Source organism: Flavobacteriales bacterium, from assembly GCA_020635855.1.
Classification (GTDB): domain Bacteria; phylum Bacteroidota; class Bacteroidia; order JACJYZ01; family JACJYZ01; genus JACJYZ01.
In genome coordinates this window covers 576,716-634,386 of the sequence record JACJYZ010000002.1, presented here as the reverse complement: position 1 = coordinate 634,386, position 57,671 = coordinate 576,716, and the positions used below count along the sequence as shown (strand labels likewise).

Here is a 57,671-nt window from a genome sequence, read left to right as displayed (position 1 = left end):
TCTTTTTTCCGGCCATCGGGTTAATGTTGTTGCCTGTGCTCAGCCGGTCCTTTTCATTGAAAAACTTCGGCACATGGATCGGCGTCATCCTTTCCACCCAGTTGCTACTGCTGAGTCCGTTCATCGCAAGCGGTTCGCTGAACCGGGTATGGACGATCACTACCGAGTCGTTCGGCAAATACCCGTTTGTTTCCATGAACGCCTTCAATGTGTGGGACCTGATATTGTCAGGCAACCTCATAGAGATTCCTGACCGTTTGATCGCCCATGGCCTCAGTTATAAAAACTGGGGATTGCTGATGTTCTTCACCACCAGTGCAGTTGCATTGTTCCCGTTGCTGAGGACGGTTTACAATACCATCCGGCAGAAATCCGCGGTTCAAGTTCCCTTGGAAATGTTCCTGCTTACCTGTGGAATCATTCCGTTGCTGTTTTTCTATTTCAACACCCAAATGCACGAAAGATACAGTCATTCCGCCTGCATCTTCCTGGTTGCCCATGCCCTGTACACAAAAAAGCCTTGGATGGCCGTCATCGGGTGCCTGGCCTACATCCTCAATCTTGAACTGGTTTTGAAATTCATGGGACTGGAAAACTATGACACCTGGTATTTCAACCGGACGTTCATATCCATACTGTTCCTCTCGACCATCATGCTGGCGCTTCTCACACTTTACTTCCCGGCCAAAAATAAAAGTCGCCTCCAATCCTTCGGTTGAAGACGACTTTACCAAACGGATATGTCAACCCGTGCGTTGGCGCGTCACTTGGTTTTCAATGAATCCGCGGGTATGCACACCTTATTAATGAACTTCTCGGGGTTCATCTTGAAGGACTGTTTGCAACTGTAATTATCGAAGTAGTATTTTTTCCCTTTGTACTTGTAGGAATAGGCATCGGCAACTTTCACCGACATCCCGCAAACCGGGTCTACCAACTCTCCTTTGTCTTGCTCTTGTGCCTGATGTGAAAACACCGAACAAGAAGAAAAAATCACCAACAGTGCGATAGCCAGAGATAGGGTATAGAAATGCTTTTTCATGACATGAAGTTTTAACGGCAACATGAAATAACAGGATTTCTGATTATGAACATATGACAATTGTCATGTTGTTCAACTTACCGACAGCAGCACCATCCACGAATCGGTACCGCTACCTGCGAATACATACCGCTTTCTCATGAGATCACGCCGTTTACATATTTGCGTTGGCGCGGGAAGTGTAGCGGTTGTATTTTGGAGGGGACGATATCCAAATAACTTCAAACCCAGATATACTTTAAGGTCATGCATACATTTTATTTCTCCCCAAGAATTATCGGAAAGAACATGCTTGCCGTTGCATTTACCACATCCTTGCTACTTGCCGGATGTTCCAAAGAAGAAAAAACGTACACGCCTCCCAACTGCTGGCAGGTACCCTGTAACGCCAACCAAAACTTCCTGGCATTCAACAAAAACGGAACCTGCTATTCCCTGTGTCATGAAGAAGGAACGATTGCCCCGTCTTTTCGGCAGGAATTCCAGCAAGGCAGATCAAACCTGAAACCGGATGAAGTGGAACTAACCTATGGTTACTACATCACCGACTCACAACATGCAGATATGACAAATATTCAATTTCACATCAACCTTCCCAAAAATCTGCTGGAAGACCCCGAGGGTGTATCTCCCTTCATTGATGTTGAAGACTTCGCAAATATCTTCAGAAAAACGTGGCAACCATTTGACAAACAGAACCAGATCGGCAGCAGCTGGGTTACTTTACGCCATGCATCAGATCAAGATTATAGTACATACGATGATGAACTTGACCTGCAGAACAGTTCCTTCGAAATCATCAGCGCAGAAATTTTTCATGACAAACGCAACGTAAGAGCCGTTCGGGTGAAGGCCAGGTTCACATGTGTATGGATCGATCCCGACACCGGTGAAGTGCTGGAATTGAAAGATGGTGAGTTCACAGGCAACTTTTATGAAACACCTCAATAACATCCGCTACATTTTTCATACATTTGGTTATCCCCACTGAAATTCTCATACATCTCAGGGCCGCACTGTTGTGAATATGGTTAAAAGGCTCTTCGTTTACATCTGTATCTTCCTCCCCGGAATTCTGCACCCGGCACTGGCCCAACAACCCGCCCCCTGCTATCCACCCACGGCCAGGGTTGATCTGGACATCAACAATGTGCGGGCCACCCTCAGCAACGGCAATGATGTGTGGTGGGATGATTATAAAGGTGCCTATGAGATACCGAAGGGCTCCGGAATCACCTCCATGTATACCTGTGCCATGTGGTGCAGCGCCATTGATGCCAACGGCCAATTAAAGGTTGCCGCCCCTTCCTACCGATCCAAGGGCGGTGCGGAATACTGGCCCGGCCCGCTGCAAACTACAGGCGGTGCAACCGATGAATCCGCATGCGGGCATTATGACCGCCTCTTCAAAATCAACCGCACTGAGGTGGATGAATTCATCCACCGGAGAAATGATCCCACGTACACCATCCCTGCTTCCATCCTGGACTGGCCCGGCAACGGCGATGAAGTCAACGGCTATGCGGCCACCCTTGCACCTTTTCATGACGCGAACCAGGATGGCGTTTACAATCCGCATGACGGCGACTACCCGGGTGCGGATCCGGGAACGGGCGACTGTGCCTACGATCAACTCGGTGATCAATCCGTGTGGTGGGTATTCAATGACAATGGAAATACACACACGCAGGCAGGCGGACTCGCACTCAGACTCGAAGTGCAAGCCCACGCCTTCGCCTTCAGCACCGATGACGAAATCAACAACACCACCTTCTATTCCTACAAACTGATCAACCGTTCTTCATTTACCCTGAACGATGCCTGGGTAGGATGGATGGTGGATACCGACCTGGGTAACTACCTCGACGATTACATCGGATGCGATGTTTCAAGAAGCATGGGATACGCCTACAACGGAGATGATGATGACGAAGGAACCAACGGCTATGGCCTCCACCCTCCGGCTATCGGGTTCGATATCCTGAGCGGGCCGCTGGCGGCACCCGGAGACGGAGTCGACAACGACAGGGACGGAGAAATCGATGAAGCGGGCGAACGATGCCTCATGTCAAGGTTCAATCAGGTTATATACGATTCAGGTATCGATGGCTTCCCTCTATCGCCCATTCAATTCCATTACCGGCTGAAGGGCCTTTGGCAGGACGGTTCATCCATCACATACGGAGGGTACGGATATGGTTCCGGCGTGCCTTGCAACTTCATGCTCCCCGGCGATTCAGACCCGTTGGGATGGGGCACCAACGGTGTACCTCAATCACCCTGGTCAGAAGTGACCCGCGGAGCTACCCCGGCCGACCGAAGCTTCATCATTTCCACCGGCCCGTTTACCATGGAACCCGGCAAGGTGGATCGGGTGATGATCGCCGTTCCCTGGGCCCGCGACCTCAACGGCAATCACCTGGATGCCATCACCGCCTTGCAGAAAGCCGATGACAAAGCCCAGGCGCTCTTCGATGCCTGCTTTGATCTCGGATGCAGGCCGCCCTCCGAATCGTTCTACACCCAGGCTTCCGGACGATCTGTGCAGTTCAGTTATACGGGGGAAGGAAACGAGTTCCATTGGGACTTCGGTGACGGTACAACGTCCAAGGAAAAATATCCATCCCATGCGTACTGCTGCGAAGGACCTCAGGAAGTCACCCTGAAGGTTTCCAACGCATGCGGCACAAAAACCATCCGGCAGACCCTGAACATTTCGGTTGAAAAACCCGCAGTGGGTCCGATGCTGACAAGGGTTGAAGGCCAGGGCAACGGCGGACAGGTACTGGACCTGACCCAAGCCAGCATCACCGCCATCATGAACAGCCCAACGCACCGGATTGCTCATCCCGAATACAAGGCCTTACACGGTCCGGTAGACATCCGCGTTACCAACCCGGATGCGTTGACCAACGGCAGCTACTTCATCCGGTTTGACCTCAACAACATCGAACACCCCTGGCAACTCTACCGCGAGGGAAGCACAGATACCGTTTATGCAGACACATCCCTGGCAGCCAACCTCACCCAGGACATATCCGAATGGGGGCTCTCCGTTCGGGCACGCCAGGTAGAAAACCCGGGCAACGGCACCAGCGAACAAAACGGTTTGCTGGAAGCCACCATGACCTTTGATGACCCTGACAAAAACTGGCTCACCGGGTTGCACGACAAAGACAGGGACAGCACCGGCAACTGGATCCGGGCCGGTATCACCCAGGACTGGGAACCGGCCAAATGGAATGATTACGACGGCGATCCCGATGAATACTACGAGCAGGTGCTGGAAGGCACATGGGCTCCGTATCGGCTGGCAAGCCACGCAGACAACGGGCCGGCTTATCCGAACTTTCATGCGACAGCTTTATTGGCGGATGTCACCGGCATTGACCTGGTGATTACAAGCGACACCAACCTGTGGAGTCGATGCCCCGTCATTGAAACAGGTGAATCCAAAGCCTTGAATGAAGGAAGCAGTGAAAAGTTCACCCTACGCGCCGCACCTTCCGTGAACAAATCCGGATTGCCTGATGGCACAGGAACAGGCATGGGATGGTTCCCCGGATATGCAATCAATGTGGAAACAGGCGAACGCATGAACGTTGCCTTTGGGGAAGATTCATGGCAGATCGGAGAAAACGGAAGAGACATGTTGTGGAACCCGACGGAACATATATATGGAAATGCGAACGATGCAAAATTCGGCGGCAAGCATTTCATCTACATATTCAATCACGACAGCACGGACGCATACAACTACATGCCCGTTTATGATGAAGGCGTGTTCATTCAATCGCAACTGACAATCGGCACCAGCCAGGCCCTTCGAAAAGTTTACGGCGAAGCGATTTGGGTGAACATCCCCTTGCTGAACCCCGGCCACAGCCTGTTGGAAACCGATGCCCACATCCGACTCAGGGTACAGAAACCTTACAGGGCCTATCAAACATCCACGCAACCGGTCAACAACGCACAACCTTTATACAGTTTCAGCGTCAACAGGCAGGATTACATCACCGAAGAACAGGAAGACACGCCTGTGCTGTACCCGAACCCGTTCAGCACCCGTGCCTGGATTCAATCCGACAACTTTACCAACCACCGCTTCACCCTATCCATCTATGACAGACGCGGCCGGATGGTCAGAAGTGAAAGCAGTTTTTGTTATGACAAGGTGGAGATCACCCGCCTGAGCCTGACCGCAGGGATATACATATACAGGATCGTTCTGGATAACGGGAAAACGTACACAGGCAAGATGGTCGTCTGCAACCCCGGGCACTAGGTGAATATCCTTTTCAACCACATACCTATCTTTGACGAAGACACCAATGCCTTCTGTTTAACTCCATGACTCAGCCAAAAAAGCACCTGTATATCTCAGCTGTGTTGTTCGTGGCGTTATGGACATACCTCATCATCCGGGTGCTGACGGTATTCGTCATTCACGATGAGATCAGCACAAAATGGACATTCATGGTGCCCTGGCATTACCTACCCTACCACGGCCTGATCGATGCAAACAACCACTTCCTGAACACCCTCCTGGGTGGGCTTGCCATCCGGTTGTTCAACTCGGACGCCATGTGGGTGATCCGGCTTCCGAACTTACTGATGTTTCCGTTGTATTTCTGGTCGATCTACGGATTGAAGCGTTTCTTCCGCCATCCCACATACTTTTACTGGCTGCTCCTGTTGTTGACCTGCAGTCCGTTCCTGGTTGAGTTTTTCGGAATGGCAAGGGGTTACGGAATTTCCATGGCGCTGATGATGTTCGCCATTCAACAAACACTGGTGTATGCCACAGAAGGCCGGATACGTCATGCGCTGATCGCCGCACCGATATGGGCGCTGGATGTGTATGCCAACCTGACGATGATCCCCATGGCGTTGATCGGGATGGCATACCTGGTGGTTCTGATGTGGAAGTACCGGCAGCGGGCCTGGATCATTACACTTATCGTTCCTTTACTCCTGGTTGGTTACGCCATTAAGTACGCCCTGTTCCTGCAGGAAGTGGGTGCACTGTACCATGGAAACCAGAAAGGATTGATCCCTACCACTTTCCACTCCATCACACCTTATATATGGCTAACTGCACATCCGGTTCTTGACGGTATGCTGATCCTAGCAGGCATTTCAGCATTGTGGATAGGCGGTGTACGTTTCCTGAAAGAAAGAAACCTGGCAGATCCCGGCATTGCCATAACCATCCTGTTCCTGTTGAGCATCCTGAACATATACGGGCAGAACCTGCTGCTGGGCGTCAACTTTCCGGAAGACAGGTCGGCGCTGTACCTGGTGATATCCTTTTTCTGTGCGCTGTGCTTCAACCTGGATCAAAAGAACCTGAAATGGCCGGCCTATATATCCATGGCGATCACAGCGGTGATCTTCCTGGGCACAGCCAACTTCACAAAATCCATTTACTACCACTTCGAACACTTTGATGAAGAATTGCTCACCATGATACCCGATCAGGTGGAAGGCATCCCCCCAAGCGTCGGTGGCAGGTACTGGATGATGGACAACGAAATGTCAAAGGTGAAACACTTTCCGATGAGGATGTGCCAGGAAGCCATTGACCCAAGGGACACCCTGCTCGATTACATCATCATGTCCAGGCCACACCGCCCGGATATCGATGAAAAATACCATGCGATACATGAAGATGCCATCTCACAGCTCATCCTGTTCGAAAGAAACCGGATCCTGCCACGGGTTAAAATTGACGAACGCAACCTGCATGTAAACGGAAACGGGCAATACAATGACCTTTACAATGAGGTGGTGGAAAGGCCCCTTTACATGCGATGCTCGGGCGTGCTGAATCCCATGACCATATATAAGGACGTGGTGGTTGTTTTTTCAATTGAAGACAACCAAACCAATGAAATAACCAGCTACCAACCGGTTGCACTCACCCAATCGGTTGCCATTCGTGATGATGGCAGCCTGCCGTTTGACTTCACCTTCTCCCTCCAGGAATTTGAGTCCACCAACCACCTGAAGGTATACCTCATGAACAACCACCAGGATTCCATCCGTGGCGACATTAAGCTGGAAATCTACGAGATTCCCGGGAGGTAGATACCCAACGGTACCCCACGATACCTCCGGGAAATTCTTTTAAAAAACTTACAATCCGCCACGTACGAAAAATCACGAAACACCCACATGCGTGTGGCATACACACAATCGTGACCACTTCTATAGGTGTTTCCGTCTATTTCATGTATGCTTCCACATGGCTAAATTGGTACCGTTCATTTTATGTACACCGATCATTACATAGAGGAGATCTCAACCCCGCTATTCAGGGATATTTTTGAACAGGCTCCGGACGCCATGTTGGTGGTAGGATCCGACGATACCATACTTACAATCAACCGCCGGACTGAAATGCTGTTCGGATATCCGGGCAAGGAACTTGTTGGAAGGAAGCTTGATATCTTACTCCCCGGCGAATGGAAACAACCACATGCATCTCACCACGCCGAATTCACATCGCAACCGGAAAACAAATCCAAAAACCATGACACCGACCTGTACGGCCGCCATAAAAACGGCGGAAACATACCGGTTGCGATCAGCCTGAGCCCGCTTGAGTCGGTTGCACGCGGACTGATAGCCGTGGCGATCCGGGACATTTCCGAACGCAAAAAAATGGAAATAATGCTGAGGCTGGCGGAAGGTGAACGCCAATTCCAGCAGGCCCTCGACATGATCATGGAAGGTGCACAGATCATCGGTCCCGACTGGCGGTATGTGTATGTGAACAATGCGGCAGCGGAACATGGAAAGCACAAACGGGAAGAACTGATCGGCAAAACCATGATGGAAATGTATCCGGGCATTGAGAACACCCGGTTATATGATACGCTCAGGTTATGCCTGGAAAGCAACCGGGGTGAACAATTCGTCAATGAGTTTGTATACCCGGATCAGTCCAAAGCGTATTTCGAACTGCGCATACAACCTGTTCCCCAGGGGCTTTTCATTCTCTCGATAGATGTCACCGGGCGCATAAAAAATGAACATGAACTGACCGACCGGAACCGGGAATTAAAAGATTCCAACGATGCATTGGAACAATTCGCCTACATCGCTTCTCACGATCTCCAGGAGCCACTTCGTACAGTTTCAAATTACATAGGGCTGCTCGATCGTACATACGCACAACAACTGAATGAACGCGGGAAGTTGTACATCACCCACATCAGCAACGCCACGCACCGGATGCAACTCCTGATCAAGGGACTGTTGGAATTTGCACGAATCGGCAAGCAAAGCGAGAGGGAATTCGTAGACATAAACCACCTCATCCATCAGGTACTGGAAGACCTCAGCCTGCTGGTCTCGGAACAAAACGCCCGACTGGTAATAGACACCATGCCCGATCGCATGTATGTATGCTCGGAAGACATCCGCCGGTTGTTTCAGAACCTCATCACCAATGGCATTAAATTCCGGCAACCGGATGTGCTTCCCAAAATAGAGATCGGAGCGGTGGAAGAAAACAACGCCTGGAAATTCTGGGTGAAGGACAACGGCATCGGGATCGATCCCAAGTTTCACAAGCGCATATTCCTGATGTTCCAAAGGCTACATACCCGCAAAACGCATGATGGTTCCGGCATTGGTCTTGCACATTGTAAAAAAATCGTTGAATCACATTCGGGACGTTTATGGGTGGAGTCCGCCCCGAATGCCGGTAGTACATTTTACTTTACCCTTTCAAAAAATTCAATACATGAGTTCCAGGATTAATTGCATCCTATTGGTTGATGATGACGAACCAACCAATATGTTTCATCGCATCGTTCTTGAAAACACAGGTGTAAGTAAGGTCATCAAGGTAGCCGAAACGGGATTCCAGGCATTGCGACTGCTTCAGGATCCCCAGGATATCACCTGCCAGGACCCGGACATCATTTTCCTGGACCTGAACATGCCGGGAATGAATGGGTGGGAATTCATCGACAACTATCGAAAATTACGCATACAAGGAACTGCCCCCTCAAAGATTTTCATCCTTACCACATCCAGCGACGATGATGACATCAAAAGAGCGGAAGGCATTAAAGAGATCCAGGGATTTCGTAGCAAACCCCTCACCGAAGAGATGATCCAGGAAATTATAGACCAGTACTTCCCTCCCGGAGAAGTTGCCTGATACCCCCTCGCAAAACGCACGTCGCAATACCCGCGCATATGCTGTTCCCTCCCAACCAGGATGGATTTTGGTGTGCCTCAATCCCATGCAATTCTTAAAGTGATAATTGAGTACAACTATCGGCTAAATATTTAACATATCCGGGTATATACCTCCCTAATTTTGATATAATCAGTCGACGGTTCTGAAAGGTCATTATGACCTGACTTATTACCTGCAGGTGGAAAATGCGGGAGAGGAAAGTAGCGTAAAAACGATAACACAGGACGTATGAAAAAGCTTACCCTTCAAGTGTTTGGGATTGCCATCGCATGCCTCACTGTGAACAGTGCGGCAGGGCAATCCGAACAGCAGCAAAGACCTGAAATCGGGTGCGGAACCAAGTCGGTTGACAACACCCCGAACGCCTATACGGAGTTCGTCAGAAACGGTGGAAAGGTACGCAGAAAGACCAACCAAACCTACGTGATCCCGGTCATCTTTCACGTCTTATACACCAATACCACCCAGGCACAAATGGCCTGTCGCATCGAAGATGCCATCGCCGTTTTGAATGAAGACTACACCGGCAACAACAGCGATTACAACAGTACGGATCCCCGCTTTAGCAGCATCAAGCAGATCATGCCGGATGTGGAATTCTGCGCAGCCACCATTGATCCCAACGGAAACACCCTTACCTATCCGGGCATGCACTGGGTGGGCACCAATGTGGTATCCGATGGTTACGACAACAACCTGTATAACTACCTCTGGTACGGTGTAAACGGCAAGTACTACCTGGATGTAGCGGTGGTCAATGACCCGAACAGCACCGGCACCAACGGATCAGGTCATTCATGGTACCCCAATCAAAATGTGCAACCCCATATCGTATACAATTACCGGTACATCGGTCGCACATGCGGTTCGCAATCCGCCAGTGGATTTGAATCGGTGATGTCGCATGAGGTCGGTCACTATTTTGGCCTGGAGCACACCTTTGAAACAGGTTGCAGCGGTGACGGTGACGGCATTGCAGATACCCCGCTGACAACGGGTTCGGAAGGATGCGGGCACGACTTCTGGGGCCAGTGCAGCAATTATGTGAACACGGAAAACTACATGGACTATAATTATTCCTGCTACGCCATGTTCACCCAGGGCCAGGTAGATGCCATGTATTTCTGGATGCAGGATAACTCACAGGCATACTACCTGCGTGCCAGGCTATGGTCTGCATCAAACCTTGCCGCAGTGGGATGTGGCGGGGCCGTTATGCCCACAGCGGATTTCACAGCATCCACCACCTACAGTTGTGACGGATCAGTGAGCTTCACCGACCAATCAGCCAATGCAGACACATGGAAATGGTCATTCGGTGACGGCGGTACATCCAACCAACAAGACCCCACCCACCAATATGCAAATGCAGGTACCTATACGGTAAAACTTGTGGTGACCAATACCAATGGCCAGGACTCACTGAGCAAAACCGGACTGATCACTGTTGCCATTCCGGTTGACCCGGTCACTTCCGATGACACGGTTTGCAGTCCGGTAACAGCCCACCTGACATCCACCAGCCCGGGCAACGGTACCCTGAACTGGTATGATGCCTCCAGCGGTGGGAATCTTGTGAATACCGGCACAACGTATGACGTGGCACCCACCACCACCACGACCTATTACGTGGAAGAAGACCTGAGACCTGCGCCCGTAAAAGGCGGTCCCACAGATAATACATTTGGTGCAGGCGCCAACTACAACACCGCCGACAGGCGTTTGTTCTTCGACGTACTGAAAGCGTCCACACTGAAATCTGTGAAGGTATATGCCACCGGCGCCGGTAACCGCACCATTGAAGTTTTGGATGGGAACGGCATCCAGGTTGCAAAGAAAACTGTGCAGGTGCCGGACGGCGAGAGCAGGGTAACGCTCGACTTCAACCTTCCCGTTGGAACGAATTATGCGATCAAATGCAACACCGGTAACGGGGAATTGCTGGACCTGTACCGCAACAGCGCCGGCCCTGCGTACCCCTACAACATAGGCAACCTGATGTCGATCACCGGCTCGGATGCATCCGGCAACGAACTCACCTATTACTATTTCTTCTATGATTGGGAAGTACAGGAACAGGGTTGCATAAGCAACCGGATTCCCGTTACGGCAACGGTGAACGTTTGCACGGGTACACCATCATTCGATCCTGCCCTGGCCTACTCCGTGTTCCCCAATCCACATACGAACAGCTTCTTCATCACCTACAACGGAGAACCTAACAACCAGGTCACCGTTCAGGTTTTGAGCTTAACCGGACAGGAGGTCACCGGACCTATGCAACTGCAACGTCAAACCGAGATCCACCTGGATCATGCAGGTCCGGGGATCTACCTGTTGCGGTTTCAGACAGCATACAGAACCGATTACCTGCGCATCGTCAGGTCGTCGGAATAATTCGCGCCAGGGGCCAACAAAGCGGGGCGGGTAACGGTTTCATAGCCGTTTTCCTGCCCCGTGGCCTTTTATAACAGCAACAGCATACAGCAAGAGCATACAGTGAGCGCTTATTACAGGACTTCCTCGAAACAGAATCATAACGCCATTTCACAGATGCAATCAGCGCCCATATGTTCAGGTAAGTACTCCTTTCTGTATGCTGTATGCTGTATGCTGTATGCTGTATGCTGTATGCTGTATGCTGTATGCTGTATGCTCTTGCTGTTATTCCGGTTCTTCCGATGTCAACACCGGAGAAGCATCCAGGCGTTGAATGCCCATGGCATGCACCAGCAATTCCAGGGCGTGGCGGATGTTCTGCAATTCCTTTTCGGGAAGGTGTGCAAGCTGCTCGGACAATTTGTTGTGCAAAAGATCCGGTGCGGAATTCAATAGGGATCGACCCTTCGCCGTCAACGCCAAATGGGTAATACGCTTATCGATCTTACCGGGCAACCTACGCAACAACTGCTTTCTTTCAAGGCGGTTCACAATGCCGGTCACGGTACTGGAATTCAAATTCAGGAATGCCGTCAGGTCCCTGTGAGTCGATCGTTCACCGGGACACCCACGCAGGTAGTCCAGGCATAGTAGCTGGGGAATACTGATACCGATGTTCTTCTGGATCTGTTTGGATTCAAGGTCCAGCGATCGGACAATCCTTCTGATTTGAATTAGAATCTGGGTCAAGTCCATAACCTTATGTATATGTAATCAAATGTAGCAAATGGCGCCATTCCCTTGTCGTTTAAGAATGCTTTACTATATTTGTTGCATGCAACACATTTTTCATGTAATCCATACCAGACAAGATATTTCAAATGTGTTGACAGTGCATTCCATTCATCAATTCTTTACAAAATCGAGACTGTATGCGAGGGAAACGCATGCAACGTCCGGGGTTTGAAAGATTCCAAACGGCATATCAGGCAATACGGCGCCGTACGTCCGCTTGTTTTCTGGCCTTCGTTAACCATCATTGTCCTCTTCATCGCCTTTACCATCGCGGAGCACAAGCGGCTGAAACCTTTCTTCGAAAGCATTCAGGCTGGGATCTGTGATTCCGCGGGATGGTTTCTGGTGCTGACCACCAACATCCTGCTCATATTTTGCGTCTACCTGGCAACCAGCAAGTACCGGCATATACGGTTGGGCGGATACAGGGCCAAGCCTGAGTTTTCGCTTGGCGCCTGGTTTGCCATGCTGTTCAGCGCCGGTATGGGAATCGGCTTGCTGTTCTGGAGTGTGGCCGAACCCATCACACACATGATGCATCCGCCCATCCCGGTGTCCAATCAAATGGAGGCCGCGGAAAACGCCATGGCATTTACATACCTGCACTGGGGATTGCATGCCTGGGCGATCTATGCCGTGATGGGGCTGGCTCTCGCCTTTTTCGCTTACAACCTGCGCTTGCCGCTGAATGTGAGTTCGGTCTTCCACCCCATCCTCGGGAAGCGTGTACACGGCCTGGCCGGCGGACTAATCGATACAGCCGCAGTCATCGCCACGTTGTTCGGGTTGGCAACATCACTCGGACTCGGAGCCAAACAGATCAACTCAGGCTTGAACTACCTGCTGGGTGTGGAGATTTCCTCCACCACGCAGGTGATTATCATTATCGTTGTCACACTCATGGCCACAACATCTTTGGTCCTCGGGCTCAAGAAAGGAATAAAGCGACTGAGCGAATTCAACATGTACCTGGCCCTGATTTTTCTGGTGGGAATGATCCTGGTAGGCCCCACGAGGTTCATCCTTGACACATTCCTGGAGAACGTAGGAGGTTACCTGCAACGCCTGCCGGAGCTGGCTTTCCGCACCGAAGCCTACGAAAACACGAACTGGCAGAACAGCTGGACGCTCTTTTACTGGGGATGGTGGCTCGCATGGTCGCCATTCGTAGGCATGTTCATCGCACGCGTATCCAAGGGTCGCACGTTAAGAGAGTTCATCGTGGGCGTGCTGGCCGTGCCGTCGTTGATCACCTTTCTGTGGATGTCGGCATTCGGCGGTTCAGCGCTGCATCTTACCTTATTCGACAACGTCGACATTTCAGGAGCCATTCAACAAGACGTGTCCTCAGCATTGTTCAAGTTCCTGGAACACTTTCCATACGCATCCTTCACATCAGCGCTCGGATTGTTGCTGGTCGTGAGTTTCTTTGTCACCTCCTCCGATTCAGGATCCATGGTGGTTGACAGGCTCACCACCGCCGGCAAAGCGGAATCACCTGTTTCGATCCGGATATTCTGGGCATTGACAGAAGGAGCAGTTGCCGCGGCACTGCTATTGGGAGGAGGCCTTAAAGCGCTGCAAACCGCTTCCATCACCACCGGCCTCCCATTGGGCATCGCCATCCTCGTGATGTGTTATTGCCTCATCAAAGGTTTGCAGAGCTATCACCATAAAACTAAGAAACATGACAGACGAAAGAGCACTGCTAAAAAAAGCACAGACAAGACAGGAGTACGGAAGTCAACCCGAGAAAGTCCGAAACACCAACAAGTATAAAGAAGAATACATCCATGGCTTTGTTGAAAAATGGGATCAACTGATTGACTGGGAAGCGCGCGACAAAGGAGAAGGCAACTTCTTCATCAAGGAGCTGAAAAAACGGAACAAGAAAAAAATACTGGATGTAGCCACAGGAACGGGATATCATTCGGTCAAACTCATCAACAATGGTTTTGAGGTGTGGAGCGTGGATGGAAGTCCGGTCATGCTCGCCAAGGCCTTCCAGAATGCAAAAGACCACGGCCACATCCTGCGCACCGTGCAAGCCGACTGGAGGTGGTTGAACCGTGATGTTCACGGCCGCTTTGATGCCATCATCTGCCTTGGAAATTCTTTCACACACCTGTTCTCCGAAAACGACCGGCGGAAAGCGCTTGCCGAATTCTATTCAGCGCTCAAACATGACGGCATCCTCATCATTGATCACAGGAACTATGATGCCATTCTCGACAACAAGGAGTTCAAATCACAACACGTATACTACTATGCCGGAGAGAATGTATCCGCAGCGCCCGAATACGTAGATGATGGCCTGGCCCGCTTCCGGTACGAGTTCCCCGACCAATCGGTATACCACCTGAACATGTTCCCGCTGCGGGAACAATACGTGACCGGCCTGCTCAGGGAGGTGGGCTTTCAAACCATTCAAACCTACGGCGATTTTCAGGAAACCTTTAAAACCGATGCTCCGGACTTTTTCATTCACGTAGCCGAAAAAACCTACAAACCCGAATAAGCCCACAGCCATGGAAAACGAGATCATCAGCAAAACCAAAACCTACTACGACAGCAACGACGCCGACCAGTTCTACTTCCACGTATGGGGAGGCGAGGACATCCACATCGGCATTTACGAACTCCCCGACGAATCCATTTTCCAGGGCAGCATGCGCACCGTGCAAACCATGGCTTCCATGCTTGGTTTCATCGACAGCCAGATGAAGATCCTCGATATCGGATCCGGCTACGGCGGCGCCGCCCGTTACCTCGCATCCAAATTCAGGTGCCAGGTGACATGTCTCAACCTGAGCGAAACGGAAAACGAAAGAAACCGGAAGCGAAACAGGGAACTCGGGCTGGATGATCTCATATCCGTACAAACAGGCAATTTTGAAGATCTGCCGTTCGAAGACCGCTCATTTGATATCGTATGGTCCGAAGATGCCCTGCTGCACAGCGGTGATAAAACACAGGTCTTCCACGAAGTTTTCCGTGTGCTCAAACCCGGCGGCGATTTTATCTTCACCGATCCCATGCAAAAGGGAGCGCCTCCCGCTGACGTGCTGCAACCGATCCTCAACCGCATCCACCTTCATGAACTGGGTTCATTCAAGCGATACAGAAACATTTCCTCGGAGGTAGGCATGACCTGTAAAAAAACGGTGGAAATGCCCCAACAACTGGTGGCCCATTATTCCAAGGTACTCAAGGAAATCCGGCACAGGAAAACAGAGCTCTTGCAATACTGCAGTGAACCCTACCTGACCAACATGGAAGCCGGACTTAATCACTGGATCAAGGGCGGTGAAAGGGGACACCTCGATTGGGGCATCCTCCATTTTACCAAACCCCACAAGTAACTGCGCGGCCTTCTAAAGCAAGTGCAACAGTAGAATTGTAGTGAATTTGCATTCAGGCATTGATTGTCCTATGAACGCCTTTGGGATTTGGTTTGGACAGATGTACTCTTGCTGTATGCTGTATGCTGTCCTCCTACCTGATCAACGTCACATGCCCGATTCGTTTCCATGGGTTGCCCTGGCAATCTATGGCTTTGATCAGCCACACGTAAACGTCTTCCTGAGCCGGTTCAGTGCTATTTTCCACACTTCCGTTCCAGCCCCCGGTGAGTGAATTCGTGGTATAAATCAGGTTGCCCCAACGGTCGAAGATGTACATCTCCATTTCACAATACCCGTAGTGTACCGGTCTGAACACTTCATTCTTGCCATCCCCGTTCGGTGAGAACACGTTGGGCACATAAATGGTGGCAATGTCTTTCACACAGATATCACCTTCTATGGTATCCTTACAACCGTACTGGTTAACAATCGCCAGGCGGATGGTATAACATCCGGTATCGGTATAGGTATGGATCGGATTCTGGGCACCGGACACAGCAGAGCTGTCACCGAAATCCCACTCCCATGAAATGGCATCCGAACTCTTATCAAACAGGTTCACCACGGGATTCATCACACTCACCTCGGCCGGATTGGCGAGAAAGTCAGCTGTAGGCCACGGATATCCCTCCACATAGCAAGGTTTCATGAGTGTAGCCGTACATCCCTCTGCAGACGTGATCGTAAGCGTGACATCATAACAACCCGGATCGGTGAACACATGCGTGGGGTCACAATCGGTGGAAGTGGTTCCGTCACCGAAATCCCACAGGCAGGTACCGGTTTGCTGCGAACAATTAAAGAACTGATGGGTGATGGGTACGCATCCCACCGCCGAGTCGGTAAAACATACCACCGGTTGCGGGTGCACCGTCACCTGGATGGTATCGCAATGACCGCATCCTCCCGCATCCGTCACACATTGAATCACATCATAAGTTCCGGGAGCCTGATAGGTATGCGACTGATCACCGCATGTGGTAGACGTGGCACCATCTCCGAAATCCCAGGCACATGCCGCTACATTGCCGGTTGACATATCCGCAAAGTTGGTAGCAGCTCCTTCGCATACATCTTCTCCTGATAAGCCCGAGATGGGACCGGGGATGTTTACGAGGCTCAGGCATGTATCGTGGGTACAACCATTGTTATCGGTCACGGTCACACAATAGGTACCCTCCGGCAAACCGGTGTTGGTAGCCGACGTTGCGCCATTGTCCCATAAATAGTGATAGCCGGGTGTTGCGCCGGAGGCAGATATCGTAGCACTTCCGTTGGATGCAAAGCAGCTTTCATTCGTGGTGGAACCGGAGAGCACAAGGGCTGTCGGCTCCGTGATGTTTTGCTGTGCAGTAGCCGTACATCCATTCTTATCGGTTACGGTAACGGCATACACACCGGCAACCAGGCCACTCAGATCCTGGGTGGTTTTACCATTGCTCCACTTATATGTATAACCCGGGGTAGCACCGCTGGCAGTCAGGTCAATGCTTCCACCCGCATCTCCATAGCATAAGTTGTCGACACCTGTTGTTGAAAGCACCAGCGGTGTGGGTTCTTCCACGGTATCAGTGATGATCACCGTACAGTTGTTGTTATCTGTAACGGTGACGGTATACACACCGGCAGGCACACCGGTCAGATCTTCACCGGTGCTGTTGTTGTTCCATTTGAAGGTGTAAGTCGGCGTACCACCGCTAACATTCAGATCAACCGCACCATCTGTTCCTCCGGCGCAGCTTACATCCGTGGCAGTGGTTCCCGCCACCAATTGTGTAGGTTCGGTAATGATAATTTCATCGGTGATCTGGCATCCGTTTGCATCCGTTACGGTAACCGCATAGGTACCGGCAGGGAGATTGGAAAGATCTTCAGCGTCGTCATTGTCACCTGTTCCATCCTGATCCCAGTCATAGGTGTAGCCGGGCATTCCTCCCGAAACCGTGAGGTCCACGGAACCGAGTGCATCTCCGAAGCATGGATTGTTAACGGATGTATGGGAGATCACCAGCGCTGGCGGTTCATTCACCACGGTAACACCCAACGCTTCACAACCGGATGCATCGGTCACCGTAACCGAATAGGTTCCGGCACAGAGTCCGGTAATGGTATGACCTGTTGCCGAATTTCCTGTTTGGCCGTTGGACCATGAGAAGTCAAACGGTGCTGTTCCGCCGGATATGATGGTGGATGTGGCCGTTCCTGTGCAGGTACCGTTGCACAATACATCGGTTGAATCCATGACGATCTGTTGTCCGTCGGTGTTGCTGACATTCACCGAAGCGGTTTGCTCGCAGCCTTTGTCGCTTGTGACGGTCACGCTGTATGTACCTGCGCATACACCGGAGCAGGTTGCACTCGTACATCCGTTCGACCACGAAAAGGTATAGGATGTGGCGCCGGTTGCATTCACGCTGATGCTTCCATCACAGGCACCACAGGCGGTACCCGTCATGGAGGTGGTCAGCACCGGCAGGGGGTTAACCACAACCGTTGCAGTCGCCTCATCGGTGTTGCCAAAATTATCAGAAATGGTCACGGTATAGTCGGTGGTAACTGTCGGGCAAACTTGGTGAGGGCCTGTACCGGTAAGCGATGCATCGCTCCACGTGTAGGTGAACGGTCCGGTACCGGATACAGGCGAGGCCTCAATGGAACCGCAGTCGCCTTCACAAATCTCATCGCCTGTTACATCCACATCCACCCCGCATTCGGTCACATTGATGGTTTTGGTGATGCTATGGGTACAGCCATCCGGACTGGTAACAGTGAGTTCCACCGTATAGGTTCCGATGTTGGTATATACATGTGACGGGTTCTGATCTGTGGCATCCACGGTGCCGTTGTTATCGAAATCCCACTCCCACGTATCGATGGTGGTACCGGTTGCGGTAGATCCGTCTGTAAAGTGTGCCGAATCACCCACACAAATATCAGCAGTGGTAAAATCTGCCGTAACAGATTTGGGAACCACCACCACATTTGTATCCAGTATGATGGAACATGCAACACCGGTGTAGGGTGTGACGGTCACAGAATAATCGTTGGTGGTGGCCGGGGTGATGCACTGGGTGGTTTCGCCGGTAGACCATTGATACTTGTCGGCACCATCAGGAGCACACAGGGTTGTGGGGCCACAAGGAACTTCAGTTCCCACCAAAAGTCCGAAAGGATTGCATTCCAGGTCTAGATAGCCATAGCCATAATGACCACCCTGTGAGCAGTCGCCCACGATGAACTCGAAGGTCACGTCCTGCCCCATGTAGGAATCGAGCGGAACGAATACGGTGGTCCAATCATGATACACAATATCATTCAGCAGGCCACCTGTTGTTTGCCAGCCATCCTTTCCGTCTCCGGAATAGGCTTCGTAGTTGGCACAAGGGATACCATTGCCATCTTTATCATACATATTCACTTTGATGAACGGCTTCTCTCCGGGGGCATGGCTTGTACCGGGGTCTTGCATCACGGCAGCCCAGTGGTACACGAAATTCGCATTGGCTTTGCTCACACGGAACGTTTGCGCCACGCTGGCGGCCTTGCCACCGGTCCCGGTTTTGTCACCGATCAGTGCCGAGCATCCGCCACCACCGGGGTACACTTTCGGAAATGCTTTGGTTACTTCGTCCGTACCACTGCTGACGATGAAATGACTGCTGTTGAATGCGCACGGGCAACTCGTGCAGGTACATACACCGTTGGTGGTACTGGTGCCCGTACACCCGTTACCGCAAGTGATCACACCGCCACCCTGGTCGCAACCACAGGCCGGATCGGGAGGCGGGAGGTTGGTACATTGTCCGGTCTTTTCACTGCACCAGATGTCGGTGCTGACACTGTTGATCATGACATACGGACTGGTATTCACCTCACCTACATAGGTCTCCCAACCACTGAAATCGCACATCTCAAAATCAGGGTTGTTGCAATCCTGACCGGGTCCATGTACAGCCATTGATCTGAATTTCATTTTGCTGATTGCAATAGGATCTATGCGCTGCACGGAAGGTGCAGGCACAAGTTGCTTTTGTGCCTGGTAGTCGAGCCAGATGGAACGGAAGACCACTCCTTTTCCGTGATAACCGGTTGTTGTGCCAGCCGGGCATACATTTGTTCCCACACCTGATAATAGTGCTTGAAATAGTAGGCTTTCAATGGTTGCAGATCGGATGACGGAACAGCAGGATGCGAGGCAATGATGCGGTAAAGTTCCTCCTTGACCTCAATCTGCAGCCTGGGGTTTTCCAACAACAGGGAGGTTTCCAGTTGACCGGATGTTTCCATATCAACCAATGAGCGATGCCGGTCAGCCATGCTTTCATGGTTATGCCCGGTTTGTCCCGCAGCCAAGCCGCACACCAACAGCATGCAAATAGCAGGAATGAATACATGTTTCATTACACCAACGGATATAGGTTAGACGCTACAATACCGCACGCTGCACACTCAGCATGACGGAAATGCTATCAATCGGGTAAAAAGAATCTAATTACACTACACACCGGGTGAGGTTGAAACCCACCCGAAAATCAAAAGAAGTAGAAATAAAAACACACTACCGAACCCAAATGTAGGAAAAAGCGGATGATTGAACAAATAAAATCCCGGTCCGCACAAATATCGGAGGAGTCAGATGGATCTAACCGAATGGTTACATGATCCCCTGATGTTCGAAACAAAAGTTTTAACCCGGACCTCAAGCGCGCAGGGCTTCCCTGGGAATATGGATACGAACCTCCACACCGCGGTTTAGGGCGGAATGCCAGTTCAAACTGCCATCCAAAGCACGCACACGCGAGTGAATGCTGCAGATGCCCATTCCATTGAGTGCATCCGCGAGGGATTTACCGTTGGCCTCAAACCCCTGACCATTGTCGCGGTATTCAAACCACAATCCTTTGTGGTCGGTGGTCACATCAATCTGGATGGCTGTGGCACGTGCGTGCTTTAATGTATTCTGGATGAGTTCCTGTGAAATCCTGTATAGACTAAGTTCCACCGTTGGTGAAAAACCACTGTTCTGCATACTCACATGCAACCTGACCTTGTGGGTGTCTGTGACCATTTCACACAATCTCCTGAGTGCACCTGACAAGCCGGTTTCCTCGAGAATCTGGGGTGTCATCCCATGGGAAAGGGTGCGCACCTCCGACAAGGTATCCCTCAATACGGTTACCAGCCTTGTCAGCATGGGCTCATTGAATTCATTCGGTTTGAATGCCATCAGTTCAGCCATCATTTTGGCCGCCGACAGGTTCTGGCAAACACCGTCGTGGAGGTCCTGTCCCAGTCTCACCCGTTCCTTTTCCTCTGTCTCAATCACAGACAACAACCTTTCCTTTTCCTGTAGCTTCTGCATTGAAATGTTCTTCACCATGAAAATATAACCGATGGCCCTTCCTTTATTGTCTTTGTAAGCGGACCTGCTCCACTGTGTCCATCCCGACACAATGCCCTGCACATCCTGCACGTGCATTTCCAACTCAATACGTTCATCCTCTAATCTCATCCATCGCTGCATGCGTTCCTTGGCGTGTGCTGCATTTCCGCAATTGTCGAACACGAATTTGACCGGTTGCCCCTTCACCATATCTGCATTCTGCCAACCGAACAAATCACAAAAAGTATGGTTTACATACTGCACAACGCCTGCATGATCGGTAATCATCACACCTTCGGTGATGTGTTGGAGAATAAACGGCAAAGCCCCTTTCGGCGAGAAGGAAAACATGCGGTGACGCTTGATGGCAATGTAAGCGCATATGGAGAAAATGGAAATCGTGGTTGATGTCAACGGTACCGGATCCATATCAAACACCAATGGAAACAAAAGCTCGGTCAGAATTCCCTGAATAGCAGGAACTGCAAATCCGACGGATATCAGGATGGCTTGCATGCGGTGGTCATCATCCCGTTTGCGGTGACGAAAGATGAAAACAAACAAAGCCACCATGGTAAACACCGCCACCATGATGACCCAGTAGCTGGAAACCTGATTGAATGGGGTGGGGAGAATGCGGGGCAGGTAACCCCAGAACGGATGATTCGTGAGTTGAAACTGACTCATACCGGCAGCACCCAGGCACAGGAAGACAAATGCCGGAAGGTAAATGATCGTCAATACAACTGGTGACATGGCCCAACGAAACCTACGCGTAAAGAGAATGCTGAAATGGAACCACAAAGCCAACATGGGATACAACAGGTTTCCCAAACAGAACAGCCAGAACGAGGCAGTACCCGCATCACCCGATATCCTGACAAGCACATCACCGAGCTGCCAGGCAAACAGGGTGATCACAAAAAGAGAAAAAAGGACATGCAACGACTTGCGTTGGGTGAAGAAAAACACCTTAATAAACAGGCCGAGATTAACCAATGACGCCAGCAAAGGCAGCAGAAAGGCGATCGTGTGATGGAAGTTCCAGGAAAACATATTACTCCGGTTAGCGCGGATATATACGTCACTCCTTTCCTAGAGTTTTACTTAAGAAAGTGTACCTAAACCATTGTGCAGCGGTCAATCCACCACCAACTTCTGCCTCAGATGCAATCCGTCTACAACCACATCCAGGTCATACAACCCTGCGGCCAGCTCCGGCAATGGGAAGGCAAATGAACGGGTGTGTTCAAAGGTTACGGACCGGATCAACCTGCCGGAGACATCGAATAACCTGGCGTTACAATGGCCGGCCGGCTTGGCCAGTTGCACATATACGGTGTGGCTTGCCGGATTGGGGTACACGCGCATGCCTTCATCCGCATTGATCTCCGGAACGGATGCGATGTGGTTGCTGGCCGAAATGATCCACACATCGGGATCGAAACGGATCGAATCAACCTTGAAAGAAACCGGCACCTGGAAGATCTCCCCGCTGTAGGTATGTGACAAACGAAGCAGGGTGTCCGATCCGGCACCGTATACCTTCACCGGAATGGGCAAAGCGAAAAATGAAACCGAGGCATCCGAGGTTTGCTGGTTCACCACCAGTTCAAGGGTATTTCCGGTCTGGCTCCAGCCGATGTCATAGCTGGGGTATCCTTCGCCATCATACCAATCGTTGAAATACCAATCCAGGTTTTGTCCGCTGCTGGCTTCGATGTGAGATTGAAGGTCGGAAGTTCTGGCAAAGCCATAGCCGAGAGAAGGGTCATTGAGGTAATTCCTGATGCCCTGAAAAAATGCGGAATCGCCCACCACCCAACGCAGCTGGTGGAGGATCATGGCGCCCTTTGAATACGTCAGGCGGCCGTCGAATATCCGGTTGATATCGGTGGTGTCTGTGCATCGGACCGATCCATCCGGCGCACTGGTCACATCACCCATCACCGCTACGATGTAGGGATGCCACCACTGACCGTTGAACATATTCTCATAGCCGAGGCCCGTCATATAGGTAGCAAAACCCTCGTTCAGCCAGATATCTTCCCAGCTTCCGCAGGTGACACGGTCGCCGAACCACTGGTGGCCGAGTTCATGCGACAGCAGGTGGTAACTGAAGTTACCTGCGAAAGTTGCGGTCTGATGTTCCATGCCTCCACCCCATCCGAACTGCACCTGGCCGTATTTTTCTTCGGCGAAGGGATACAGTCCGAACAACGAATCGAATACGGTCACCAGTTCGGGGATCGACTGCAATTGCGGAACCACATCCGCCGAATCTTCCGGATACAGGTAGTTATTAAGTGGCATCGTGTTGTTGCCGAAGGTGACCTGTTGCGGATACACGGCATAGTTCGTTACAGCCATGCACACCAGGTACGTGGCGATGGGATAGCGGTGTTTCCAGTGGTAAGTCGTCCAGCCCGACACGCTGTTCTGATCGGCAATCAGGCCGTTGCTAACGCCCAGGTTGCCGTCCGGCACTTCGAGGTATAGATCGATGGAATCGGCCTTGTCGGAAAGGTCATTCTTGCAGGGCCACCACTCGCTGGCACCATAAGGTTCTGACAGCGTCCAGATAATAGGCACTTCCGGCAAGGTGTCATGTACGTTCTGTTCAAAGGATCCGAAGCCGGAAGACGGCGGCACGCCCTGGTAGAAAACCTCCACCGAATCGATATCTGAAGCAGACAGCGCCGGAACCGGAATGCGGATGTGGCCGCCGGAGTGATCGAATGCTACCTGTTGTCCGTGATGCAGCACGCTGTCGACCTGCAGGGTATCATGCAAATCCAGCTGAACGGTGTCCACGTTTCCTCTGGCAACAAAAGAAACGCGCACACTGCCCTGAATAAACTTGACCGCCGGATCTACCTTCCACCTGCACCTGTAGTGAATCACGTCATACGGATCACGGATGGCATCAACCGCCGTGACACCTTTCATGCGTTCAAACATTTGTTTTTCCATACGTGCTTCCTCGTGGATCTGACCGATTTCAAACGGCTTCAATACCTGGGCAAGCAGCATGCCACCACCCGTCAAACAAAGAAGAAAAAGAAGCAGGATTTTTTTCATGGCGATGGGATCAGATGTAAATATAACATTCGACATCAAAACATTTACAAACCCATTCGCATTCCTGCCGAAGCATATTTGGTTTTTTAAAACGATATGTCTTACCTTGGGGCAAGCACGACGCTAATTCGCAGTTTGTAGTTATTGCTCCGGGGCAGCTTCCCATCCCCTCAATAACCTTTATTCATGCGCTTTTCATCCTTGGATGGAAGGTGTGATGTTAGACGCTTATGAATCAACGTTTATGAGAAACATTTACAGAAGACCGGCCATGTTGTTTTGTGCCCTCCTTGCCGGTGGATGGGCATTCGCACAATCTTCTGCCGCCTGGGTGAGCAAAGTGGATCAGAACCTCAAGAACCGCCTGGTGCTGAACGAACCCGTGGAGTGCATGGTGATTATGGGCGATCAGGCGGATGTGAGTGCAGCCTATCAACTCAAGACCAAAGAGGAAAAAGGACGGTACGTGTATGAAACGCTGAAAGCTTATGCAGAGAAAAGTCAGAAGGGCATCAAGGCCCAACTGAACCAGGCAGGCGCAACCTATCAATCCTTCTTCATTGTGAATGCCCTGATGGTGATCGCGGATGCCTCCCTGGTGGAATCACTGGCCAGCCGGCCGGATGTAGCCAACATCCAATACAATGTGAAGCTCACGAACCAGAAACCCATTGACGTGGTGCCCGACGGCCCCGGCAAAGGTCCGAATGGCATTGAGTGGGGCATTTCCATGATCAATGCGGATGAGGTGTGGAAGCTTGGCTTCAAAGGCCAGGGTGTGATCATAGGCGGTGCCGACGCAGGTGTCGACTGGGACCATCCGGCGCTGATTGATCACTACCGCGGTTGGAACGGCAGTTCTGCCAACCATGACTATAACTGGTTTGATGCGGTGAAGAATTCCCCTGGAAGTCCGAGCTGCGGCTACAACTCACCCGAGCCTTGTGGCGACGGAAGTCATGGCACACATACCATCGGCACCATTTGCGGCGATGATGGTGCCGGCAACCAGATCGGTGTGGCCCCCGAAGCCAAATGGATCGCTGCGCGCAACATGGACGACGGCGTGGGCAGTCTATCGCTTTATGTGTCCTGCTTCGAATGGTTCCTCGCTCCCACCAAGCTGAACGGTTCGGGTGCGGACCCGGCCAAAGCACCCCACGTGATCAACAACTCGTGGGAATGTCCGACCGACGAAGGGTGCAACTCATCCAACTACAACACCATGGAGCAGGCGGTGAAAAACTGCAAGGCCGCCGGAATCGTGGTGGTGGTGTCGGCCGCCAACAGCGGTCCGGACTGCAACACCATCGGTGACCCGGCCATTTTCGAAGCCAGCTTTGCCGTGGGTTCATCCACCAGCGCCGATGACATCTCCAGCTTCAGCAGCCGCGGTGGCGCTACGTCAGGCGGCGTCACACGCATCAAACCCAATGTGGTGGCACCCGGATCCAGCATCCGCTCTGCCGCTGACGGAGGCGGATACACCACCATGAGCGGCACAAGTATGGCGGGCCCTCATGTGGTCGGCGCCGTTGCCCTGCTGATCTCCGCCAACCCATCCCTCGCCGGACAGGTAGATACCATCGAAGACGTACTGGAGCGAACAGCCATCAGAAAAACATCCTCCCAGACCTGTTCGGGCATATCCGGTTCCAGCATTCCCAACAACACCTGGGGATGGGGCCGCATCGACATCCTGAAAGCAGTGGAAGAGGTGATGCAGTCCGCACCTGACGTGAGCTTCACCACCGACGCCACCAACGGCTGCAACGCTCTCACCGTTCAGTTCACCGATCAATCCACCTTCAATCCCACCAGCTGGCTGTGGACGTTCGGCGACGGAAACACATCCACCCAGCAAAACCCGAGTCATACATACGCAGCGCCCGGCTCCTACACCGTTAAGCTCACCGCCACCAACGGCGTCGGCAGCGATTCACTGGTTAAATCCAACCTGATCACCGTAGGTACCGGCGACCCCAAACCTTTGCAAAATGTAGGCGCCCCTGACACCACCATCGGCGGCGGCGGCATGCACAACAACCCGGGCTACGGCCTGTTTTTCGACGCGAGCAAAGACGTCATCATCCATTCCGTATATGTCTACGCCAACTCATCGGGTATGCGTGAGATCGCGGTGCTGGACGGTGAAGGCGGCAACGTGATCGCTTCCCGCCAGGTGAACCTGACCGCAGGCGGACAACGTGTGGTGCTGGACCTAACCGTACCTGCAGGCACCGGCAGGTTCATGCAAACCATCGGCACATCCGACATGTACCGGAACAATGCCGGCGCCGTTTTCCCGTACACCATCAACAACCTGGTCTCCATCACGGAATCCAATGCCGGATCTGCCGGCTTCTACTACTACTTCTACGAATGGGAAGTGCGCGAAACCGGTTGCGAGGTCACCAATGGCATTGCAGACGCCACAAATGAGATCAGCTTCCGGGTGGTACCGAACCCCGCCAGCGATGCCTTCCGCATCATTGTTCCCCACCTGGAAGGAAACGGCACCGCGGTACTTTCTATCATGGATGTACTCGGACGCGAAGTATACCACCAGGAGCTGAACGGATCATCACAAGACATTTCCACTCAGATGATCCGACCCGATCTCAAAACAGGCGTCTACAGTGTGATCTTCACACGTGGCACCCAACGCGGTATATCCAAACTGGTTATTCGTTGATTGCTTTCCCTGAACTTGGTTGCGAAGAGGGCTGTGTTACACGGCCCTCTTTTTTTTGCCAGGTATTTTGTAAATTCGTGAGATGCGTACCTCCGTAATCATCGCCGTCAGTGCATTCGCAGCCTTCGCTTCCTGTAAGAAGATCGACAAGCTGACGGAGTTTGACATGCCCTACGAAACATCGGTCACCATCCCATCCAGCGTGGGCATGCAGGTACCGTTCACCTTCCCCACACCCGATGTGGCCAGTCATGCCGAAGAAACATTCTCCGTCAACGACACGCGCAAAGACAAGATCGAAGAGATCCACCTGACAGAACTCCGTCTCTCCATCAGCAAACCCGCCAACGGTGATTTCAGTTTCCTGAAGGATGTGGAACTGTACCTGGCTGCAGACGGACTTTCAGACCAGAAAGTGGCCTGGAAGTTCAACATCCCCGCCAACCCGGGCAATACCCTGTACCTGGAAACCACCGATGCCGACCTGCAGGCTTTCGTGAAGAAAGACACCTTCAAGATCAAGGTGGATGTGGTCACCGATGAAGTCATCACGCAGGACTATACCATTCAGGTGAATGCCAAGTTTCACGTGAACGCCAGGGTACTCGGCATCTAAGGGTATTTCGTGAACATTTTGTGATCTTCATGTTCTACCTTTGAAACATGACTGACCAACCGGCCATCCTTCTTGTGGAAGACGACCCGCACATTGCGGAACTCACCCTCATGCACCTGCACAATTCGGGTTACCATGCCGACCATGCGGAAACCATCGCAGGCGGACTTGCGCTCACGGCAAAGAACAACTACGCCCTCATCCTGCTCGACCTGATGCTTCCGGATGGCGATGGCATGGACCTGTGCCGCAAACTGCGCCAGGAAAAAGACCAAACGCCCATCATCATCCTCACGGCAAAGTCGGAAGAGATCGACAAGGTGCTCGGACTCGAATCCGGCGCCGACGACTACATCACCAAACCCTTCAGCATCCGCGAATTTCTCGCCCGTGTGAAGGCCATTCTCCGCAGAAGCAACCAAACCGTTGTTGAGCATGACGAAGGCACCATCACCTGCGGCGACCTCACCATCGACCCGCAGAAAAGAAAGGTGACCCTGAAAAACGAAGCCGTCAGCCTCACCCGGAAAGAATTCGAACTGCTGTACCTGATGGCCAAAAACAAAGGCATCAGCTATTCACGCGAGAAACTGCTGGACCTCATCTGGGGCTACCAGTTCCAGGGCTACGAGCACACCGTGAACTCGCACATCAACCGGCTCCGGTCCAAAATCGAGGAAACACCCGCCAAACCGAAGTACATCCTCACGTCCTGGGGCGTCGGGTACAAGTTCAACGACGAATACTGACCTCCGTATGAGAAAAATATCCAACAGCCTTTTCTGGCGCCTGTCGCTGTTCTTCCTGGTGAGCCTCATGGCACTGGCCGCCGCCTATAGCTCCATCACGTACCGTGCATCCATGGAGTATGCCAAGGAAACGTCGCAGCGCCTCAACCATGACCTGGCCGAAAGCATCGCATCCCACAGCCAGCCGTTCGTGCAAGGTGAACTGAACGAAGCGGAGATCGAGAAACTGTTCCAGAGTGTAATGGTGGTGAACCCGTCGGTGGAAGTGTACCTGCTCGACAACAGCGGCAACATCCTATCCTTTTATGCACCCCTGGGAAAGGTGCAACTGAAAAGCATTGACCTGGGGCCCGTCCATACGTTTCTGACGGATGCCGAAGCGTTCATCAAAGGCGACGACCCGCGCAACCCCGGCGAGAAGAAAGTGTTCTCGGCCGCGCCCATTATGGACAACAACCAGCAGGTCGGATACATCTACGTGATCCTGGCCGGTGAGGAATACAGCACCGTGGCCGATATGCTGCAGAACAGCTTCCGGATGAAACTCGCCACACGTTCCTTCATCCTCACACTCATCTCCACCTTTGTCATCGGCATCATCATCATCTGGTTTCTCACGCGCAACCTGAACCGCATCATCTCGTCGGTGAACGACTTCAAGAACGGAAACCTCAAGGCGCGCATCCGCATGAACGACCGCGGTGAGCTATCGGAACTGGCGCGTAACATCAACTCCATGGCCGACGCCATCACCGAAAACATCAACAACCTGAAGTCGGTGGAGAACCTGCGAAAGGAACTGATCGCAAACGTATCGCACGACCTGCGCACGCCACTCACCGCCATCCAGGGCTATGCCGAAACACTGGTGATGATGGAAGATTCACCCGACATGGCATCGCGACAGAAATACGCGCAGATCATATTATCCAGCACAGAAAAAGTAAAAAAACTGGTGGATGACCTCTTCGAAATTTCCAAGCTCGAATCCGATCACGTAGACATCAAAAAGGAAAAGTTCGCTTTGTCGGAAGTGCTCTCCGACATCCTCATGAAGTTCGAACTGGGCGCCGGCAAGAAATCTGTGGAACTCTCCCTCGACGTACCGAAAGAGCCGCTCTACGTGGAAGCCGACCTGGCCATGATCGACCGCGCCATTCAGAATCTGCTCGACAATGCACTCAAGCATACGCCGTCCGGCGGCAAGATCCGCATCGCTGTGCGAAAGCAAAACAACCGACAGGTGGATGTGATGGTGGAAGACACGGGGGTGGGCATCCCGCAGGACGACCTGCCCTTCATCTTCGACCGCTACAAAAAAGCGCGCGACAACACCCGCGCAGGATCCGGCCTCGGACTCGCCATCGTGAAGAAGATCCTCGAACTGCACCACGCCGACATCGCCGTGGAAAGCCGGCAGGGACAGGGAACGGTGTTCAGTTTCAGTTTGCCGGAAGCGGGGTGAGTCGCAAGTGGCAAGTCGCGAGTTTCAAGTTAGAAAGGCATACGTATGTCGAGCCACTCAACTCGAATAACCAATAACTAATAACCAATAACAATTCTTCGCTGTGTTTTTTTGAAGCAGCAGGTTTATCGTTCTCTCCAACTGCCGTCCCGCTGTCCGCTGCAAGTCCGTCCTTGCCGTAGTTTACATGTGCCCTTTTGCAGGATTACAGTGCGGCTGCGGTCCGGGCTTTTCGCTCCCATCGGGGCTAGATTGGATAAGTTCTGTCGTTGTCGCATTTGGTGTAGCGAATGCTACAAAATAGCAAGACGAAGGTACAACCTTCGCCTAACGGCACACCGACAAGCTACGGTGAACGGGGGCTAGGTTGGATAAGTTCTGTCGTTGATCCCGCTGGCGCGGATTTAAGCGTAGGCCGGCGCGCTGTTAATCCGGGCCCATGCTCTCAGTAGTTTCTTCTCAAGCTCAGCGGAAAGTTAGGCGAAGGTTGTACCTTCGTCTTGCTATCCCGTAGCTTACAGCTACCATACCCTCTTTCCCTTACCCAACCAGATGCTAAACCAAGATACACATTTCAACACCGCCGCCAACCCCATCAGCACATCAGCATATTAGCATATTAGCACATTTTTAATTACCCTTTCGTGATTTCTTCGTGACATCCTCACGGTAGGTTTGTGATAAACCCAACACAATACTACCAATCATGAAAACAAAACACATTTATCTATGCACACTGCTCGCCCTCACATCCCTGGCGGCCTGCAAAAAACACGACGACGATGATGATGACATGGGCAAAACCCAGTCCTTCACCGTGAAGATCGAGAACATCCAAACCCCTTACACCCATTTTGAGTCCGGCGTGTTCAGCATGCCCATGGGATCCAATGCGGCGGGGCCGGCATTCCCCGGACACAGCTACCAGTTTACGGTACATGGCGGACCCGGAACCAAGCTCTCCTTTGCCACCATGTACGGTGCGTCCAACGACCTGTTCTTCGCACCCGACGGCATGGGCATCAACCTGTTCAACGGCAACACGCCGGTGACCGGTGATGTGACTTCGCAGATCTACCTGTGGGATGCCGGAACGGAAGTCAACGAAATGCCCGGCAACGGTCCCAACCAACCCGCCAACCAGTCGGGTCCGAATACCGGTCCGGATGAACACGGCACCGTACGCATGATCTCAGATGTAAGCGACGGCTACTCTTACCCTGACGTGGCCAACACCATCAAGGTCACCCTGGCCACCGGCGCCGATATCAACGAGTTCGTGGTAACGATCGAAAACCTGTCGGGCAGTCCGACGCCGATCAGTCCGGGTGCCTGGGTGATCCACACCGGCGACAACCCCCTGTTTACCGAAATGATGACGGAGCCCGGTCACGGCCTCGAGCACCAGGCCGAGGATGGTGACCCCACCACACTCGCTGATTACCTCGCAGGCATCAGCGGACTGAACACACCACTTGCTCCGGGCATTTTCGTGGTACACAAATCCAATAGGATGCCGCTGTTCACCGATGGCAATGCGGCAAGCGCCGGCATTGAAGCATTGGCGGAAGACGGCAATCCGACCGTGATCGACATGGCGCTGGACGGCATGAGCGACATCACCAAAGGCATCTTCAGCATGCCCGACGGCGGCAGCAGTGCGGGTCCGCTGTTCCCCGGACATAGCTTCACATTCATGTTCAAGGCCAGCAAAGGCGACCGGCTTTCTTTCGGAAGCATGTTCGGTCAGTCGAACGACATCTTCTTCGGTTTTGACGACAAAGGCCTGGCGCTGTGGAAAGGCAACACGCCCGTTTCAGGTGACGTAACTTCGTATGTGAAACTGTGGGATGCGGGAACGGAAGTCAACGAACGTCCGGGACTCGGCATCAACCAGGCGCCGCGCCAATCGGGTCCGAATACAGGTCCGGATGAAAACGGTGTGGTGATGCAGGTGAACGACGGGTTTACGTATCCTTCGGTGGGTCAGCTGGTGAAGGTGACGATCACGCCGAATTGAGCAAGAGCAACTGCAAGAGTTAGAGCATACAGCGATGGTTACATGCCGTCGCTGTATGTTTTATACTTAAAACCTTTTATTATCAAAAGTGCAGTATCAGCCAAAATTTTTTTTGGTTGTTATCCGCCTAGAGAATCTTTCCCTGCATGATTCCTATCGGGGAATGACAAAAATCATCTCCCGTTCCATCATTCGACCTCCCCTTTTGGGTACGGAATCGCTTAATTTTACTCTCCTTATCTGCCTATCCAAAACAAACAACGATAATCGTACTACCATGAAAAAACTACTTGGTTTAATCGCCGGAAGCATGCTGGTGTTTAACCTGTCGGCACAAGTTGCCAGTAAGGTTGCACCTGCTTCCTCAGAAAAGGAATCCATTTGTGCAGAAAAGAAAGATGGGAAGCTTGTTGTGATGCATAATGGAAAAGAATTAACGAAGAACTATACCACATCGGCGGGCGTCGTGATAAAAACGGATGGAAACATCATTCGCAAAGACGGCACCAAAAGCATGTTAAAAGAAGGGGAATGCGTCAATGCGGAGGGGAAAATCGCCAGTATGACACCAACCGATAAGAATATGTCCAAGGCAAAACCGGATCCGGCCAAGGACAAAAAGAAAACACCTACACAAAAACCATCCGGTACACCTGAAAACAAAAAACCCACGGAATAGCAAAACCTCAATTGTAAATCGGCACCTAAGGGAAATATCATCGCCAAACAGGCGATGATATTTTGTTTTGGGAACATTTCTCTGACATGACATAAATGCCATCGGTTCGTGACGCTTTCGTGAAGGTTATGGATTAACTTTATTCATGGATTCCAGATGTTAGACACAGCCCGTCTTTCGTATGCTGGCCCAACCACAAACTACAAACAACAAACCGCAGACTCATGAAAACCATATATGTCATAACGCTGATGATGGGTGGAATGCTCACCAGTTCATGCATGCGTGCCCAACCCGGCAATGCGCAGGAAGACGGCTCCAAGCCGCACATGTTCGAGGTCACAAAGACCGACGCGGAATGGAAGAAGGAATTGACACCCGACCAATACTACGTGTTGCGTGAGAAGGGCACCGAAAGTGCGTTTGAGAATGCGTATTGGGACAACCATGCGGAGGGTGTGTATTACTGTGCCGGTTGTCACAACCCGGTGTTCAGCTCAGGCGCCAAGTACAAATCAGGTACCGGCTGGCCGAGTTTTTATCAACCCTATTCACCCAAAAGCGTGATGGCGGTATCGGACAAGAGTCATGGTTGGGACCGCAATGAAATCGTGTGCGCGAGGTGTGGTGGTCACCTCGGGCATGTGTTCAACGATGGACCGAAACCCACGGGATTGAGGTATTGCATCAATTCGGCCGCCTTGACGTTTGAGAATAAGTAGCCTATTTTAGTCTTTAGTCGTTAGTCGTTAGTCACAACTTGAGACTCCTAACTCGCGACTTGAGACTATAAAAAAAGCCCCGCATGTGCGGGGCTTTTTTTGCGCCTCTATCAGAATTCTTTTTACAGAAAGTTGTAGGAGAACCTGATTTTGTAAACCTGACCTTTCTTCAGTGCCGGTGCATTCACCTGGGTATTTTCCAGGGCGTCGGTCACCAGGCGGGTCAGCGCCTTGTTGTCGCCATGAACGCGTACGACCTGTACGGCATTGTCGTCGTTGATCAGAAACGATACCTGCACCTGTGTTCCCTTGAGGGCTTCTTCGGTGTATTCAACGGCGGCGGCACGTTCTTTCATGGTTGTGCGCACTTGTTCGAGGGCAGCTTTCTCTTCCGCCTCTCCTTTGGTGGTACCGGCAAAAGCCGATAAGGTCAGACCGGTCAACACCATCATGATACTTGCAATCCTTTTCATCTTGTGTAGTTTTAAATGGTACATCTGAATTTACACCCAAGGGACGCACCTCCCCTTCGATCGGTTGCAAATGCAATTGCCAAAAAATGTTAAGGGTTTTTCGGAATGGACGATAGATGTTAGACGTGAGATATTAGATAATTGACGTGAGATACATCCCTACGAAGATGATTCTCTGTGGTTATTAGTTATTGGTTGATGGTTATTGGCGTACCCTTCCACAACGCGATGAAGGTGGGGCAATGGAAGCCGGATGTCATTTACGCGACCAAAAGGAGCCATTGCCTATTGACGGCGTAGCCCACTGTGCAACTTGAAAATCGCAACTTGCCTCGCCCGCCGAAGCCTTGGCAAAGGTGGGCAACTTGAGACCCGCGACTTGTGACTTGAGACTAATTTTAGGGGGCACAAATCCCCTCCCCAATCCAAGTTAGCGAATCAAGAAACATGGAATGAACCTATCCGATGTTCCTTCTTTCGTGTGTAAGATGTGTCGAATGGTTTTCCTGTTTGGTTATGCGCTTCTGACCTGCTAGGGCGTTCAGCCTCCGTTGCCACAGCGACCAAGCCATGCAAGATAGACGGGATTGCAGTGGAAAGCCCGAAGTGTGGGGGATGTGGGAGGTCGGACTTGCAACGGAAAGCCCGAAGACCGAATGACTGAAAACCGGGCGCTCTTCTTCTACATCCATATCGCTGCAAAATCTTACCCAAGAAAGAATCTGCATCACATTCGTCCATAACTGAAGAAGATTCTGACTAACTTGAACCGGGGAGGGGATTCGTACACCCCGTAGCCAACCCCTTTTCTTGTTGCGTACCTACGGCACGTTTTGACATCTCTCCATTCATATCATTTCCACCCATGTGTCGCTCCGATGGAGCGAATATCCCGGCGGGTAACCTACAACTTGAGACTCGCGACCAACCCCTCCATCCCTTATCTTCGCACCATGAGCACCCGCTCCCTTCTTTGCGTGGTAATGATGGTCCTAACCCTCCCGGCAACCGCTCAACGCAACTGGACATTCGAGTTGCACGGCGGTGTGGTGGGAAATATGCGCCTCCCTCTGGTCATCCGTCAGGCAGGCTACCCGGTGATCCGCATTCCCAAAGCACACTTCGTATCCGAACCATTGGTGGATCCATTTTACTGGGATTGGCGTTTCAGTCGATGGTTCAACAACCAGGGCATAGAGTTCGAAGCCATCCACCACAAACTGTACTTGGTAAACAAACCACCCGAGGTACAACGCTTCGGGATATCACACGGCTACAACATGGTCATGGTAAATTACCTGAAGAAGTGGAAAGGCTTTTATTACCGCATAGGTGCCGGTAAAATCCTGCTGCATCCCGAGAACACCATCCGCAACCGCGCTTTCCCGGAAGGTCCCGGTTTCGACATCCGTGGCTACTACCTGCGCGGTTGGGTGATCAATGGCGGACTTGCACGCAAGGTACCCATTACCCCCTGGCTGTACGGCAGCTTCGAAGCCAAAGTCACCGCGTCCGCAGCCGACGTTCCCATTGTAGAAGGACTCGCACGCATCTACAACGTCGCGTTCCAGGGTATCTTCGGAGTGGGGGTGTATTTTGGGAAGAAGTCGGAATGATGTGAAGATGTGATCATTTGAAAATGCCACATGCCTCATCCAAGGTGTTTCATCTGCTTTCGAATTCCAATCAACATCTTGCACATGAAAGAAGGAACATCGGATAGGTTCATTCCATGTTTCCTCATTCACTAACTTGAACCGGGGAGGGGATTCGTACACCCCGTGCCCAACCTCTTTTCTCGTTGCGTACCTACGGCACGCTGGCATCATCCAATCCATATCATTTCCACCCATGTGTCGCTCCTATGGAGCGAATGGCAATACAGCAACCTTCATCATTCGCGTGACTTGATGCATTTGACAATCCTATCTAAGAACCCCCGATGAACGCCCAACTACCCGCCTCCGCCAAGGCTACGGACGGGCAAGCAAACTAAAAACCACAATCCCTCCAACGACGCACAGCCCAGTTCACGTGATCGCCCCTAATTCCTAATTCCTAATCCTTAATTAAAAAAGGACCCGCTTGCGCAGGCCCTTTTTCACTCCTTCTTTCGAACTAAAACATTCGAATGCTACACAACACCTAGTAAGGTTGAACCACGATGTCGGCAGGTTTTCCTGTATTTACGCCGCTCGGACCTTGCGCACCCGGAGAACCGGTTCCGCCTGTGCTGCCCGAGTTGCCGTCGCCGTTGTGCTTACCACCGGATCCTTTGGCACCGCCGGCACCACCCGAACCTCCGTCGCCACCGGCACCACCGGCGCCCGGCGTAGCAGTGAGCTTGGTGGTAATTACCTTAGCCACCATCGACGCCGGAACAGATACCGTGATGTTACCGGCAGCATCAACAGCGCTACCGCCTTGTCCGCCGATACCTCCGTCACCACCTCTTCCACCGCTGCCACCGCTACCGGCACCTGAGCCAGTGCAACCGCATGTGGCACCATCTCCGCCTTTGCCACCTGCTCCGCCTTGTCCACCTTGTCCACCTTTACCGCCTACGCCACCTTGTCCGGACATGGTCTGGATCATCAACCCATTGGCGCCGTTCTGCAGCTGCAGGGCTGTTGTAATCGTCACTTCGGCAGACAGACTGGGCTTACCAGCTCCGCCAACACTACCCACCACTCCGGTACCACCCGGCTGACCCGGATCACCGTTCGTACCCGATTTTCCTGCGATGCCCGCGCTTGAGCAATCACCATTGGAACCCGGACTTCCGGCGCTGCCGGTACCACCTGTCGGACCTGCAGCACCCGTTGCACCCGGTGCACCCAGGATATTGAAATCACCAAAGCCCGCCGGCGCATTGCCATTGCGAACGAGGGTATCACATGTGAACTGCAACGGTGTGTTCTGGATGGTCACATAGGCCTGATCGTTGAAAGTCACCGTGCCGTAGTTCAGAATCGTCAGCGGTTGCGACGTACCCAGATCGTTTGCTCCGTTGTAGGTAACATCGGGCGCCGATACGGCATTCACCTGCATGGGAAACGCAGAAGAGATGCGTGAACGGTCTGCATCCGACAACAGGTCGTTGCCGAATACAAATGCGTTCACACGACGCAGCACGCCATGCAAACTTTCATCCTTTTCAGGAGGCGTTACGGGAATGCTGCCGAACAGGCGACGCTCGTTGGCGGCACGTGCTTCCGCCGGTGCGCCGTCATCCAGCAGGTTGCGCAACGCATCAATATTGGATACTGTTATCTTGGATTCTATCGCATGCCCTGCCTTGAGCGCATCCACAGAATGTCCTAGTTTGGAAGCCCTCTCAAGAAAAGAGGCCTTCCCGGTTTTGTTTCCGTTGACGGGCTGTGCCACGGCTTCGGAAGCTGCTTCGGAGGAGGCTTTCGACTTTTTTTGTGTTTGTGACATGATGGTTTTGGTTTAAAACATGTTTATTGATTGAGTGATCGGTTGCTCGTTGATGAAGACCCACGGCGCCGGCCGTGATCTTCCTGCCTTTCCTTTTTTGCCATGTTTCCCGGCTTGTCCATCCTCACCTGCCCGTCCCGGCTGAGGCCCCTGTCCGGCCATACCGCCTCCGCCACCAACACCACATTTTCCTCCCTTGCCACCTGCACCGCCTTCCGACGGAAGTACCGTGCAACATACCCGTAGCTTCTGCTCCTCCGGTACATTGATATATACATTGGATGCCACGCCGCCATGTCCTGCATGTCCGCCATCACCACCGTTGCCGCCATCACCACCGTTTCCTCCATCACCACCCGGCAACAAACCGGTGATCAACTGATAGCCGTCGCGCCCATCCCCTCCATGTCCACCGTCACCGCCACGGCCTCCATTCCCTCCATTGCCGCCTTTTCCGGCCTGCACAAATACGGCCACATTATCCACCACATTCCGCAGTGTGATCTCAGCCAGCTTGCACATACCGCCGTTGCGACCGGCCACACCGGGAAGTCCGTCTTCACCGTTCTCACCATCTACTCCGCACATCTCTTCCGGTTCAATGGGCTGCTGCAACGCGAGCCCAAGCAAGTTGTTTTCCACCAACGCCTGTTCGCCATCGCCACCGTGCGCACCGTGCTTTCCGGAAGCGCCCGCCGGACCATCGATCGGACCACGGCGGAAGTCCACCGAGAAAGGCGTGGGCAATATGCCGATGTGGTAGTCGCATTCGTCGGTGAGTGATGAACAAATGATTTGCTGACACACCAGCGAAAAGACGTTTCCTCTCACCACCACAGAGGCACCCGGTTCCAGCACAAGTGTACCCACATTCACGGTGGTGTAAAGTTCTTCCAGGTTGTCGAGCCCCCATACTTCGCCGCGCACGCTTACATCCCACACTTCACCCGCTGGCACCACCTTATGCAATACGCTGATGGCCTTGACATGCAAAGGCAGGTGGTTGTCGATCCCATGCTGATCTCCGGCAGGCACATGGCCGTCCGCGAATGTATGTGACTCACCCCTGTCGTGCAGGCCCTGCCCCAAACGGGCACGGGCCTCAATGGGCGGATTAAAGAATGTCTTCTGTCGCAGTTTCCGCTGTTCGGGTGTGGCCACCGACAACGTGTTGCGGATGTCTTCCAGGGTGTTGAGGAGAAAGTAAGACACCTCTTCCCGGCCGCGCAGCAAAGCGCCTTCATCGTGTCCGAGCAGGCGGGCGCGTTGCAGGAATGCCTCCTTTGACGCATCCGTCAGAACAGGATGCACCTGTATGGTATGTTCAGCTGACGTCTCGTACATATCGAATGGATAACATGTAGTTCGTAGGGTTGTTGGCCACGGCATTCACGGTTTGTGAGTTGCCGCTGAATCCGGCGTAAATGGCATTGGACCCGCCCTGTGGCGTGGAGCTCCAGTACATGCCGTAGGTGCCGAGTTGCGATGAGTTGCCGCGGTTATCAATCGCACCGCCGAGCTGTGCGGCAAAACCATTGCTTCCACCTGTGATCAGTGCGGCATATGCCGCAGCGGGTGAAGCAAATGCCGAGAATAGGTCGTTCCAGTCTTCCTGCGAGGGCAGCCTCCAGGGAGCCGGTATTTTATATTGTGATCCTTCCCAGGTATACAACCGGCCGTACGGTGTTTCGTATTTGCTGCTTCCGTTGTAAAAGCCGGAGCCGGTCGGCGCATCATAGTCGAGGTTGGCGGCCATCCATATCTTGTTGTTCACCTGCACCACCGGATACACTTTGCCATCGCGGGTGTCTACAAACATGTTGGCTTGCAGGAATGCGGTGAACTGAAGGCTGTTCAGGTATCCTCCGTTTCCGTCATATGCTTGCAGGGTGAAAGTGACCGCCGTGCTTTGCACCGTTCCGGGCAGGGTGGCCTCCTGCTGATCGTAGGCGATGGGAGCCGGATTGGGGTACGGGTAAACAACCGGTTCTACCCCGGGCAATGCGGTGATCAGCGTAACGGATGCCACGTCGAACATGGTCCATCGCAACGGAATCTGGATGTCGGCGGTGGGTTGTGTCACCTGGAAGATGGGTGTCGGACTGAAGAAATTGAGCAACCCGCGTGTGGGCGGCGCCTGCTGTTTCACGATGTCGAGTACGAACACCATGTCATCATAGGCCGTGGTCTCGTCTTTCATGAAACCGGAGAACTGCACCATCATCTGGGTGTGGCCCGGAGGTGTGAAAGAAATGATATCGGAAAATGAGAACGTGATGTTGGCATCGTCACCCGTGCCGATGATCTGCTTGTTGGTGTTGGCGGGTTGAAGCGTCCACAGCGGATGCGGATTCGGTGAACTGGCACCGGGGTTGGTTACCGTCCATGCATTGTTCTGCGAAATGGCCACACCTCCGCGGATGTTCCATGCGGATCCTTGTACCGGCGCACTCTTGTCATTGTCCGGCGCCAGCGATCCACTGGTGCTTCCGTAAACGAACGTCACATTCACAACCGGATTTCCCGTCCACATGTTCCCACCCTGGTAAATGGGTTGCTGCGATATGTTTTTCAGGTTGAGGAAGATGGTGTTCTGCAGCGGGTCTCCTGCCGGCGAAACGATCACGTTTCCCTGGCTGTCGAGCGACACCTGGAGTACGTCGGTGAGCTTGGCGTTACCCGGTTGCGGATTCTTGTTCAATGCCAGCGGCGCCTGTACCGATGGTGGCAGGCTGCCCTGGAAATTGTTCAGCAACACGGTCACTGAATCAGCCGTGGGGGATGCGGAACTTTCCGCGGTCTGCACCTGGAACGACAAGCTTTGTCCATCCGCCCATACCGCCGAACCGGTTCCCTGCCAGGTGAGCGCCAATGACACGTCGGTTGTGTTTACTGCAAACGACCAATCGTTCAATTGAATGTTCATCTTCTGGAGGTCACTGAGCTGGTAAAACAACGGCATGAAAATCTCGAAGCTGGATGCGGATCCGCCCGCCACCATTTTGATGTCGCTGCCGGTGTTGTTGGTTAACTGGAAAGCAAGGGTGGCAGACACGCCTACATACACCACCGGTTGTTGGTTGGCGGTGTTCAACACAGAAAGCTGGATGCCGTTATTGGCCATGAGAAAGTTCATCGTTCGGTCTCAATTGGGTTCATGATATCTGGTCCTGGTTCGGGTTCTGCGACAATTTGAGCCATCCTTCCCGCAAGGTTTGCGGAGTGAAATCCCACACCGCATCATCGTTCGATTCGTTGGGTTTCAGGGGCACTTCACCTTCCGCACCCGGGTTCACCCACGACCATACGTAACCGGATTCCTGCGGCAAAGGCACCACCAGTTGCTGGCGTTCATTCAGCACCGGCGTGGTGGCAAATGTGATCTGCAGGTTGCGAAGGATCTCGGAGTATTGATCAGGTGGAATGCCCAGCTCCTGAACGGGCAGCACGCCGGTTGTGGCATGCACTGCAGCTCTCGGATCCACCAGCATGGTAAGGGTGATGGATGCACCGTTCAGCACCAGCTGAAGGGTATCTGCATCGGGAGCGGTCACATGGTGTTGTCCGCCCGCCGGTGCCGCCGGGGCATATACGGTTGAATACGGATCCTCCCCGGTTGCTTCGATCAGGTAGGCCACGAGGCCATCGTCCAGGTTGGCGAGGTCGCCCATGCGCACCGGGAACTGCACGTTGCCCATGTTGGCACTGCTATACGGAATCCGATCGGTATAGGTGTACCGGTTGTTGTTAATGTCCTGTGGCCAGGGATCGGTGGCTTCGGTGGATGCCTGGCTGATGGGAAGAAGTCCGCCCTGCGTTTCCAGTCCGAGCACAGCCCTTGTCAACGCCAACGGTCTGCCGAGCAATACGGCCAGCGATGCATCCTGTGCAGAATTGGTCGGGTCAATGAAGCGGTCGGATTGCTGGATGGCATTCATGAAGTCGGCCAGGAAATTCGCATCCTGTCCATCCACATACCACATGAAGGTAGCGAGATGGGGATTCACGGTCGGCGATCCTTTCGGACCTATGTCGAGGGACAGATCGCTCGACGGGTTTGCCAGGTTTCCGGCACGCGTGCGATATATCAGCGTATCATGTTCGATGCCGAATGATCCGATGGGCGTTCCCGGCGCATCATAAAAAAACAAGGTGTTGTCGAGGTGGTTGGGGATGATCCATCCGAACACGGGAGACGTGGCGGGATGTGTGTTCATCTCCACAAAATCATTGTCAAAACCGGGCACGCTTGTGTCGTGCGCAGCGCTCAGCCATCGGTACCACAACCGGGTGGGCCAGTTGATGCGTGGCGGCAGGTAGATGGTATTTGCATGTTCCGTATCAGCCGTCAACGGTGCCAGCGTCATGGCGGGTGTTACCTGTAGCGAACCGTCGGGGTTTTGAGCAGCCGTTTGCAGGTCCATCCGTTGTCCGAACACATCCACAATCTCCAGCGACTGGATCTCCATGAAGCCGGCACGCATCGGACCGAAATTATGAATGGCGAGCAGTCCGGCTGAAACCGGCGCATCTGCATTGAAGCTGTAGTCGTACCAGTCGTCTTCATCAGATGCAGTGGCGGCGGCATTGATCTGCGTGGTCACCGCATCGCGCGGACCGCGGGTCAGGTCTTCCACTTTGATGCGGGCGATGTAGGTGCGCAGGATCTGTTCAGCGGTAAAACCGCTCATCGCCTGCGACATGATGTGCAGCGATTTGTAGTAGTCGGATATCTGCGACAACGTAGGATCGGCAGGGTCGGTCGGATAGTTCTGCGCGTAGTTGTCGATCTGCGTGGTAAGGTTGAATGTGGGGCGTTTCGACAACACCACGGAGTTGTCGTACGGCAACTGCTGGCCCACGGTGAAGTCGACCGGTGTGGTGCCGTTCATCCTGTATACATAGTCGATGGCATCGGGATCCATCTCGAAGAAGTCGGTCAGGTTGGTGGCGGAATAGCCGCTGCCATCCGACTGCTTCAGCGGATCGTATGCCAGTTTCCACACCATGCTCACGGGCAGGAACGGATCGTATCTGTCGTTGTCGAACTCGGGGTATTGTTGCTGTGCGTTCCATGCCACCGCATCGGGTGCCCATCCGTTTCCGGCTTCATTGGTGAACGTGAAGGTGAGCGCAAGGGGCTGTTGAATGCTGATCTGTTCATTGGCTTTTGCCACATAGTCCGACTGACGGATGAGGGCATACAAACCGGTGTCGGGCTTGCCCTCAAGTGGGCTCAAACCACCTTCCGCCAGTTGCAGGGATGTGATCACGCCCGGCAGGTTTGCGTCGGCCGGATTGCCATTGCCTCCTTCGGCTTTCAATGCAGCCGCGGTTATTGACGCCAGGCTGGGGATGGTGATGTAGCCTTCGCCGATGAGGTCGGTCAGGTCGGCCTGGTAAGGAGCTTTCGGAAAAGCGGGCTGCCCCTGGATCGAGGATATGTTCAGTGTGAATGTACTTCCGGCAGAAACCACCTGCAGCTGGGTGAGCAGCTCACCTGTAAGCCGCACGACAATGTCTTTGGCGCTGCCGTTGCGGCGCACCGGTTCGATGCGGTTGCCCTGCATCAGCACGGTGGGTTCGGTGGGCGACCAGAAAGAAGGCGCCGGCACCCCTATCACCTGCCACTGCGGGTATTGACTCATCGCCTGCTGAAAATCATTGAACTTGTTCCACACATCAAAGGCGAGCGACGTTTCTATATCCGGTTGTTTCAGGCCGATGATCTCACCCGAATCTTCACTTTGTTCATAGTACAACACGCCAGCACTATCGCCTGCAGCCACCACGGTGGTGAGTTCGCTGCCACCGGAATTGGTGAGGAAATTGATCAGCTGGTTGATGCTCACATTCGGATCGGTGATGCCACCTGCTTCCATGTTCACATAGCGGAACCAATCCATGAACAATTGTTTCCGTTGGGTCTTCAAAGCATCACGTGCCGTGTCGTAATTTTTCTGGGCCTGGTTGAGCACGTGCAGTTGTTCAGCAAGTGCCAGGGGCAGCGTGATCTCCTGGTCTGCATCATGCGGCTGGTCGGGGTCTTCCTGTTTAGGCTGTACGATCCAGAGCAATCCACCCTGCACCTTGGCAAAACCGTTTGAGTGCAATGACTCTTCCAGGAGGATGATTTTGTTGGTTTCGTTCTCGAGGTTGTTGAGCAATCCCAATTGCAGGGCGTCCAGCAGGTATTCGTAATTCTTCAGCAGGTCCGGGTCGTCATCTGTATTCCCCATGTCTTTTTTCAGCAGGGCCGAGAGGGCCTCGGACGGCGTGTTGCCCACAGCCAGTTCCACTGTATCTGTCCATACGCCGGGGCTTGTTTGGTTGTCGGGGTTGTTAAGGAAGTAGGATGTGGACGGACTGTTCAGCATGTTCCACACCACCTCCTGCAACACACCGTTGCAGATGGTTTTCAGGGGCAGATCCACCGATTGCAGGGTATCATCCGTGTTGAGCGTATAGGTGATGTCTTCCGTGCGGAACAGCCAGTGGTTGTTTTGCTGCATCAGGTTGGCGAACACGGTAGCTGGGGTTTCCTTCACGGGTGTTCCGGCCTGTTTGCATTGTGCTACATAGTTGTCGTATTCCTCCTTGACTTTGCCGTCCAACCCGTCGAGCGGATCGTTCGCGTTGGTGTTGATCCATCCCACCACCTGGTAGGAAGCCTTGAATTGCACAGGTTGGTTGGTGGTGATGGCCTGGAACAGTTCCGGCTCATCCGTGAAGCGGTCCCAGAAACCGAACACGCTGCAGCAATCCGGGTAGTAGGAAGAAAAACCTGGACCGAGAAACCCGATGGAGGTCAGGTAAAGTGACTTGCCGTCGTCACCGTTGAAAGCAGGCAGGTAATGGGATGTGTCTTCCCCCGCCGGATCCCATGTATCGGCATCCACCACGCGCCCCATGTAGGCGAACGGCTGCTGCTGTCCGTTGTTTTGAACGGACAGAGGCACCGGAACAGCAGGACGCAAAGCACCATCGGCATCGGCAATCAGTGCGGGAGAAATGTAGTCGCTCTCCACCACCCATGCATGCGAAGTGGCATCCTGCCAGGATTGGCTGGTTGCATCGTACATGCTGAGGTAGCGGATCACCAACCACCGGTTGGGCACCTGAGGAAAGATCACATCCGCACCACCTATGGGTTGCACACCTCTGCGAAAATAGTCGGGCAATTCCCAATGCACATGGATGCCGGTGCCGAGCGGATTCAGGGGCGATGACTTACTGTCCAGCGGCTGCACAACGGTATCACCGGTGCTGGCACGCATATCGGTTGACTGAAAGGGGATGGAGTTGAAGTTCGCCACGCGCCCCTTGAAATCCACAACGACATTTGTATTATCGTTCTCACTGACCCTCAGTGCTGCGATGTTTATTGGTATGATGGCATTCATTGACATCACGACTTTAAATTAAAACTCACCATGCCTACGCCTTCGGTCATTTCAAATCCCATCACGGCTGAATCAACGGATGGGATCGGTGGTGACTGGGAAGCGGCGATCAGGTTGGCAAGGGTTTGCATTTTGATGGTGCGCGGCGCATCGGGCCGGAAGCACTGTTCTTTCGTTAAGTCCAGGGTCACCAGGTTTTGGGTGATGGTTACCTGTCCGTCGGTTTCCGTGAACTGGTTGATCTTTTTCGTGGCACCCTTTTCATCGAACGTATCGATGCCGAAGTGCAAGGCTTCAGGCGCTTCATGGATGTCCACCCTGAAGATGTCCCCCTCCACCAGACACACCAGGGTATCGGCCTGTTGCCCGAGTTGCTCCATGCGCAGGATATTCAGCAGCTTCGGTTCCGGATCTTCCGGGGTATGGCCCTCCTGCCAGGGGTTCACGCCCAGTCCCGGGTAAGCAGGCACCAGAGATGAACGCAGGATGAAACCCGACACGGTTTGGAACGACACATCAATGCCGTCGACTCCCAGGTAGTTGGTGCGCACCGATGCGGATTTTGCATTCGCCTCGCGGGTGAGTCTGGGTGCCGAAGCCCGGTCCAGTTGCACCGACACCGGTGGTTGGGCCTGGTCGGTGGTCAGGTTGCGACCGATGCTGAAGGCGCCGTCCATCATTGCATCCACCCAATTCATGTCCACATAAAAAAAGCGGATGGATTCAGGGGGCAACATGCCTTCATCGGGCACGAGGTAGTTGATGGGCACACCGTACAGCAGTTTCAGGCGGCCCATCCAATCGCTGATCTGATCAGGCACCGACACCTGGTCGGCCACGGTGGCCATGGCGCGATCGTTATGAAACGTAGCCACCAATCCGTCACGGATGCGGTTTCTCGCCAACGAAGTTCGTCCCAGCGGTGTGCTCATGATTGTGAAGGTTTTTTCAGTGAAAAGATGAGCTGATGAAGTAGCTGTCCGGAAGCCTTTGCCTGGGGAGCTGCGGCTACCCGGGCAGTAGCAGCGCCAGTGGGGGGCGCCGGTTGCAGCACATTTACAAAAGCTTCGGACAGCAGTTCGTTTTCGGCTTCGTTGACAACGGCCTGTGAGAGTCCTTTCTTCCAATTGTAAAGCGAAACGGAGAACGCCTGGTCCTGCAGCGCCATCAGGCGACCCAGGGTCCATGCTGCGCAATAGCTTTCATCCAGCATCCCTGTCGTGGGGTCAAAGATCATGGCCTGGTCGGGCGATGCCACAGGCAGTTTCACACGCGCCTTATCCACCCTATATGGCACCAGGGGTCCGCGGTACCACGACACCGTTTTTTCTCCCGTGCGCACATCGTGGTTCAGCGGTACATAGCCCATCTCCAGGGCGCCTTTCACCACAGGGTTGCTGCCGTTGTAATCCAGTCGCAGGTTCACCTGGGCGGCTTCGGTTCCTGCTGCCGGCGCACCGTTCAGCGCCTGGATGCGATCCACGAACATGGCGTTCTCGCCGGTGGAATAAAACGTCCAGGTTTTCAGCACCGCGAGGCGCAGGTTTTTGGAAGGGTCAAGTTTTGTGCCTGAGGGCGCACCTCCGTTCTCATCGGTGGGAATGAAATCCTGCAACTCTTCCAGCGACACCAGGTAGGCATAGGTTTTCTTCGCCGTATTGGGCAGGCGGTTTCCGAACACCACCGAGAAAGTGCCGGTGGGTTCACCCACATCCGAGATGCCCGGCATGGTGGCTTTGTTGATGAGGCTCACGTTGCGCACATGTGCCATCAGCTTAAGGTCATCGATGGTCGGTGCAATCTGCCAGAACAGGGTCAGCGGGATGTCGAGCACCTGGATGGTATCGCTCATCGCATCGCCGGGATCCAGTTCATCGGTTTGTGTGGCCTGATAGAAATACGAATAGTTATCGCCCAACGTGCTTTGCGGATACAGCGACGTCGGAAAGAGGTCGCCCATGGTGGCGCTTGCGGCCGGTAGTTGCAGGGTGGGATGTGCGGCCACATCATCATCATCCAGCAGCAGCACGGTGATCCACGTGGGTACGTCGGCATCGGTATCCTGCCCGGGTTGGGGTGGACTGTAAGGCGTTTCCAATGTAGGGTAACGCGCCCAGGGAAAAGTGGATTTGGTAAAGACCACATGTGGCAACACGGTGCTGAACATGCCCGATGCATTGTCGTCCGGAAACACCGAATACAACACATCACCGGGGTTCTTCAACCTGAACCTGTCGCCCAGTACGGCGAGCGTATATTCATTGGTGATGGCGCCACTGATGGCAGTGCCTCCGCTGTCATTCACTTCCTGCGTCAGTGACAGCTTGTACTCGCCGTCTTCCAGTCCGGGAATGTCATGCTGGATGTAGGTAACCTGTTCGTTCAGGATGCCACTACCGCCGTTGTTGTTTGTATCTGTCATATCTTCAATATCCGCTTTCTGCTTTCCAAACAACCTAGGCAGCCAGGTCATCACCCAGTAGAAGAACCTGAGGCCAATCGGTAAGCGCCGTTTGTGTGGCGAGGATCGATAGGTTGACATCCTGCGGTGTATAGGTTGTGAATCCGTTTGTATTCAGATCATCCAGGATGGCGGCACGTTGCGACACCACCCATTTATCTTCAAGGGAAGACAGGATGTAGTTATCATTTTCAAGTGTTTCTGCCGCCTGACCGCTCACCTTGATGGTAAGTTGATCCGGCGTCGGCAAGGTGGCCGTTACCTGGTATCGGGTGTCCACGGCAGCGCTGCCGAAGCTGTAATATGCCTCGTTTCCTTTCTGAAAGAGCAATTGGATCAGGGGCACATTGTTCACGCTGCTGGGGTTGCGTGGAATGGGACTGAGTTGAAAACCGGTAAGACTGAATGGTACCAACGCCGGATCGTTCGGTGATGGCTTGTCGGGGTTTTTCAGCCACATGGCTGCATTCGACGAAGCCGTTTGCGGCTGTATGCTGAGTGTATTGATGGGTTGACTGTATGTTCCCGGCGGATCACTGGCTGCGCGTTTGCTGACCTGCAGCGTAAGCACCGACTGCACATTGTCCTGCTTCATCGGACGGATGCTCAGGTCAGGATTCCAAACCTGGGTTGCGCTGTAGGTGGCTTGCTTCGTTCCGAGCTTCAGGTAAGGGCCGTTCTCCACATCCACCGGAGTTGCATTGTAAGCCGATACGTCGTCGGAAACATCCACTGTTTGTCCTTCGCTGTTGACCCATTTCGGTTGATTCACGGGAATGGTGCTGTTCACTACAATCACAAACTGATCCGGATCCACAATCCAATTAAAACCTTCCACGCCGCTACCCAGCAAACCGCTGGGCACGGAAGCTTTCACAATGTTCGTTTCCGCAGGTGAAGCGGCAGCAGCGGCAGCCAGCATGCGCCGGCTGCGGTTGGTGGATTGGCTGCTGCCGGTATCTGCCGGTAAAAAACTTGTTCTGAAATCCTGCCATCCGATCGGAGGCGGTGTGGATGCTTCCGCACCGAAGTGGATGGTGAATGAGATCACATCCAGATCCACATCGGCCCTGCCTCCGAATGCAGGTCCCCACAAATACACGTCCGCACCAATGTGCAGGTTGATGGTGAACAGCCCCAGGTCTGCCGACACGCCGATGCTGGCATAGATATCGGCTTCGTAGTGGAAGGGCGCCCATGCGATCAGGAAGTCGACCCCCATGGTGAACCAGGCCTTGATGGCCGGGATACTCCACGTGGCCGACATTGAACCACCCGCCATGAACATGGCCGGGGTAAGCGCAAAATAAGACCCACCGGTCACATGAATCGGACCGAGGCTGAAGTTGATGCCCAGCCGGGGAACGGTAGGATAATAGTCGGGTTTTTTAAAAGCCGGATGGTATCCGCCCAGCGTGACCACGAAGTCGTCTTGGTGCGGACCACCGAACCAGATATAGAAGGCAAAACCACCGGTCAGCTGACAGAACGGACCGAAGATATAGGATGCAGGTGAGAGCACTCCGGCCACAGCGAGCAGGCCGCTGGACTGACTGTACGAAGCCATCACATCAATCTCCACATATGCAATGGGGGCCGGATCACCCGTCGGGAAACTCATGGATGCATTGCCCAGCAACGCGATCTGAAAATCCACCCCGAAGGAAACCGTCACCAATGCGAACACATTGATCATCTCGAATGACGACACTTGAACGCCGGCTGCCAGCCAGTATTCTCCGGGCATATCCAGGAAGTACTTCTGCAGTTGCGGCAACACGGATGTCACGGTTGACTGGGCCGATCCCGACTCAGCCGGTGCATTGTGCGGAAGCAGGATATAAGTGGGCAGCTGCTCCAGTGTAGGTAACACCAGTTCGTTGTTGATGCCGAAGCCACCCGCCAATCCGTTTACAAACAAATACGGCGGACCACCGAGGGGCACGTTGATGTTGGCATACAGGAAAAAAGACGGCGGGATGTGCAGGGTCTTGCCCTGGTGGTTCGGGTCGGGAGCATCATGTGCGGGCGTGTATCCGCCCAGCGCCTTGAAGCCGAACGTGGCGACCTGCAGCACCGCTTCACCGTAGTAGCTGCTCACGCCATCCTCTTCCACTTTCAGGAACGCCCCGCCGATTTCCAGGTTACCCTCTTTGATGTCCATGGACAAACCCTGGATGTCAAAGCTGACGGTGTTACCGGCCGGCATCCCGGGAAGCGGCAGTGGAAATGTAATGGTCATGCCCTCTACACCGAGCGAGAAACCACCCAGCGCAAAACCGGCTGAGAATCCGAACGTGGCCTCGCCCTGACTATAGTTGAGTCCGATCTTCTTCAGGTCAACCGGTCCGAAGGTTTTGTTGATGTTGATCCAGTGAACCGAACCACCGGGCGGACTTGTATTCCCGTTATAGAATGGCGCCGGTGGCGGGTTCACTGGTGGTGGGGTTGTTGGCGGTAACGCCATTGGCAACGCAAAGTTGTTGAGCGCTTCACCGGTGCTCTTCTTGGTGAAACCAGCCGTGAGGGCAAAACCTCCCTTGGTCAGGTTGAAGGTTTGCTTGTTGCCCTTGCTGTCGATGCTGTAATTCGTCTTGTTGGGTGCAGAAGGATCCTGCCGTGTATACAACGGGTTGTCGGATGTACTCACCTGCGGAATGTGAAACTCCACCGGCTTATCCGCGCCGGCCGCTTCCTTGGTATACGAGAAGCCCACGTTGGTGAGCGTAAGATCATTGAAGCCTGGGATCACGCCCACGAGAGGAAGTTTGGCGAAATCGAGATCGAGGTCGATGGACGCACCGATCACATAGGGGTTGCCGGTGGCGGGTGCCGGACTGCTGATGACGGTATCCGCGTAAAAAGTAAAACTGTAGGTATCATCATATACCGACAGTTCGAACTTGCCGGCAGCACCCAGTTCGGTGGTGGGGTTGCCGGTGGTAGGCTTGGTGTAGATGACCTGACCGACGAGGTAGTCAATCTCTGCATGGAGGTTGAGTTCGGGCGGTAATTGCACATCCACACCGAATTGCTGACCGACATAACCGATGAACTCACCCAGCGGGATTACGGCGTTCTGCACGCATCCATCGAAGGTGTATGTGGTTTGTGCCGACTGGCTGTCGATCTCCACATCCAGGGCTACCGGCACGGAACCTATCTCCAGGTTCAGTCCTAACTTCAGGTCAACTTCTGTGGGCATGGATCACGTATTGGTGGTTTTGTCTGTTTGTGTTTTGAAGGCGATGGAGACCGATTTGATCTTCACCCAATTCGCCAGTTCACCGGGCAAGGCGATCAGGCCCTTGCTGGGATCGCTGCCTTCGATATCGATGTTGATTGAGAAGAGGAACTTGCTGGTGGTGGAGTTCACCGTGAACTCGCGGATGTTCACCAATGTATCGTTGGAACTGTTGAAGGTAGTAGGGCTTGCCACTTCATTCCCGAACTCATCGGTTAGTGTTGCGAGGCCGCCGTTCTTGGAAAGTGCGCCCTCCCCTACACCTAATTTCTCTTCCACGAAGCGGATGATGTCACCCAGGTTCACGGTCACGGGATCATCGCCGGGCTGCAGGTCGAGCATAAACAGGAAGCCGTTTTCCACGCCGTCCTGCGATTGGCTATCGCCCAGCACAAGCTCCGATTTGATCGGAACGATCTGCTCTCCCACCCTCACCTTCGCCTGAAATGAAAACTGTGTTGTGCTCATGGATCGTGCTGCATCAGGATGAATAGGAAACGGAAATGGCCACTTCTTCGAGGTCGAAATCTTTCAGCAATCCGAACCCGCCCGACATGGCGATGGATGTACTGAACTCGCTGATGGTGCCTGTGGTCACATCCGCCGAGGTATCAAACTCAAAGGAATTCACGGTGAGGTCGGTGGAGAGCCCGACATCGGTTGATGAACCCAGCAGGTCCTGCAGCATCACATTCACCGACTTGGAAGCGGGGTTCTCCAGGGTGCCGTTCAGCAGGAAGTTCGGGTATGTGGGCGGATTGGGAAACGTCATGGCAAAGTCGAAAACGAAATCCGGGTTGGTGAGTCCGCTCACCCCCTGGTTCGCATAGTTGAGCAGTTTCACGGAACCCTGTAAGCCCCACGAAGCAGCTGCCTTTCCCATCGGATCCACCACCGTTACCCAAACGGCCAGCGGATCCAGGTACAGCGACTGCCCCATGAGCGGTAGCTTGGAAATACCCACCGACACCGAGATGCTACTGATGGCAAGTGAAAAAGAAGGTTCGAGTCGCACGAAGGCGGTGATGCCCATGCTGAGGAGACCGAAGGATGTTTGTCCTTTCATATACGGACCCAGTTGTTCGGTCGGAAACCAGGCGTTACCGGATGCGAGGCTACCCATCAGGAAATTCAGATCGTCAAGGCCGATGCCCACATTCTCAAAGGTGCCTTCCAGGCTGAAGAGTCCGCCGTTCATCGGCACCTGGGAAACAATGGTTACGGTGGAAGAACCCACGGCCAGTTCCACGTTCAGGTCGAACTGATCTTTGGTCGGACCGTCATCCGCGGTATCGGTTGTTTTGGTGATGTTGTCGATGCCCATGGATGCGGCCTTGGTGATCTCACCTCCGATGATCGGTATGGCATTGGCCACACCTGTGCGGAAGGCATCCGCGTCGGTCGACTGGAACGAAACGGTGAGGGTATTATCGGCATTGGTTACCGTACCCGCCACATGGATCTCGGTCATGTTCACAATCAGGCCCAGGGTACCGAGAGCCGCACCTGATGCGTTCACGTCGAGTGTACCGGTGAAGGCATTGCCGTTCAAGGCATGGTCGGAAAACACGAGCGCATCGAGGATGGACGACGCCAGTGCGGGGTAGGTTTTCAGATAATCGTCGGTGAATTTCCAGGCAGCCATATCATCAGAATTCGATGACCACGGGAAGGTGGTCGCTCACTTTGTTGTAGTTGTTCACGAGGGCCACCAGGTTGCCGGGGTAAAGGGCGGTCGGTGGGTTTTGGGTCATGTCGCGGGCATTGGCGATCACGTCGGCAACGAGTTGCGTGGTGCCCATGGGCGCAGCAAAATTGAACAGCAGGTTGTCGTACGCATCGCTCAGGTAGTTGGCGGGCGGCGGGTTGCCGTTGGCCACTTTGTTGCGCACGCTCGACAGGGTGTTGGGTGCAAGCAGGGTGCCGTATCCGGCGAAATTCCATCCCACCTGGTTGCCGAATCCGTTGGTATAGGTAGAAGTCGGATCGCAGTTGTAATCGCCCGACACCATGCTGTTGGGTGTGGCGAGCTGCGGAACGGTGGCCACCTTCCTGGCAAAATCAATGGGCGGCTTAAAGCGGATGTTGGCACCGCCGCTGGGAGGAGGTGCATGGATGCCCACCACATTGATTTGGTTGGCGGTACCATTTATGGTGAATGTGGCGCCGTAGGGTGTGCGCGGGTTGATGTACAGGTTGTTGTTGTCGCGCAGCACGCCGTTGCCCGCGAATGTCAGGCGCTGGGTATTGAAGATGATACCGACAGCTTCGTGGTAGCCCACCACCTGGGGTGTTACATAATTATAGGTATAGTTGGCTGCGAGCGCCGTGCCGTTCACATAATTGTTCATGTTGGCGGTGATGGTGGTAATGGTGGGGATGCACGTACCACTCACAGGCTTGCCCTTCTGGTGGCCGCCCGTTTTCAGTTCGATGACGATGAAAATATCAGCGGGGTTGGCGGTGAGGATGTTGGTCCACGCCACATTGCCCATCACCACACGGTTGATGTAGTCGCCTACGTTGTTGCCGAGTCCTTTGTTGGCAATGGTGGCGGTAAAGTTATTACCGAGCTTGGTCTGACCAATGTTCTTCAGGTTCCACGAAACGATCTTCATACAAACAATCCATTCCCGCGCAGGTTGAAGTGCGCACGACATTACATTTCAGAATCTATCGGATTGCCACCGGACCCAACGGAGGAAGGAAGGAAGACAGGAACCTGATGTTCGCTGTGACTTACAAAGGTCTTCGCAATCATGCAACCACAGCATCAGGTCGGACGAAAGACCGGCACATCATCATGGTTACGTCCCGAAAGGAAATCATTTTTTTCCAACATGTCAAAATCTTTGTTGGGACGGTGTTTTGGGTATTCACACGTATTTCAATCAGCAGAACTCAAGCAGCGCAATGCTTTGGAGGCCGCAAACAAATTCGGCCCGGCTAAAAAAAAATTTTGTGATCATTTTATGACCACATCCTGGCTACCTGAAAAACAAATCCCCGAATTACACTATTTTTGTGTACGTAACTATGAAGCAACCAAGCTCATCCGACGCGCGAAAGCACGCCAGCGGCCACTCACTATCCGAAGTTTATGCCACCGTAGAAACCACGGGGAAAAAATCCCTCGGAAAACGGTTGCTTGCTTTCCTGGGTCCCGCCTACCTGGTGAGTGTCGGGTATATGGATCCGGGCAACTGGGCCACCGACATTGCCGGCGGCAGCCAGTTCGGGTACAAGCTTATTTGGGTGCTGCTGATGTCGAACCTGATGGCGTTGCTGCTGCAAAGCCTGAGTGCACGGCTCGGCATCGTTCGCAACCGCGACCTGGCCCAGGCATCGCGTGAGGCCTACCCGGGCTGGATCAACAGCTTCCTGTACATACTGGCTGAGATCGCCATTGCCGCCACCGACCTGGCGGAAGTGCTCGGCATGGCGATCGGACTGCAACTGCTGTTTCATCTGCCCTTGTTGGCAGGCGTGTCGCTGACGGTACTGGACACCTTCATACTCTTACAACTTCAGAACCTGGGCATGCGCAAGATGGAAGCCTTCATCCTGTCGCTGGTGACCATCGTGGGACTGTCTTTCCTAATGGAGATGTTCTTCGCACAACCGGACCTGGGCGGTATTGCGGGCGGATTGATCCCTTCCGCACTGAACAACGAAGCCCTGTACATCGCCATCGGCATCATCGGTGCCACGGTGATGCCGCATAACCTCTACCTGCATTCGGCGCTGGTGCAAAGCCGCAAGATCGACAAGAGCAGGGAGGGCATCCGGAGCGCGCTCCGCTTCAACATTCTTGATTCCACCATTGCGCTGAACCTAGCCTTCTTTGTAAATGCAGCCATCCTCGTACTGGCGGCGGCCACCTTCTTCCGCAACGGCATGTACGACGTATCCGAAATCCAGGACGCCCACCAGTTCCTGGCACCGATCCTTGGAACAAAGCTGGCACCGATCCTGTTCGCCGTGGCATTGATCGCAGCCGGACAAAGCTCCACCATCACCGGTACCCTGAGTGGACAAATCGTGATGGAAGGTTACCTAAACCTGCGCATTCAGCCCTGGCTGAGGCGGCTGATCACGCGGGCACTGGCCATCATCCCCGCGCTACTGGTCATCTGGCTGATGGGTGAAAAAGAAACCGGAAAGATGCTCATCTTCAGTCAGGTTTTATTGAGCCTGCAGCTCGGTTTCGCGGTGATCCCACTGATCCATTTCGTGAGCGACAAAAAGAAAATGGGTGAGTTCGCGATCGGGCGTGTGACAAAAATCTTTTCGTGGTTATGTGCGCTGGTCATCATCGGGCTTAACGTAAAACTCGTGGTCGACGAGATCACGGGATGGCTCACCACCTACCCGCAGCACAGCACGCTCATCTGGACCACCGCCGTGCCGGTGGCGGCACTGTGTGCTTGCGTGTTGCTGTACATCACCCTCATGCCGCTGCTGAACAAACGCAAGCACGCAATCCGTCCTCCCCACGTAGGGCTACAGAAACTCTCCCAGGAAGAGCTGCCTGGCTTTCATCGTGTGGCCATCGCGATCGACTTCTCCGATGCAGACAGCAAAGCCATCGCACATGCCATTGCACAGGGTGGTAACATGGCCACCTATGTGCTGATCCATATTGTGGAAACGGCAGGCGCCATGGTGTACGGGAAAGAAATCAACGACTTTGAGACGGGGGCCGACAAAGAGAACCTCACCCAATATGCTTCCGCCTTAACGGCAAAAGGCTACCGCGTGGAAACCAAACTGGGTTTCGGAAATCCGCGGCGTAAACTTCCCGAGATCGTGAATGAGCAGAAGGTAAACCTGCTGGTGATGGGCGCCCACGGTCATAGCTGGTTCAAGGACCTCATCTTCGGCACCACGGTAGAATCGGTGCGGCACAGGGTGGGGGTTGCGGTGTTGATTGTGAAGTAGTCGCGGGTGGCGAGTGAGGAGTCGCAGGTTGAGGCCGGACGTACGCTGGCGGGGATTTGCAATCCGCGCCCCTGAATGCACTTCCTAACCACTGATCCCACTATTCAACCAAACACACGCATCTTCTTACACCTGTAAGACACGACATGGCTTTTGCCCCTTTCACTAGGCATACTACAATAACTTGCACCGTGAACACATCATTCTTTCCAGCGAGATATTTTCAGTAGCAGACACTCCTTTCATGAAGTTTACAAATGTGTAAACTTTTCTTATCTTTGAACGTATTACTTATGAGGGTTGAATTCAGCACGGATCAACTGGTTTATTTATATACAACCCCATTGAACCAAATCACGGGTAAGCTTGAATTCGGCAAGCATATCATCAGGCAATACAAGAAGAAGATAAACATCCTGATGGCAATTACCGACATAACGCATCTAAGAAATTTCAGGAGTTTGAACTTTGAATTTCTCAAGGGCGATCGAAAGGGTCAATGCTCCATCCGGCTGAATACCCAGTACCGTCTGATTTTCAGACAAACAAAAAAAGACGAAATTGAGATTCTGGTGGTGAATGAAATATCCAAACACTATGAGTAAGGCAAAGAAGACGGCTGACGAAATGATACCGGGCGATCTGATTCATCCCGGTGAAATCCTTGCCGATGAATTGGCAGCGAGAAAAATGACACAGCAAGCATTGGCAGATGAGATGCAGATGAGTAAGTCAGAAATCAGCCTGCTGGTTAACGGTCACCGAAACATCACACCGGTTTTGGCGGTAGGACTTGAAAACGTCCTGGGCATTGATGCCGAGTTCTGGATGAACCTGCAGATCAGGCACGATATTGATAAGGTTCGAAAGAAGATGCAGAATGCCATTGACAAGGCAAATATTTCTACTGACAGGAAACAAAAGCTCAAACGACTTACGGCGTAAAATTAGACTTCCAAAGGCAACGGCCTGCGTTTCTATTGAACACTCGTTTCGTCATCCGACACACTCGCAGCTTTACAAACTATGAATGCTTCCCCTTTCCCATACAACATTATAATCCTTGGAATGCAGATCACATGTTTGATTGTCGAGCACGAAGTGCAACAAACCCGATTTGCGATCGATATATATTTCCATGATATAATCGCCAGGCGTTGCATAGTACCTGGATCTCAGGTGGCGGGAACCTGATACTTTTTGTCTGTACTCCCGGTAGAAACTGGTATCCTGTAACAATCGGACGATACCCGGATTCGCAGTATCCAACTGAAGTGGCATGCTTACCCTGCCCCGCCGGGTTGAAGATATTTCATACCTGTCAATGCTGCGGAACCATTTGCCGATCCCCCTGTTGCTGCGAATATTCAGGTAATAGCTGTTTGAAAGGGTGGATGTACTATTGATCTGCTTCATCGTGTTTTGATCCGGTATCTTTATTTTTATCTGTACCGGGCGACTGTCCCTCAGGTACCATTTATCCAATTCATACACGTTTGTAACCAGGCGCACATGTTGCAGGTAACCGTCTGCCACTTTGCTTCCCACTATCTTCATTCCCACTTTCTTTTCCTGGTGAGAAGATGCACATACACAATGCAACGGCACAGCAGTGAAATCCGTGTCAGATACCCCGGCATGCACATTTTGCGGAAGGCAGCCTGCTATGAGGAGGAGCAGGAAACTTACAATTCTACACATCTTGTCAATATTCATTTCAAACACCAACTCCGTTCAACTCCAATCGAGGTTATTTGCGTATGCTTTTCCAACACAGATAAGCCGTACCGCCAAAAATCAGAACAATCAGGTAGCCTACAACCAAAAGAAATCCGAGCATTCCCCTTTCCCGGTAGTCAAAATCCTTACAAACAAAAGCCACCGTTCCTTCGATGGTCATGAACAGATAGTAGACAGCCACAAAGGAACAAACACCCCCTATGACCATCAACAGGATTCTTTTCACTTTGTGTTTCATCACGTATATACATCAGACCCCATCACGGAATACAAATAAATTACTCCCTCACAATCAACTAAACGCCTTCATAATCTTACACCCGTAAGATCCAACGCCTCATTCGCCCCTTTCCATTTACACATTGTCGTAACTTGACCCGGGGCGGGGATTCGTGCCCCCAATATACTCATGAATACCAAGTCAGTTGCATCCAACCCATTGTCGCATACGCTGGCGCGGATTTGCAATCCGTGCCCTTCATTATAATTCTCACACCGCAGATCCACCACCCATCTAACATCTAACTTCTAACTTCTAACTCCCCCCGCAACCCTTCCACCCTCTTTCCGTATAACCCCCGTCGAGCGGAAAAAGGCAACACCCGTTGCCTGTCAAGAGCCTGTTACTGATATGTGCGTCCCGGCTTGTGAATCGGTCTCCCCGCAATGGTGTTGGAATTATTAACCCTTAATCCCGCTATATGAGCACACCGTTACGCC

General features: G+C 52.9%; 40 protein-coding genes and 1 pseudogene (2 of these 41 running past the window's edge). 22 read left to right on the top strand and 19 right to left on the bottom strand.

Annotation, left to right across the window (positions count from 1 at the left end):
- Positions 1 to 719, top strand: the 3' portion of a protein-coding gene (locus H6585_02695; protein MCB9447237.1) for a hypothetical protein. Its footprint begins 526 nt before the window's first position; the window shows 719 of its 1,245 coding nt (coding positions 527-1,245); the start codon falls outside the window, past its left edge; its stop codon occupies positions 717 to 719.
- 44 nt (positions 720 to 763) lie between these two features.
- Here the strand turns inward: H6585_02695 and H6585_02690 are convergent, their stop codons facing one another.
- Positions 764 to 937, bottom strand: coding sequence for a YHS domain-containing protein (locus H6585_02690; protein MCB9447236.1), 174 nt, complete (start codon positions 935 to 937; stop codon positions 764 to 766).
- 351 nt (positions 938 to 1,288) lie between these two features.
- Between H6585_02690 and H6585_02685 the strand changes: the two genes are divergently transcribed.
- The 6 genes from H6585_02685 (at position 1,289) to H6585_02660 (ending at position 11,657) form a co-directional block, all read left to right on the top strand.
- Positions 1,289 to 1,993 (top strand): hypothetical protein, encoded by a 705-nt coding sequence (locus H6585_02685; GenBank protein ID MCB9447235.1) that lies wholly within the window; start codon positions 1,289 to 1,291, stop codon positions 1,991 to 1,993.
- Positions 1,994 to 2,069: 76 nt separating this feature from the next.
- Entirely contained in the window at positions 2,070 to 5,327 is a 3,258-nt protein-coding gene (locus H6585_02680) for a T9SS type A sorting domain-containing protein (protein ID MCB9447234.1), read from the top strand.
- Between the two features lie 65 nt (positions 5,328 to 5,392).
- A complete protein-coding gene (locus tag H6585_02675) occupies positions 5,393 to 7,132 on the top strand; it encodes a hypothetical protein (protein ID MCB9447233.1) in 1,740 nt (579 codons plus the stop codon).
- 183 nt (positions 7,133 to 7,315) lie between these two features.
- On the top strand, positions 7,316 to 8,812 hold the full coding sequence (locus H6585_02670; GenBank protein MCB9447232.1) for a PAS domain S-box protein: 1,497 nt from the start codon (positions 7,316 to 7,318) through the stop codon (positions 8,810 to 8,812).
- Positions 8,796 to 9,218, top strand: a complete 423-nt coding sequence (locus H6585_02665; GenBank protein MCB9447231.1) for a response regulator — start codon at positions 8,796 to 8,798, stop codon at positions 9,216 to 9,218. The genes H6585_02670 and H6585_02665 overlap by 17 nt, the downstream gene beginning before the upstream one ends.
- A 270-nt stretch (positions 9,219 to 9,488) precedes the next feature.
- Positions 9,489 to 11,657 (top strand): T9SS type A sorting domain-containing protein, encoded by a 2,169-nt coding sequence (locus H6585_02660; GenBank protein ID MCB9447230.1) that lies wholly within the window; start codon positions 9,489 to 9,491, stop codon positions 11,655 to 11,657.
- Between the two features lie 267 nt (positions 11,658 to 11,924).
- On the opposite strand, the gene H6585_02655 is transcribed toward H6585_02660, so the two are convergent.
- Complete coding sequence (locus H6585_02655; protein ID MCB9447229.1) at positions 11,925 to 12,395, bottom strand: MarR family transcriptional regulator; 471 nt, start codon at positions 12,393 to 12,395, stop codon at positions 11,925 to 11,927.
- A gap of 228 nt (positions 12,396 to 12,623) precedes the next feature.
- On the opposite strand from H6585_02655, the gene H6585_02650 reads away from it, so the two are divergent.
- From H6585_02650 to H6585_02640, 3 genes are read left to right on the top strand one after another with little or no spacing between them, the layout of a single operon-like run.
- Positions 12,624 to 14,213 carry a BCCT family transporter gene (locus tag H6585_02650; GenBank protein ID MCB9447228.1) on the top strand — a complete coding sequence of 530 codons (1,590 nt, stop codon included), beginning with the start codon at positions 12,624 to 12,626 and terminating at the stop codon, positions 14,211 to 14,213.
- A complete protein-coding gene (locus H6585_02645; GenBank protein MCB9447227.1) occupies positions 14,122 to 14,952 on the top strand; it encodes a class I SAM-dependent methyltransferase in 831 nt (276 codons plus the stop codon). Before H6585_02650 ends, H6585_02645 begins: the two co-directional genes overlap by 92 nt.
- A 10-nt stretch (positions 14,953 to 14,962) precedes the next feature.
- Positions 14,963 to 15,796: a class I SAM-dependent methyltransferase gene (locus H6585_02640; protein ID MCB9447226.1), complete on the top strand. Its 834-nt coding sequence runs from the start codon at positions 14,963 to 14,965 to the stop codon at positions 15,794 to 15,796.
- A 133-nt stretch (positions 15,797 to 15,929) separates the two neighbouring features.
- On the opposite strand, the gene H6585_02635 is transcribed toward H6585_02640, so the two are convergent.
- From H6585_02635 to H6585_02620, 4 genes are all read right to left on the bottom strand, one after another.
- Entirely contained in the window at positions 15,930 to 19,796 is a 3,867-nt protein-coding gene (locus H6585_02635; GenBank protein ID MCB9447225.1) for a PKD domain-containing protein, read from the bottom strand.
- Between the two features lie 35 nt (positions 19,797 to 19,831).
- Positions 19,832 to 20,239, bottom strand: a complete 408-nt coding sequence (locus tag H6585_02630) for a hypothetical protein (GenBank protein MCB9447224.1) — start codon at positions 20,237 to 20,239, stop codon at positions 19,832 to 19,834.
- A 298-nt stretch (positions 20,240 to 20,537) separates the two neighbouring features.
- Positions 20,538 to 22,277: a PAS domain S-box protein gene (locus tag H6585_02625; protein ID MCB9447223.1), complete on the bottom strand. Its 1,740-nt coding sequence runs from the start codon at positions 22,275 to 22,277 to the stop codon at positions 20,538 to 20,540.
- A gap of 84 nt (positions 22,278 to 22,361) precedes the next feature.
- Complete coding sequence (locus H6585_02620) at positions 22,362 to 24,302, bottom strand: T9SS type A sorting domain-containing protein (protein ID MCB9447222.1); 1,941 nt, start codon at positions 24,300 to 24,302, stop codon at positions 22,362 to 22,364.
- Between the two features lie 244 nt (positions 24,303 to 24,546).
- Between H6585_02620 and H6585_02615 the strand changes: the two genes are divergently transcribed.
- The 7 genes from H6585_02615 to msrB all read left to right on the top strand — a co-directional run bounded on the left by H6585_02615 (position 24,547) and on the right by msrB (position 33,248).
- Positions 24,547 to 26,997: a S8 family serine peptidase gene (locus H6585_02615; protein ID MCB9447221.1), complete on the top strand. Its 2,451-nt coding sequence runs from the start codon at positions 24,547 to 24,549 to the stop codon at positions 26,995 to 26,997.
- A gap of 82 nt (positions 26,998 to 27,079) precedes the next feature.
- Positions 27,080 to 27,613, top strand: coding sequence for a hypothetical protein (locus H6585_02610; protein MCB9447220.1), 534 nt, complete (start codon positions 27,080 to 27,082; stop codon positions 27,611 to 27,613).
- A gap of 47 nt (positions 27,614 to 27,660) precedes the next feature.
- Complete coding sequence (locus H6585_02605; protein MCB9447219.1) at positions 27,661 to 28,362, top strand: response regulator transcription factor; 702 nt, start codon at positions 27,661 to 27,663, stop codon at positions 28,360 to 28,362.
- A gap of 7 nt (positions 28,363 to 28,369) precedes the next feature.
- Positions 28,370 to 29,827 (top strand): HAMP domain-containing protein, encoded by a 1,458-nt coding sequence (locus H6585_02600; GenBank protein MCB9447218.1) that lies wholly within the window; start codon positions 28,370 to 28,372, stop codon positions 29,825 to 29,827.
- A 706-nt stretch (positions 29,828 to 30,533) separates the two neighbouring features.
- On the top strand, positions 30,534 to 31,847 hold the full coding sequence (locus H6585_02595) for a spondin domain-containing protein (protein MCB9447217.1): 1,314 nt from the start codon (positions 30,534 to 30,536) through the stop codon (positions 31,845 to 31,847).
- 163 nt (positions 31,848 to 32,010) lie between these two features.
- On the top strand, positions 32,011 to 32,526 hold the full coding sequence (locus H6585_02590; protein ID MCB9447216.1) for a hypothetical protein: 516 nt from the start codon (positions 32,011 to 32,013) through the stop codon (positions 32,524 to 32,526).
- Positions 32,527 to 32,750: 224 nt separating this feature from the next.
- Positions 32,751 to 33,248: a peptide-methionine (R)-S-oxide reductase MsrB gene (gene msrB, locus H6585_02585; GenBank protein ID MCB9447215.1), complete on the top strand. Its 498-nt coding sequence runs from the start codon at positions 32,751 to 32,753 to the stop codon at positions 33,246 to 33,248.
- 122 nt (positions 33,249 to 33,370) lie between these two features.
- On the opposite strand, the gene H6585_02580 is transcribed toward msrB, so the two are convergent.
- A complete protein-coding gene (locus H6585_02580) occupies positions 33,371 to 33,721 on the bottom strand; it encodes a hypothetical protein (GenBank protein ID MCB9447214.1) in 351 nt (116 codons plus the stop codon).
- Between the two features lie 953 nt (positions 33,722 to 34,674).
- Between H6585_02580 and H6585_02575 the strand changes: the two genes are divergently transcribed.
- Entirely contained in the window at positions 34,675 to 35,337 is a 663-nt protein-coding gene (locus tag H6585_02575; GenBank protein ID MCB9447213.1) for a hypothetical protein, read from the top strand.
- A gap of 529 nt (positions 35,338 to 35,866) precedes the next feature.
- Here the strand turns inward: H6585_02575 and H6585_02570 are convergent.
- The 10 genes and pseudogenes from H6585_02570 to H6585_02525 all read right to left on the bottom strand — a co-directional run bounded on the left by H6585_02570 (position 35,867) and on the right by H6585_02525 (position 52,888).
- The gene (locus H6585_02570; protein ID MCB9447212.1) at positions 35,867 to 37,162 is read right to left on the bottom strand and encodes a hypothetical protein; all 1,296 of its coding nucleotides are present in this window, start codon (positions 37,160 to 37,162) and stop codon (positions 35,867 to 35,869) included.
- 306 nt (positions 37,163 to 37,468) lie between these two features.
- Positions 37,469 to 37,684, bottom strand: a pseudogene (locus H6585_02565) (hypothetical protein).
- Between the two features lie 802 nt (positions 37,685 to 38,486).
- A complete protein-coding gene (locus H6585_02560; protein ID MCB9447211.1) occupies positions 38,487 to 40,298 on the bottom strand; it encodes a hypothetical protein in 1,812 nt (603 codons plus the stop codon).
- Between the two features lie 19 nt (positions 40,299 to 40,317).
- The gene (locus tag H6585_02555) at positions 40,318 to 44,565 is read right to left on the bottom strand and encodes a hypothetical protein (GenBank protein MCB9447210.1); all 4,248 of its coding nucleotides are present in this window, start codon (positions 44,563 to 44,565) and stop codon (positions 40,318 to 40,320) included.
- A gap of 5 nt (positions 44,566 to 44,570) precedes the next feature.
- Positions 44,571 to 45,497 (bottom strand): hypothetical protein, encoded by a 927-nt coding sequence (locus H6585_02550; protein MCB9447209.1) that lies wholly within the window; start codon positions 45,495 to 45,497, stop codon positions 44,571 to 44,573.
- Positions 45,494 to 46,987 (bottom strand): hypothetical protein, encoded by a 1,494-nt coding sequence (locus H6585_02545; GenBank protein ID MCB9447208.1) that lies wholly within the window; start codon positions 46,985 to 46,987, stop codon positions 45,494 to 45,496. The genes H6585_02550 and H6585_02545 overlap by 4 nt, the downstream gene beginning before the upstream one ends.
- A 34-nt stretch (positions 46,988 to 47,021) precedes the next feature.
- Entirely contained in the window at positions 47,022 to 50,231 is a 3,210-nt protein-coding gene (locus tag H6585_02540; GenBank protein MCB9447207.1) for a hypothetical protein, read from the bottom strand.
- A gap of 3 nt (positions 50,232 to 50,234) precedes the next feature.
- Positions 50,235 to 50,738 carry a hypothetical protein gene (locus H6585_02535; GenBank protein MCB9447206.1) on the bottom strand — a complete coding sequence of 168 codons (504 nt, stop codon included), beginning with the start codon at positions 50,736 to 50,738 and terminating at the stop codon, positions 50,235 to 50,237.
- Between the two features lie 13 nt (positions 50,739 to 50,751).
- A complete protein-coding gene (locus H6585_02530) occupies positions 50,752 to 51,915 on the bottom strand; it encodes a hypothetical protein (GenBank protein ID MCB9447205.1) in 1,164 nt (387 codons plus the stop codon).
- 4 nt (positions 51,916 to 51,919) lie between these two features.
- Positions 51,920 to 52,888, bottom strand: a complete 969-nt coding sequence (locus H6585_02525) for a hypothetical protein (protein MCB9447204.1) — start codon at positions 52,886 to 52,888, stop codon at positions 51,920 to 51,922.
- A 418-nt stretch (positions 52,889 to 53,306) separates the two neighbouring features.
- Between H6585_02525 and H6585_02520 the strand changes: the two genes are divergently transcribed.
- The 3 genes from H6585_02520 (at position 53,307) to H6585_02510 (ending at position 56,156) form a co-directional block, all read left to right on the top strand.
- Positions 53,307 to 55,211, top strand: a complete 1,905-nt coding sequence (locus H6585_02520) for an Nramp family divalent metal transporter (protein MCB9447203.1) — start codon at positions 53,307 to 53,309, stop codon at positions 55,209 to 55,211.
- A gap of 293 nt (positions 55,212 to 55,504) precedes the next feature.
- The gene (locus tag H6585_02515) at positions 55,505 to 55,816 is read left to right on the top strand and encodes a type II toxin-antitoxin system RelE/ParE family toxin (protein MCB9447202.1); all 312 of its coding nucleotides are present in this window, start codon (positions 55,505 to 55,507) and stop codon (positions 55,814 to 55,816) included.
- Positions 55,809 to 56,156: a HigA family addiction module antidote protein gene (locus H6585_02510; protein MCB9447201.1), complete on the top strand. Its 348-nt coding sequence runs from the start codon at positions 55,809 to 55,811 to the stop codon at positions 56,154 to 56,156. Before H6585_02515 ends, H6585_02510 begins: the two co-directional genes overlap by 8 nt.
- A gap of 72 nt (positions 56,157 to 56,228) precedes the next feature.
- Here H6585_02510 and H6585_02505 read toward each other — a convergent pair whose 3' ends face one another.
- Together H6585_02505 and H6585_02500 are read right to left on the bottom strand one after the other, a co-directional pair.
- The gene (locus H6585_02505) at positions 56,229 to 56,912 is read right to left on the bottom strand and encodes a hypothetical protein (protein ID MCB9447200.1); all 684 of its coding nucleotides are present in this window, start codon (positions 56,910 to 56,912) and stop codon (positions 56,229 to 56,231) included.
- 49 nt (positions 56,913 to 56,961) lie between these two features.
- Positions 56,962 to 57,189 carry a hypothetical protein gene (locus H6585_02500; GenBank protein MCB9447199.1) on the bottom strand — a complete coding sequence of 76 codons (228 nt, stop codon included), beginning with the start codon at positions 57,187 to 57,189 and terminating at the stop codon, positions 56,962 to 56,964.
- Between the two features lie 463 nt (positions 57,190 to 57,652).
- On the opposite strand from H6585_02500, the gene H6585_02495 reads away from it, so the two are divergent.
- A protein-coding gene (locus H6585_02495) for a T9SS type A sorting domain-containing protein (protein ID MCB9447198.1) crosses the window boundary here: on the top strand, positions 57,653 to 57,671 show its start. The gene runs 2,744 nt beyond the window's last position; 19 of the gene's 2,763 nt are visible here — the first part of the coding sequence; the start codon lies at positions 57,653 to 57,655; its stop codon lies beyond the right edge, outside the window.

What these genes read in the sequence shown, in the direction of transcription:
- H6585_02685 (MCB9447235.1), top strand. Translation starts at nt 1,289, where the DNA reads ATGCATACATTTTATTTCTCCCCAAGAATTATCGGAAAGAACATGCTT.
- H6585_02680 (MCB9447234.1), top strand. Translation starts at nt 2,070, where the DNA reads ATGGTTAAAAGGCTCTTCGTTTACATCTGTATCTTCCTCCCCGGAATT.
- H6585_02675 (MCB9447233.1), top strand. Translation starts at nt 5,393, where the DNA reads ATGACTCAGCCAAAAAAGCACCTGTATATCTCAGCTGTGTTGTTCGTG.
- H6585_02670 (MCB9447232.1), top strand. Translation starts at nt 7,316, where the DNA reads ATGTACACCGATCATTACATAGAGGAGATCTCAACCCCGCTATTCAGG.
- H6585_02665 (MCB9447231.1), top strand. Translation starts at nt 8,796, where the DNA reads ATGAGTTCCAGGATTAATTGCATCCTATTGGTTGATGATGACGAACCA.
- H6585_02660 (MCB9447230.1), top strand. Translation starts at nt 9,489, where the DNA reads ATGAAAAAGCTTACCCTTCAAGTGTTTGGGATTGCCATCGCATGCCTC.
- H6585_02655 (MCB9447229.1), bottom strand. Translation starts at nt 12,395, where the DNA reads ATGGACTTGACCCAGATTCTAATTCAAATCAGAAGGATTGTCCGATCG.
- H6585_02645 (MCB9447227.1), top strand. Translation starts at nt 14,122, where the DNA reads ATGACAGACGAAAGAGCACTGCTAAAAAAAGCACAGACAAGACAGGAG.
- H6585_02640 (MCB9447226.1), top strand. Translation starts at nt 14,963, where the DNA reads ATGGAAAACGAGATCATCAGCAAAACCAAAACCTACTACGACAGCAAC.
- H6585_02635 (MCB9447225.1), bottom strand. Translation starts at nt 19,796, where the DNA reads ATGGCTGTACATGGACCCGGTCAGGATTGCAACAACCCTGATTTTGAG.
- H6585_02630 (MCB9447224.1), bottom strand. Translation starts at nt 20,239, where the DNA reads ATGAAACATGTATTCATTCCTGCTATTTGCATGCTGTTGGTGTGCGGC.
- H6585_02625 (MCB9447223.1), bottom strand. Translation starts at nt 22,277, where the DNA reads ATGTTTTCCTGGAACTTCCATCACACGATCGCCTTTCTGCTGCCTTTG.
- H6585_02620 (MCB9447222.1), bottom strand. Translation starts at nt 24,302, where the DNA reads ATGAAAAAAATCCTGCTTCTTTTTCTTCTTTGTTTGACGGGTGGTGGC.
- H6585_02615 (MCB9447221.1), top strand. Translation starts at nt 24,547, where the DNA reads ATGAGAAACATTTACAGAAGACCGGCCATGTTGTTTTGTGCCCTCCTT.
- H6585_02610 (MCB9447220.1), top strand. Translation starts at nt 27,080, where the DNA reads ATGCGTACCTCCGTAATCATCGCCGTCAGTGCATTCGCAGCCTTCGCT.
- H6585_02605 (MCB9447219.1), top strand. Translation starts at nt 27,661, where the DNA reads ATGACTGACCAACCGGCCATCCTTCTTGTGGAAGACGACCCGCACATT.
- H6585_02600 (MCB9447218.1), top strand. Translation starts at nt 28,370, where the DNA reads ATGAGAAAAATATCCAACAGCCTTTTCTGGCGCCTGTCGCTGTTCTTC.
- H6585_02595 (MCB9447217.1), top strand. Translation starts at nt 30,534, where the DNA reads ATGAAAACAAAACACATTTATCTATGCACACTGCTCGCCCTCACATCC.
- H6585_02590 (MCB9447216.1), top strand. Translation starts at nt 32,011, where the DNA reads ATGACAAAAATCATCTCCCGTTCCATCATTCGACCTCCCCTTTTGGGT.
- msrB (MCB9447215.1), top strand. Translation starts at nt 32,751, where the DNA reads ATGAAAACCATATATGTCATAACGCTGATGATGGGTGGAATGCTCACC.
- H6585_02580 (MCB9447214.1), bottom strand. Translation starts at nt 33,721, where the DNA reads ATGAAAAGGATTGCAAGTATCATGATGGTGTTGACCGGTCTGACCTTA.
- H6585_02575 (MCB9447213.1), top strand. Translation starts at nt 34,675, where the DNA reads ATGAGCACCCGCTCCCTTCTTTGCGTGGTAATGATGGTCCTAACCCTC.
- H6585_02570 (MCB9447212.1), bottom strand. Translation starts at nt 37,162, where the DNA reads ATGTCACAAACACAAAAAAAGTCGAAAGCCTCCTCCGAAGCAGCTTCC.
- H6585_02560 (MCB9447211.1), bottom strand. Translation starts at nt 40,298, where the DNA reads ATGAACTTTCTCATGGCCAATAACGGCATCCAGCTTTCTGTGTTGAAC.
- H6585_02555 (MCB9447210.1), bottom strand. Translation starts at nt 44,565, where the DNA reads ATGAATGCCATCATACCAATAAACATCGCAGCACTGAGGGTCAGTGAG.
- H6585_02550 (MCB9447209.1), bottom strand. Translation starts at nt 45,497, where the DNA reads ATGAGCACACCGCTGGGACGAACTTCGTTGGCGAGAAACCGCATCCGT.
- H6585_02545 (MCB9447208.1), bottom strand. Translation starts at nt 46,987, where the DNA reads ATGACAGATACAAACAACAACGGCGGTAGTGGCATCCTGAACGAACAG.
- H6585_02540 (MCB9447207.1), bottom strand. Translation starts at nt 50,231, where the DNA reads ATGCCCACAGAAGTTGACCTGAAGTTAGGACTGAACCTGGAGATAGGT.
- H6585_02535 (MCB9447206.1), bottom strand. Translation starts at nt 50,738, where the DNA reads ATGAGCACAACACAGTTTTCATTTCAGGCGAAGGTGAGGGTGGGAGAG.
- H6585_02530 (MCB9447205.1), bottom strand. Translation starts at nt 51,915, where the DNA reads ATGGCTGCCTGGAAATTCACCGACGATTATCTGAAAACCTACCCCGCA.
- H6585_02525 (MCB9447204.1), bottom strand. Translation starts at nt 52,888, where the DNA reads ATGAAGATCGTTTCGTGGAACCTGAAGAACATTGGTCAGACCAAGCTC.
- H6585_02520 (MCB9447203.1), top strand. Translation starts at nt 53,307, where the DNA reads ATGAAGCAACCAAGCTCATCCGACGCGCGAAAGCACGCCAGCGGCCAC.
- H6585_02515 (MCB9447202.1), top strand. Translation starts at nt 55,505, where the DNA reads ATGAGGGTTGAATTCAGCACGGATCAACTGGTTTATTTATATACAACC.
- H6585_02510 (MCB9447201.1), top strand. Translation starts at nt 55,809, where the DNA reads ATGAGTAAGGCAAAGAAGACGGCTGACGAAATGATACCGGGCGATCTG.
- H6585_02505 (MCB9447200.1), bottom strand. Translation starts at nt 56,912, where the DNA reads ATGTGTAGAATTGTAAGTTTCCTGCTCCTCCTCATAGCAGGCTGCCTT.
- H6585_02500 (MCB9447199.1), bottom strand. Translation starts at nt 57,189, where the DNA reads ATGAAACACAAAGTGAAAAGAATCCTGTTGATGGTCATAGGGGGTGTT.